Below are 57,671 nucleotides of genomic sequence, written 5' to 3'. Positions count from 1 at the left end.
ATCACATACCCTAATTTATCACTTACCTTGTCGGTCCATGGCTATAATCCATGGTAGTGGGTTTACGGGTTTTCCCTGCTGTCTTAATTCTACATATAATTTTTGCCTAGAATTAGACGGTCCTGCCTCCCTAGACATTTGACCTACAGGTTCTCCTTTTAATACCCATTGTCCCACATTACTATTAATATTTTCCAAACCCGCAAGAAGAGTATGATACCCGTCCCCGTGGGATATAATCAAGAGCTGACCGTATGTTCTGAATTTACCGGCATAAACTATTCTGCCTTCGTGCGGGGCGATTACAGTTGCACCGACGCGTGTATCGATTGTTATGCCCTTTGCGCGTTGCCCGGAAGGCAACAATTGATTAAAAGATTGACCGATTGATCCACTTGCCGGAAGGGGTAAATTTCCCTTTGATCCAGCGAAATTGGAACTGGGGTCAGGTGTTGATAACCTAGCCACAGATGTTGTGCTTCCTGCGGGTGCCGGTCTGTCTCTGCTTATTTTGGCGGCGCGGCGCGCGGCTTCTTCGCGAAGAGCGATTTCTGTTTCAATTTGATCGATAAGTTCTTGTAAATCCTTGGCATTTTCTGCAAATTGTTTCAGTTTCTCTTGCTCTTCACGGGTTGTTTTTTCAAGGACAGATTGCCTTACTTGTCTTTGTTTTAACAGTTCGTCAATTTCACCATTGGAAATAACGAGTGCAGCGAGTTGCTGTTTTAACAGTTCATTCTGTCTGCTGATATCATGACGCACCACGTTTAATTCCGACAGGTCATTTTCAAGTACATCGGCCCTCGATTTCAAATCGGGCAGCACGACCTTAAGCAGTGATGTGGTGCGTAAGGTATTGATGGCTTCATCGGGCTTAAAGGCGACCACATTGGTCGACTGCATGGAAAGCCGTTGCATAGCACCAAGGGTTGATGCCATTTCAAAATTTCGGTCGCTTAGTTTTTCTTCAAGCTCTTTTTCGCGAATCAGTAATTCAGCAAGATTTTGTTCACCGCGGGTAATATTGCTCTCGGTTTTTTGGATATCGGCCGCGGAATTAATTAATTGCTGCTGGATATCCGCAATTTCTTCACGGACTTGTGCAGCTTCCTGTTCTAATGATTTTGTACGTTCCGTACTGATTTCAATTTGTTTTTTTAATTCATCCAGTTTTTCAGATGTGGCGCGTTCATCCTCACGGATTTGCGCCATTGATACATTGGAAAAAATCAAACCAATTGTGACCACTGTGATCGACAGCAGCCCCTTATGTATTGGTTTTTCAATTTTCCTATGTGTCATTTATCCTCTTTTAATTATGAAATCAGGTTGCGTCCCGTCATGGCATCCGGCTGTTCAAGCCCCATTAGCAATAATACTGTTGGTGCAACGTCACATAACGCACCATTTTCCAGTGTCACGTCAGTTCCATTTACGGCTTCGCCATTCACCAAAATAAACGGCACAAGATTGGTTGTATGCGCCGTATGAGGAGCGCCCGTATCCGGATTTTTCATCAGTTCGATATTACCATGATCTGCGGTGATCAGCATGCTGCCACCTGCGCTTTCAACGGCCTCATGTAATCTGCCTAGTGAATTATCAATTGTTTTAACGGCTTTAAGGGCCGCTTCAAGAACGCCAGTATGGCCAACCATATCCGGGTTTGCGAAATTCACCACAATCAAATCATATTCATTTGATGTGATGGCTTCCACGAGCTTATCGGTAACTTCAGGCGCGGACATTTCCGGTTTTAAATTATAGGTGGCCACGTCCGGTGACGGGATCAGAATACGATTTTCACCGTCATATAAATCTTCGTTACCACCATTAAAAAAGAAAGTCACATGGGCAAATTTTTCAGTTTCCGCAATCCTTAATTGCTTAAGGTTATGATCGGAAACGATTTGTCCCAATGTGTCCTGAAGCGGTGCTGTTGGAAACAGACAGTCCATATATTGGATCAGGTGATCAGAATATTTTGACATTCCAAGTGACGCAGAAAGCTTAACTGATTTTTTCTTTTCAAATCCGTCAAAGTCAGGGTCAACAAAGGTCGCCATAATTTCACGGGCGCGGTCCGCACGGAAATTTGCCATCAGAACCGCATCACCGTCGTTTAGTCCTTGATAATCACCAATGATGGTCGGTTTTACAAATTCATCTGTTTGCTCGGCGGCATATGCAGCATCAATTGCTTCTGATGCGGTGCCCTCCTTTTCACCGATTGCGGACGTGATAGCATCATGCGCCTGAACAACACGGTCCCAACGGTTATCGCGGTCCATTGCATAATATCTGCCGGAAATGGTTGCGATTTTTACGTTTTCAAGCTTTGCTATTTCTGCTTCGAATGGCGCGATAAATTCAAGCGCGCTTTTTGGTGGCACGTCACGGCCATCGGTAAATCCGTGGATCATCACCGGAATACCCGCATTCGCATAAACGACAGCAGCACCGATCATATGGTTTTGATGACTATGAACTCCACCCGGTGAAAGCAGACCCATGATATGCATGGTACCGCCTGTTTCTTTAAGTGTGGCAATCGATGATTTTACGCAATCGATGTCTTTTACCTGATCAAGTTCGATGGCTTCGTCGATGCGGGGCAGTTCCTGTTTTACGACACGGCCACCACCGATGTTCATATGACCTACTTCTGAATTGCCCATTTGACCATCCGGAAGCCCAACTGACATACCCGATGTTTGCAGGAATGATGATGGATATTTATCGCAGATCATATCGTAATTTGGCGTATCCGCCATACGGATCGCGTTATTTTCATTCTCTTCGCGTGATCCCCATCCATCAAGAATGCAAAGAACAACGGGTTTGGTTGGTTTTAGTGTCGAATTAGTCATGTTGGTCACTATACAATTATTTAATTTTAAAGGAAAATATAAAGATGCATTCTTAAAGCATCATGAACGGTTAATCTTTATGATAGGGATGCCCTTGCAATATGGTTGATGCTCTATAAAGCTGTTCACCAAGCATGGCGCGCACCATCATATGGGGCCATGTCATTTGCCCGAATGAAATTTTGAGATCAGCCTTAGCTTTTACCTTTGGGTCATACCCATCCGCCCCGCCAATCAGAAACACAAGATGAGAAATACCCATATCTTGATAATTTCTTATTTTTTCGGCGAATGCTGTACTACGCATTTCTTTACCCCGTTCATCAAGAGCGATTATTGTCGCTCCTTTTGGGATTGCGTTTAAGATCAAATCACCTTCGCGGGACATGCGTTCCGAGCCCGTAATGGGGCGACGTTCTTCCACTTCGGTGATTTTCACTTTCCATGGGCAGCGTTTCAGATAATTTTGTAGAATATCATGTTCCGGGCTTTTTTTCATTCGGCCAACGGCAATGATTTCAATATTCATTTGATGACTTACACGTTTTCGTCGTCAGCTTCGTGTTCATTCATTTTACCCGGGGTAAAATCAGCAGCCCACATCTTTTCAAGATTATAAAAGCTGCGTACTTCCGGTCTAAACACATGAACAACAATATCACCGGCATCAAGCAGAACCCAATCCGCTTTTTCCATGCCCTCTAGCTTACAGCCATGTCCGGTTGCATGCTTTAATTTGCGGTATAAATGATCCGCAATCGCAGAGACCTGACGATTGGAACGACCGGACGCAATCACCATCGAATCAGCGATGCTTGTTTTTCCTGTCAGATCAATTTGGATGATGTCTTCTGCTTTATCGTCTTCCAGCGAACCGATTACCAGGTCCTGGAGTTCAGCTTTTGAGAGTAGCTTCTTCGGACTGTCTGCGTCCTTTAACTCGGATGTGTCTTGCACTTTTAAGTCTGTAACCTCTTGTTATTTCGACGGATTTCCGTCGATGACATGGGATTCTCTGTCATTTCATAATAAACCCATGCCGGTGGTGTTTTCATATATAGTTCTGCTGCATTGCTTGTTGGAATTTTATATTCCGATAGCGTCTTTGCAGCAATACTATTTAATGCATCAACAGAATAACTTGGTCTGTTGAAAATCGCAAATGGAACTGTATTTGCTATATCTTTCCAGTCCTTCCATTTGTCAAACTGGGCCAGATTATCTGCACCCATTAACCAGATGAAATCATGATCAAATTCATCTGTTAATTTAGTGAGCGTGTCGACCGTATAGCGCGTCTTAAATTTCTTCTCAATATCACTGATGATAATTGGATGATCACCAGCAATTCTTTCAGCAGATAAGAAGCGCTCATTATATTCAGCCATATCATCATCAGATTTTAGCGGGTTGCCCGGTGATACCAGCCACCAGATTTCATCAAGGCCGAGAATTTCAAGCGCTTTAAGGCTGATTTCCAGATGACCTTCATGGGCGGGATTAAAAGATCCGCCTAATAATCCGATTTTTTTATGGTCTGGTTTGTCCATTACCCCTTACCTGATATTTATAGCTGGTAAGCTGTTCAAGCCCAACAGGTCCACGCGCATGCATTTTTCCGGTCGAAATGCCAATTTCCGCACCCATGCCAAATTCACCGCCATCGGCATATTGTGTTGAAGCATTGTGAATAACAATGGCGCTATCGATTTCATTTAAAAACTTTACGGCCGCATTATCGTCTTCGGTGATGATAGAATCAGTATGATGTGACCCGTATTGATCAATATGGGCAATGGCTCCTTCAACGCCATTTACGACCTTCACTGAAATAATTGCGTCCAGATATTCTGTGGCCCAGTCTTCTTCTGTGGCTTCAATGGCATCAGCATAATTTTCACAGACGGTTTTATCGCCGCGAATTTCGCAACCCTTGTCTTTTAATGCATCAAGAATTGGGGACATGTGACTATCCATAATCGCTTCATCAATAAGAAGTGTTTCCGCGGAACCACAAATGCCAGTACGGCGCATTTTCGCGTTCAGCGTCACATTGACCGCTTTTTCAAGGTCGGCTTTACCATCAATATAAACATGGCAAATACCGTCCAAGTGCGCCATCACCGGCACGCGGCTATCGTTTTGAACGCGTTCAATCAGTCCTTTACCACCACGTGGCACGATAATATCCACATAATCAGATAGACGCAGAAGTTCACCAACCGCCGAACGGTCTTGTGTCGGGATAAGTTGAATTGCATTAACAGGAAGGCCTGCTTCTTCAAGTCCTTTTACAAGGCACGCGTGAATAGCGCGGCTTGAATGGGCGCTTTCACTGCCGCATCTGAGGATCGACGCGTTTCCTGATTTTAAGCACAGAATGCCTGCGTCTGCTGTTACATTTGGACGCGATTCAAAAATAACACCAATGACACCAAGCGGCACACGCACGCGAGAAATTTTTAGACCATTTGGACGTTCTTTTGTTTCCAGTACATCACCAATCGGATCATTCAGTTTAATGATATCTTCGATACTTGATGCGATGGCCTCTACGCGTTCTTCATCCAGTAGCAAACGGTCAAGCATAGCGCCCGTAAGACCACGACCCTTTGCAATTTCCATATCCTTATGATTGGCAGCGATAATGTCATCTTTTGCGTCACGCACAGATTTTGCCGCAGCGGCAAGTGCATTATTTTTTTGATCGGTACTGCAAAGCGCCAGTTCGCTTGCAGCAGCTTTTGCTTGCTTACCGATTTGTTGCATCAATTTAATTATATCGTTTTCGCTATTCATTATTCGCTTCTTTTAAATAATTTAACTCATAACCATGTCACTGCGGTGCACAAGTTCCTCGCGTCCACCGTATCCAAGAATATTTTCAATTTCGCTGCTGTTTGATCCGACTATTTTTTGGGCATCTTCGGATTTATAAGCAACTAAGCCGCGGGCAATCTCTATACCCGCATCCGTTAATATCGTCACAGTGTCTCCGCGCTCAAAATCACCATCAATTTTTGTGACACCAGCAGGTAGTAAACTTTTACCATTTTTAAGTGCCCGAACAGCACCGTCATCAATAATGATCGTTCCATGTGGTGATAACGCACCTGCAATCCATTTTTTCTTGGCGGCCATTGGTGTTGTTGATGCCATAAACCAAGTGCCGCGCCCTGTTTCAACATATCTATTGATCGGGTTTAAAAGCGTACCATTGGAAATAACCATGTGACAACCACCTGTCATGGCGATATTTGCAGCCGCAATTTTGGTGATCATACCGCCACTGCCAAATCCGGTGGATACTGGTTCGCCTGCCATATTTTCAATATCGCGGGTGATCTCGTTTACGGATGCGATGAATTCTGCATTTTCGTTGTTACGCGGATCTTCTGTGTATAAACCATCAATATCGGATAACAGGAACAATAAATCCGCTTCGCACATGCTTGCAACACGTGCGGCGAGGCGGTCATTATCACCAAAGCGTACTTCGTCGGTCGCAACCGTATCATTTTCATTGATAACGGGTACCACCCCCATTTTTAATAGCCGGTTTATAGTGCCGCGTGCGTTTAAATATTGTCCGCGTGCCTCTGTATTACTGTAGGTCAGCAAAACTTGTGCGACCGGAATATCATGAAACCCAAGTTTTTCACGGAATGTCGCAGCCAGTTCAATTTGGCCGACGGCCGCCGCCGCCTGGTTTTCCACTAATTTTTTTGACATGGATTGACCAAGAATTTTACGGCCCAGTGCAATAGATCCCGATGAAACAAGGATGACATCCTTGCCATCGGCTTTTAGTGCGGCTACATCTTCTGCGATGGATGTAAGCCAGTCTGATCTGATCTTGCCACTTTCATCATCCACAAGAAGGGCTGAGCCGATTTTTATGACAACCAGCTTTACGTCATTTATTATTTTAGTGTGATTAAATTCAGACATTCTTAAACCGGTGACCAGCTGCTTTCTTCTTCAAACTCTTCATCAGAAAGTTCGCTTTGCGCTTTTTGCTGTTCAATTTTTTCTTGGGCGCGAACTTCTTCAACATTTTGTAATAGTGCGCGCAATAATGGTTCAACACCCGCACCGGTAACACCGGAAATCGGCATAATCGGTGCATCTGTAACAGAGCGTAATTCTTCAGTGAGCATTTCAACGAGTTCATCATCAAGGGCATCAATTTTATTAAGTGCGATGATTTCTTTTTTGTCGGCTAACCCTTCGCCATATTCCTCAAGCTCTTTACGGATTGTGGTATAGGCGCTTGCGATGTCTTCGCCTGTTGCATCGATCACATGCAAAATGGTTGCGCATCTTTCAACATGTCCTAGGAAACGGTCACCAAGACCGTGCCCTTCGTGTGCACCTTTAATAAGGCCAGGAATATCGGCCACAACGAATTCTTTTTTATCAACATATACGACACCAAGCTGTGGCTTTAATGTGGTAAATGGATAATCAGCAATTTTTGGTTTTGCGCGACTGGCAGCAGAAAGAAATGTTGATTTCCCTGCGTTCGGAAGGCCAACAAGCCCGGTATCCGCCATCAATTTTAATTGCATCCAAATCCACATTTCCTCGGCAGGGCCGCCGTCTGTGGTTTGGCGTGGGGCCTGATTGACTGATGATTTGAAACTTGTGTTGCCGCGTCCGCCGTTTCCGCCTTCAAGCATCAGAACGGTTTGTCCGGCTTCAGTCAGGTCGGCAAGCATGACATCGTCATTTTCATCGAAAATCTGTGTACCGATCGGAACAGGTAGGATGATATCTTGGCCCTTTGCGCCTGTTCGGTTGCCGCCCATACCATGCATGCCACGGGATGCTTTGAAATGCTGTTTATAACGGTAATCGATTAATGTGTTTAAACCTTCAACGGCCTCAATAATAATATGACCACCACGACCACCGTTGCCGCCATCGGGGCCGCCAAATTCGATATACTTTTCACGACGGAAGCTCATGCAGCCGACGCCGCCTGCACCCGATTTAATATATATCTTACATTGGTCTAGAAACTTCATGATGGTCTCTGTTTGTTATTATTAATAATACACTATAGCCTAATTACCTGTAATTTAGGCGTAAAAAAAGGAGAGTGAAAGATCAATCTCCTTTTTCAAATCTCTTAAAGATTAAATTTTATGTTAGGCGTCTGATTCAACAGATACAAAATTACGCTTTTGCTTACCTTTATAAAATTTGATCTTACCTTCTGACAGAGCGAAAAGGGTGTGATCTTTACCCATACCAACATTGTCACCCGGGTAGAATTTTGTACCACGTTGACGAACAATGATATTGCCCGGTACTACAGCTTCACCGCCGAATTTCTTAACACCAAGGCGGCGACCGGCTGAATCGCGACCGTTACGGGAACTACCACCAGCTTTCTTATGTGCCATTGTTATTTCTCCTTAGTTTTAGTTGCGGTTTTCTTTGCAGCTGGCTTCTTTGCTGCTGCTTTCTTTGGCGCTGCTTTTTTAGCGGCTGGCTTCTTTGCAGCTGCTTTTTTTGCTGGCGCTTTCTTTTCTTCTTTTGCGTCGTCTTTTTTCGCTGCTGCTTTCTTTGGTGCAACTTTTTTCGCGGCCGCTTTACCGATTTCGGTAATTCTTAGAACTGTTTGTTCTTGTCTGTGGCCCGCTTTACGACGGTAGTTGTGACGACGTTTCTTTTTAAATACGATGATCTTGGCAGCACGTGCTTGCTCAAGAATTTCAGCAGTAACAACTGTACCTGATACAGTTGGTGTGCCTACTTTAACACCTTTGTCGTCGCCGACCATTAATACGTTTTCTAGAGCAACTTTTGCGCCGGCTTCGCCGTCTAGTTTCTCTACTTTAATCACATCGCCAACAGCAACTTTATATTGTTTGGCGCCTGTTTTGATGACTGCAAACATAATTTGTTTCCTATTTTCTCTTCTGGCCATAGCAGGTAATGAACCTTGTTCATATTTTCTGACCTGGTTATGACGAATGTCATCTTTAAAATTTGTGAGAATCCATCCCACTTTTCAAAGTGGGCGAAATATAGCGTTCGGGCCGCTTATGTCAAGGGTTTTCTATGAATATTTATTCACCTGAAGAAATTTGTCTTAGCCGCTCTTTTTCAAGTATTCTGACATGGATATTATCTTCAAGTGCAATCAGCTTATCTTTCACCAGAATTGTGAACTGGCGACTGACAGTTTCGATGGTCAATCCCAGATAATCAGCAATATCAGAACGGCTCATTGGTAAGTAAACCTGATCTTCCGGCATATTGTCAATTTGACCGGTTTTTTCAGACATGGTCAGAATGAATGAACATAGTTTTTCTTTAGCCATTTTTCGGCCAAGCAATAGCATATGGTTTTGCGCGCCATGAAGTTCGATTTTGGTCATATCCAGAACTTTGTTGCCGAGTGCGGGAAATTCTGCAAATTTTTTAAAAAGTTTTTCCCTTGGCATTCTGCACAATTGCACGTCAGTGATGGTTTCTGCGGAATAACCGTATCCGTTAGAACTGGAAAGACCGAAAAAATCACCGGGAACGAGAAACCCAATTATTTGTCTGCGGCCATCGGCAAGCATTTTTGAGATACGAACACAGCCATCGACAATATTATAAAGAAATTCGGCATTGTCGCCTTCTTCGCAGACAATGTTTTTTGCGTCTATAGATATATGATCGGTAATTTCGTTTAGTTTGTGCAGTTCATTTGGTTTTAATACGCTGCACATTGATGACAGTCTGGAAATGCACATATCGCATACGCAATGGTTTTTCCCCCTACCTTCGCCATCAACGGCATATGTTTGAACTGCCTTCATCATAACTGCAGAAACCGTACCTAACCCTGAATAATATATTTAAATTATATTTTGTTCCTTCTTTGGTGTCATAATTTGATTAAAGAAGTATTAAAAATATACTTTAAATATCAAAACATTGGCGGCAATAATGCCGCCAATGGAGATTAGGAATACTAATGCAGTTAGATATTAAAATCCATAATTTAATGTCAGTCTGAAATTTCTTCCAGGCATAGGAAGAAGGTCTTTCAGATATGAAGCATGCTGTCTTCTTTCTTGATTAGTGATATTGAGCGCTTGAAGTCTGATATTCAAGTCTTGCTCATCACCGAGTGGGCGCCATGTTGCTGACAGATCGATTGTTGTATAGCCATCAGTAGGCAGAACTTCTTCTGCTGTTTTTGTTTTGCTGCCAACAAAGCGAATGTCTGTTCCGGCTTCAAAATATTCACTGATGTAATCTAGACCAATTGAGCCGCTCGCTGCAGGCATTCTTGGAACAACAGAATCATCATTAAATCGTGCGTGTACAAAATCACCATTCGCAGACAGGTGAACAGAATAATTTTCCGCCGAAATTAGCGTATAGTCTAGTTCAACTTCTGCACCATAGAATTTTGCATCTTGTGCATTATATTCAAGAACATGAAGTTCATCGATTTCGTCGCCGTTCTCTTCTTTAAAAATAAAGTCCTGATACCATGTGTGATATAGGTTAACGCTTCCGCTGAAACGACCTTGTTCACGTTTCAGTGTTAATTCAGCGCTGATTGCTTTTTCTGTACCAAGGTTCAGATTACCTAGTTCATATGCACTTGTTGCAAGATGTGGTCCGTCAGAATATAGCTCTTCTGGTGTCGGTGCGCGTTCTGAACGGCTTAGACTGATACCGATCAGATCATTTTCTGTCGGGTGAATGGCGGCGCCACCGGAAAGGCTGACGCTGTTAAATGATCTATCGATATTTAGTGCTTTATTTTCAGTTTTTTGTCGATCAAAGCGACCACCAAACTCAAGCGTTACATTGTCGACTTCGATTTCTTCAACAGCGAATACGCCCCATTGGAATGTATCATTCGGGGCAACAAATGCTTCTTCACCGATTGCAGAATAGTCACGTTTACGGAACTGCATACCCATTGAGCCGTGAATATTATCAATATCTTTCTGAACAAACTCAAGACGACCTTCCCAACCTTTATTGGTGAATGTCGTGCCTATTTCGTCCCCTTCAAGTTCGATGTGCTTGTAATCAGCATATCCAAAACGCATACGTGTTTCTTCAAAGAACAAAAAGTCTTGTTGGATGTCACCTTTTAAATCAAAGCGTTTTTGATCAAGGTTAATGCGAACAACTTCTTCTTCATGCTCTTCATGTTCTTCTTCTTCGTGTTCTTCTTCCTCTTCATGCTCTTCACCATGATGCGCATGACCAGGTACACCGTAATCGCTTTCATTTAAGTTTACAGAGAAACCAAAATTGGCATTTTCACCGATCCAACCAAGACCAAATGTTCCGCCTTTATTACTAATATTGGAATTTTCAACTGTACCGAATTGCTCTTCATGATCTTCTTCCAGCTCTTCGTGCTCTTCTTCATGTTCTTCGTGTTCGGCTTCTTCCATTTCACGAAGTGCGAGACTTTCAGCGTATCCCGGGATATCAAAATCATCTGTTTCACGGAAATAACCGTCTACATGCATGACAAGATTGTCAGCAATTTCCAGATTTAATACACCACCACCGGAACGGTCATTGCTCACGGTGTCACCGGAAAGGCGAATTTTCCCTGAAATACCATCTTCTGGCACATAAAACGGGATGCGGTTATCAATGATATTTACAACACCACCAACGGCATTGTTACCATAAAGAAGTGTACTTGCGCCGCGAATTACTTCGATACGTTCAGCTGTAAGTGGATCGCCGGCAACGGCATGATCAGGGCTTGTGCTTGACGCATCAATGCTGCCGATGCCGTTGATCAAAACACGAATTCTGTCACCATCAAGTCCACGGATAACAGGGCGGCTTGAACCTGGGCCAAAATATGTGGATGAAATGCCGGGTAGGTTCGAAAGTGTTTCACCAATTGTAGCAGCGATGCTTTCATCAAGTTCTTTGTCTGATAAAATGCTGCTTCCTTGTAAAACGTCAAATCTACTTTTTACATGTGGTGAAGCTGTGACAAAAACCACATCCTGATCATGACCGTGGTCATGTACTTCTTGATCATTAGTTTCCTGTGCAGTAGCGGCAGTGGAAATCATGCCGAATGTCAGTGCAAGCATACTGCTTTTTAGGTAAAATTTATTCATTACTATAATGTCCCTTTGAATTATTTGCGCACAAAATAGTGTGTTACATTGTAACATTCAAGGGGGCATATAGGGAAAATCCGCAAAATAAATGCATATTTTTCATGTTTATTGACATAAAAGTCATAGTTGCATAAAATTTGCATGCAAAATATAGAATTTTACAGGGAACAGCTTTGCGACAGTATTATAAATATTTACTGATTCTTATTTCATCAGTATTTCTGTTTGCGCAGACAGCGGCAGCGGCACATGATCAAACCCATGATCATGCGGCTGGTGAATGTGTTACCTGTAAAATTGTAGAAACAGGCCATGACAAGGTTGTCACGGTCACCGAAATTGCAGAAATCTTAGTTTCAGATAATTTTCTGAATAAAGAACATAATGTAAAAATTTCTGGCAATCGTTTTTGGGAACGTTCGCATTCCCGTGCCCCTCCTGCTTCCTCATAAATCACCAAACAGTATTAAGTAAATTAGAGCGATCATTTCAAAATGATTCGTTCGTGATGAATAAATGGACGTTATTTGCAAAATTATTTTGCACATTCCGTCTATGATTACAGGAAGCAATCAAATGAATAGAATGGCAACGATTGATAAAAGTAATGTAACCATTTTAAACCGTGAAAAAGCGGTGGCTTTAAATCCGTATCGATTAACCGGCAATCAAAAAATGGTTTATGATGCCCTTAAAGGATTAGGCAGATCTGCGGGCGCATATGAACTCCTTGATATGTTACGTAAAAGAGGCGTAAATGCAGCGGCGACAATTTACCGTGCGTTAAATGAATTAACGAATAAAGGCTTGGTGCAGAAAATTGTCAGCACAAGAAGCTTTGTCGCTGTAGAAACGCCATCAGCTGAAACAGAAGAATCGCTCATGCTGATTTGTGAAAAATGTGGTGAGGTTTCTTCAGTAAGCGACGAAGTTTTATCACGCAAATTTCATGAACATATGAAAACCAGCGGCTACAAAATTAAAAGCTATCATCTTGAATTGATGGTCGATTGTTCTCGTGGCGACGATTGCTGCAAGAAATCTTAACTTAAGATTTTGACTTCGTAATGTAATAATTTATGAGCGCTTTTGCGTCTCCTGAATTCCATTCGGCCGGTCCGACCAACCGGCCGATTTCATTACCATTCGCATCAATTAAAAGACTGGTTGGAAGGGCACTTGATTTTAGTGTTCTTGCAACCTTTCTACCTGGATCAATATAGGTTTTAAGGTGATTGATATTATGATCCTCGAGAAACTTAAGAGAACTTTCGATACCGTCTTGATTTTCAGAAATAAGTACAACTTCAAAATTATCACCACCAAGTGATTCTTGAAGTCCGTTTAAATCAGGCATTTCTTTAATACATGGCGCACACCATGTGGCCCAAAGATTAACAAGAATGACTTTCCCTTTAAAATCAGCAAAGGTCATTTCCGCGCCATGTTCATCCTGAAATTTTGCAGTTGTGGCGGGCATAACTTGTTCATTAAAGACAAATCTTTTCATTGCACCGGCGTTAAGCCCTTGCGGTATGGATGCAGATGGCGTATTTCCTAGATCATAAAAAGAATAAGCACCAATCAGCAGGGCAACGGCGGAAAGAATATAGATAGCTTTATTTTTCATCTGGTCCTCGAAAAAGAAAAAGATTTGAATTATGACTGAACAAAATAACAAACCTGAAGCCAACACATTATGGGGTGGCCGTTTTGAAGGCGGTGTTTCCGATATTATGGAAAAAATTAACGCCTCCATTGATTTTGATAAAATCTTATACAGACAAGACATCAAAGGATCAATCGAACATTGTAAAATGTTGGTTGCGAACGGCATCATTTCTGAGGAAGACGGCAAAGCTATCCAGGACGGCCTTAAACAAGTTGAAGCCGAAATCGAAGCGGGTGATTTTAAATTTTCAGCGGCCCTTGAAGATATTCATATGAATGTGGAATCGCGCCTGACTGAAATTATCGGACCAGCTGCAGGGCGTCTACATACAGCACGTTCAAGAAATGATCAGGTGGCGACGGATTTCAAATTATATGTTAGGGACGCCTGTGATCAGGCTGACGAAGCCTTAAAAGCATTGCAAATTGCATTAATAGAAAAGGCCGAAGAAAACGCAGATGTGATTATGCCAGGCTTTACTCATTTGCAAAGTGCGCAGCCGGTAACATTCGGTCATCACTTAATGGCTTATTTTGAAATGTTCACACGTGATCGTGGACGTTTTCAGGATACAAGAAAACGATTGAATGAATGCCCGCTTGGTGCGGCGGCGCTTGCGGGAACATCATTCCCGATTGACCGTCATCAAACGGCCGAAGCACTTGGTTTTGACCGTCCAACTGCAAATTCAATGGATTCTGTATCCGACCGCGATCATGCCCTTGAATATATGTCTGCAGCAGCGATTAGCGCGGTTCATGTATCGCGTCTTGCGGAAGAAATGGTGACATGGTCATGTGCGCAATTTAATTTTATTCAAATGTCCGATAGTTTCACAACCGGTTCATCCATTATGCCGCAAAAGAGAAACCCGGATGCAGCGGAATTGTGTCGCGGTAAATCTGGACGTATCATTGGTTCACTTAATAGTCTACTTGTGACGATGAAGGGGCTAGCGCTTACATTCTCAAAAGATATGCAGGAAGACAAAGAGGCCACATTCGATGCCATCGAAACATATTCACTAATCATTGCGGCCATGACCGGAATGGTCGAAGATATGAAGGTCAACCCTGAAGAAATGCGTAAAGCAACGGATCTTGGGTTTATCACGGCAACGGATCTTGCCGATTGGGTTGTTCGTGTTCTTGGGCTACCGTTCAGACAGGCACATCATATCACAGGATCACTTGTTGCAATGGCGGAAAAGAAAGGCTGCGATCTTGATGGCTTAACTTTGCAAGAAATGCAAACGGTTGAACCGCTCATCAACGAAGACGTATTTAATGTTTTAAGTGTTGAAAAATCAGTGGCAAGCAGGGTAAGTTTTGGTGGTACAGCACCTTCTGAAGTCAGAAAGCAGGTTGAAAACGCCAAACAAAGAATTGGATAATATGAAAACGATCATTAACATTATTGTTATCGCAACCCTTGGATTGGGTATGGCATCATGTGGAAAGCGTGGTGACCTTTTGCCACCGGATGGGTATCAGGCACCAAAAGATAATAGTTAAACTGCAATTAATCAGAGAGTATCTTCATGAATTATTTTGAATATCGTGACGGCGAAATGGTCGTGGAAAATAAAAAAATCTCTGACATTGCGGATTCTGTCGGTACACCGTTTTATCTTTATTCAAGTGCCTCTCTTGCTTATCAATATAATCAGTTTAAAGAAGCCTTCGGTGATATTGATTTGCTGATTTGTTATGCGGTTAAGGCAAATACAAATCAGGCCGTCATTAAAACGTTTGCCGATCTTGGTGCTGGCGCTGATGTGGTTTCCGAAGGGGAAATGCGCCGGGCATTAAAAGCCGGCATTCCGGCATCGAAAATCGTTTATTCCGGGGTTGCGAAAACAGTTCAGGAAATGACCTATGCCCTTGAGCAAGGCATTTTTCAATTTAATGTTGAAAGCGAACCGGAACTTTATCAATTAAGTCAGGTTGCTGATAACCTTGGAAAAACGGCAAATATCACATTTCGTGTTAATCCGGATGTTGATGCAAAAACACATGCCAAAATATCAACAGGGAAATCAGAAAACAAATTTGGTGTTCCTTGGAAGAACGTAAGGGCTTTATGTGCGGATGCGGCAAAGTTACCTGGAATAAAGTTGGTTGGTCTTGATCTGCACATCGGTTCACAAATCACTGAACTTGATCCATTTGAAGAAGCATTTACCCGTGTATGTGATTTGGTTGAGGTGTTAAGGGAAGATGGCCATGATTTAACAAGGCTTGATCTTGGCGGTGGTCTTGGCATTCCTTACGAAGGGGATGATTTCCCACCATTGCCGCGTGAATATGCAGAAATGGTTAAACGTGTAACAAACCATTTGGGGTGCAAAATTATTATCGAACCGGGCCGTTTCTTGGTCGGCAATGCGGGCGTTTTGGTTTCAAAAGTCGTGTATGTGAAAAAAGGCGAAGAAAGAAAGTTTCTTATCATTGATGCAGCGATGAATGACCTTGTTCGTCCAAGCATGTATGACGCTTATCATGGGATTGATCCAATTAAGGAAAGCGATCAGGAAAGAACGCTTTATGATGTCGTTGGGCCAGTATGTGAAACCGGTGATACATTCGCCACCAACAGGTTAATAGAGCCAATGGAAAGCGGTGATTTATTAGCGATTCGTTCTGTGGGGGCATATGGTGCGGTGATGTCCGGTACATATAATACCAGAAAACTGATACCCGAAGTTCTTGTAAATAATGATGAATTTGCCGTTGTCAGACCACGCCCGAGTTATGATGATATAATCGGACTTGATCAACTTCCCCCTTGGCTGTCAAAATAGGGCATACAAAGTAAATAGGGATATGTTCCGATCGAAAAATTAATTAACGATAATAAAGGTGATAAAGAACCATCTTCAATTAAGAGAATGGCTCATATCGCTATGCCTGCATATACTTTGATCCTGATCTATTATGCGCTTTCACTCTTTGATATATGGGAAGGGGCATTATTATTTTTCCAGGCGGCAATATATATTATGACGCTTTTGGCCGCGGTTATTATGACAGTTGCAACAGCCATCGGAAAAATTAAATTTAATCATGCCTATATGAAACGAAGGATATCAGTTGTTTTACTAGCCGTATTAATTGGCGGTATTGCGAGTGGCGGTGATTTTTTGCGGCTTAGTGAAACGGCCTTTAAACCTAGAGCATTATTTCAATATGATATGCCGGATATTACGGCGACGTTAACACCGCCCACATACTTGGAACAGGATTCATTACATAAAGAACTAACCTTAAATGAGGATGGTTATGAAGACATCAACCCAATTCATGAGGGTAGTATCCTGGAGCTAGAGGTAAAAGGAACGAAATGGGCACCACAAGTTGTTCTGTCGGATGGTCAAGAATATTCTTTTGAAGAAAAAGAAGAAGGCATATTTAAAGCCAGTATTAATATTGATTTACAAACGTCATGGTCTTTAAAACAAGGGTCGTACGTTATTACAACATTACCGATCATTGCCATTGATGACGAAGCACCAGACATCGATCAATTTTATATTGAAGAATATGAAAATAATAAAGGATATCTGGCTTTCAAGGTTGATGTCGATGATGACCGCAAAATTATGAAAACCGAATTGGCAATATTGGATGGGTACGGTGAAAAATCAGATCGTCAGGCTCTCGCGATTAATTCCGTTAAATCCATGAACAGTATATATTATGCCAATTTTACCGGTTCTGAATTTTCCGGGGAAAAGGTAACCATCCAATTAATGGTTGAGGATGAAGCAGGACAACAGACCACATTAAATCTTGATGATGTCCATATTCCTGAAAAGGATTATAATCATCCGGTGGCACTAAATCTTATTTCATTACGCGAAGAATTAAGAGCCGGAGATTATGATAAAAACCTGCTCGCCAGACGAATTAAATCCATGGGATTGTTGGGCGAGACAGAAGGGCTGCCGGCTGTTTATTATATGGCATTAAGGTCCGCCTATTGGCGGTTAGTTAATCCGGCTAATGATAATGATCCGGATGTTGCCGTTGATATGTTATGGGATATTGCGGAAAAGCTTGAAAATGATGAACTCAATAACCTTGAACAAAATCTTTTGGAATCATTGGATGAATTAAGACTTTCTTTAAGACAGAAAAAGGACCTTGCTATTATCAGGGAAAAACTTAAAGGGTCTGATCGATTTTTTAGTCAATATGCGGAACTGCTAGGTGGGTTCTCTTCTGATAAATATGATCTTGATATTGATGTTAAAGCGCTTAGGAAACTTTATAGCTATATCCTCGCCTTTAGTGATCAGGACAAATACTATAACGCTTCGCAGATCGTTGATTTCATGAAAAAAGCCATTGTACAGAATGACAATTTGATCTTTAGCCGTGATGGCCTTGGCAATTATTTCGCCCTGACGGAAAGCAGACAAATAATTGATAATTTGATCAAAGTTCAAAAATCGCTCCTTGCCAGTTCATATAACAGACAAGCCGCACAAAGCATTCACCGATCCGTGAATAAAGATGGCGATGTTATTACCGAAAATCAGCAAGAAAGCCAACTTGTCATGCAGCAGAAAGTGGGCATGGCCGTGAAGAGGCTTGGTGAAAAAATATCATTTGCCGGTTCATCATCGGATCTAATGATTAATAACGCCAATGCTTTGATTGACGAAATTCTGAAAAGTATGGAAAAGAGTGATATGTCAGATGTGGCTCAATCACAATCTGAACTTATTGCTGTCATGAGCAACTTGAAAAGATTTCTAAATAAACCGGTTTCAAGGTCACCAGAACTTCAAAATTTAATTAAAGAAATTAATTCAGAACCAGTTCTGTGATTAATGCAGCGTTTTACTGGCCGTTAAAACTTCATCAACGGCATGACAAATTTCATCAAGTGAAAATGGTTTGCTGATTATATTGTGAGTTAGCCCGCCAATGTCTTTTGCTTTTTGTTTTTCGTGGACAAAACCTGTCATCATCAATATTGGAAGTTCGGGATATTCTGCTGTGACTTTAAGGGCAAGTGATATACCGTCCATTACGGGCATAATAATATCAGTAAGTAAAAGATCATATTCACCGTTTTCAAGTTCTACAACAGCCGCACCGCCATCGGCCACGCCGATCGTTTCGTGCCCTCTTAATTTAAGTGCTCTACAAATAAAGGTTCGTACAGCGACTTCGTCTTCGGCTATTAATATGCGCGCCATTTGATTAATTTCCAGTGGTTATGATTATTCTTATAACCTTTACTTACTAAAATTGTATTGAATATATATTAACGCTTAATTTGTTGCAAATGTGACGCTGATATCACGGGCATCTGCCGGCGAATTTGGAAGGGATGTTTCAAAAGTCACTTGCTCATCTGCATTTACTGTTAATGCATTTGCCTTAAAGGTCCAGTTTCTCAAAATCTGTTTGCGTTCATTAAGAAGCCTTACCCTTAATTCAGGAATTTCTTCTGGCTTTCCTGAAATATTTTCGACATACCCTGCGATAACAAGGTTCTGCACGCCGCCAATTCTTTCAAATCGAGGCTGAAGAGGACCAATTTTTAGACGGTCTTCTATTGGTTCTTGATCTTCTATTTCTTCTTCAGCAGGGGGCTTAACCGGTTTTACAGAACTATCAAGACCAATTGCCGCATATAGTCTTTTTGACGCAGGCCATTTTTCAGAAATACTATCCTGAAATACAAGGAATAAGCTGATGATGGCCGTTATAAATATAACAAGCGATATCCATCCTAATTTGCCTGACCCTTTGTTCTGATTCTGCAGTGCCGGAAGGTTCGATCCTTTTGGTATCGGTCTTTTTCTTTTCTTAGGTTGGCTAATCGGAAAATCGAAATCTTCTGTGACATCATCCGGCGTGCCTTGACCCTCGCTTTTTGCCGTTTCATTGTCGGCTGCATCATCTGCCGGCTCTTCTGCAGGGGGCGTTTCGATTTTTATTTCTTCGGTTGGTGCGATTTCAAGGTCATCTTTTGGTTTATCTTCAAACCAGCTATGTTTGCACTTGGCACAACGAACGGTTCGGCCACGCGGCATTAACGCCTGCGGGCTGACAACATATCTTGCTTTACATTCAGGACATGTCAGGATCATTTGTGCTATTCGCTCCCCGAAATAATATTTTATAGTTAATATTCAAACTTATAGTATGCACCGTACCGATTATCAACAGGATTACAGTAATATCTAAAGCATTATTGTCATTAAATAATAATATAATGGCAATCAATTATTTGTTTTATATTCCGATGATGGCAAAATAATGAAAATCATTTTATGAATTGTCACAAAATCAACCAATTGAATTTGCATTATTGAGGTCATTATGGTCTAAACTGTAATGAATATTAAAATAGGGGCCACGATTGGTTGAGTTTAGAAACGTAAGAATGGGATATAATAAGGGCCATGATGTCTTGAAAGATATTTCTTTCAAGCTTGAACCTGGTTCTATGCACTTTCTAACCGGCCCTAGTGGCGCGGGAAAAACATCCCTGCTTAAGTTACTTTATCTTGCGCACCGCCCATTAAGCGGTGAAATTTTTATGTTTGGCCGTGATGTAGCCAAGGCTGACAGACAAGATCTTCCGAAATTAAGGCGCCGAATTGGTGTTGTTTTTCAGGATTTCAGATTATTAGATCATATGTCGGCCATTGATAATGTGGCACTGCCATTAAGAATTGCCGGCGGTACAGGCGCGCAAATCGTTGAACATGTGGAAGAATTGCTTGCGTGGGTCGGGCTTGAAAAACGAATGCAAGCCTATCCTAATGCATTATCTGGTGGTGAAAAACAGCGCGTAGCCATCGCAAGAGCGGTGATCAGAAGGCCTGACATTCTGCTTGCTGACGAGCCAACAGGGAACGTTGATCCGGATATGGCAGAACGATTGATGTATTTATTTGTTGAGCTTAATAAACTTGGCACGACGATTGTTATCGCAACCCATGATAATGCGCTTGTTGAAAAAATTGGTGCGCCACGATTACATCTTGAAAAAGGTGAATTAAACTATCTTCCGGGAACGAAAAGTCCGGCTGAATTTCTGAATAATAAAGGGGGTATCAGGCCGTGAAACCTTCTTTTGATTTTTTACCCAATGTGAAATCGCGAGAGGCAACAAAATTATTACCTTGGGCCATGATGATCATGGTTTATTTAAGTGTTCTTGCTGGCGCTAGCAGTATTCTGTTGCATTCGGGTTTTGATGAGTGGGCAAGCTCTTTACAAGGGCGAATAACTGTACAAATCACAGGCGAGGATAATTCAGTAATCGTCGCGGAAGCGTTGGAAATTCAAAACGAATTAAGAAAGACGCCAGGCATCACATCGGTTAGAATTTTGTCGGAAAATGAAATTTCTGCGCTGTTAGAACCATGGCTTGGCGCGGGCAATATTACTGATGATTTGCCAATTCCGGCGATGCTGGATGTTGAAACATCAGAAGCGGCCTATGTAAATCTGGACGCTCTTGAAAGCAAATTAAAGGATATAAGCCCCAATGTGTATCTTGATGATCATGCAAAATGGCTTAGTCATTTTATGAGACTTGCCAACACCGTAGAATATACGGCGCTCGGAATTTTAGTGATGATCTTAGTTGCATCCATTTGTATCGTGATATTTGGTACAAAATCCAGCATGGCGGAACATAAAAAAACGATTGAAATTATGCATTTGATGGGTGCTCAGGACCAGATGATTGCACGTGCTTATCAGGACCGTTTTATGTCATATGGTTTAAAAGGGGGCATTGGTGGATTATTAATTGCGTTTATCACCGTTTATATTTTGTTTGTGATGGTGAAGAACATATCAGCGGGTCTTGTTGAAATGCCGACTTTCCCGTTCTTACTCATGTCTGTTCTTTGTGTATTTCCACTTATTTTTGCTGGTCTAACCATGTTAACGGCACGGATCACTGTAATGCGTGAACTGGGCAGGATGGTATAACAGATGCGATCCATTCTTGCCTTTATATTGATTGCGTTTCTGATGTGGCTTGGTGGGTATGTGTGGTTCATCAATAAGCTTTCAAATAATATGACCAATCTGGAAGAAAGATCGGACGCAATTGTGGTGCTTACGGGTGGAAAAAACCGTCTTGATGTCGCCGGAAAATTATTAGAAGAAAAAATGGGTGACAAGCTTTATGTATCCGGAGTTGATAGTAAAGTGACAAGAACTGAATTGATTGCCTTGCTGGGAACAAGTCAGGAAATGTCAGATTGCTGTGTGGAAATTGGTAAGCAAGCCGTTGATACAGTAGGCAATGCACTGGAAACACTGACCTGGGTTGGTGAACATGATATTGAAAGCATTCGTGTGGTCACAAGTTTAGAACATATGCCACGTGCTATGGTGGAATTCAGACGATTTATGCCTGATGTAAAACTGATCGAACATCCGGTTGGTTCATGGCGTCCTGAAAACATTAATTATTTCAACTTGTCACAGGAATATAGCAAATATATTATCAGCCTGCTTCGCTCACGCATATCAAGTGAAATTTACACTTAAAATAGCGCATAAGAATTTAGAGAGGAAAAGCCCTAATGCTCAGGTCCGGTTTGTTTAAGGTGGTATTTTACCTGTGGACGGCTTTGTTCTGTATACTTTATGTGCCATTTTTCTGGTTATCCAGGGATGCGCTTATTACCTGTCAACGGTGGTGGTCACATGGTGTATTGGTGATTTTAAAAACCATCATGAATATCAAGTTAGAAGTAAGAGGGCTTGAAAACGTGCCAGTGGGCGGTGGGTTCCTTGCTATGAAGCACCAGTCATCCTTTGATACATTTGTGATGCATACGATTGTTTCGCATCCTGCATTTATTATGAAAAAAGAACTGCTGAAAATTCCGCTATATGGTCAGTTTTGTAAAAATACGGGCATGATCCCGGTTGACCGTGAAGGCGGACTTAAAGCGTTAAAGGACATGATGCAGAAATCAGCAAGTGCCATCGAAGATGGAAGACAGCTTATTATTTTCCCAGAAGGGTCACGTACGCTTCCCGGTGCGGATGTAAAATATCAATCGGGAATTTATGGTACCTATAAATTTACCAAGGTTCCTGTAATTCCTGTTGCTCTTAATTCTGGTGTGTACTGGCCTAAGAAGGGGCATCTTGTATCTGGCGGTACGATTGTATTTGATTTCCTTGATCCTATTGAGCCGGGACTGGCGAAAAAGGAATTCATGGAACTACTCGAAGAAAAAATTGAAATCGCCAGTAAAAAATTGCTTGAAACTCAATAACTTTAAGTAATCTTCACCAATCATTCATAATTGCGGGGTATCCTTTATCTATAGGGTATTTTTGGAGCACTTCATGAAAAGAATTATTGCGATATTTTTGTTATCTGTCACAGGCATGATGCAGGCGTCATTGGCGGCGCCGGGTGATGTTGCACTTGGGCTTAAGGCAGGGACACTCGGTGCGGGGCTTGAGGCCACATTCGAAGTGGCTGACCGTGTAAACATGCGTGTCGGTGCAAATTATTTCAAATTCGGAACAGAAGTCGACGTCGAAGGCAATGATTATGATCTTGATTTAAAACTGAATAGTTATTCCGCGCTTGCTGATTGGTTTGTAACGGATAGCTCGTTTCGTATCACTGGTGGCGCTATGATTAATAATAATAAGCTTGCCGGTATTGCGCTTCCAAGTAACTCATATGAAATTGATGATACCATTTATACCGCGGCAGAGGTTGGAACCTTAACGGCTGATATTGAATTCACAAAAGTTGCACCTTACCTTGGCATTGGATGGGGTAACCCGCTTTCTGATGATACTGGTTGGTCATATGCCATTGACCTTGGGGTGATGCTTGCAGGCAAACCAAAACTTGATATTACATCTACGGGCGGCACGCTTTCAAATGATGCTGCGTTGCAAGATAACATCGCGCAAGCGGAACAGGATTTCCGCGACACAGATGAAATTAAATATTTGAAAATCTATCCTGTGATTTCATTTGGACTTAATTATCGTTTTTGATCGGATAAAAAATAGGCTATTAAAAGAGGCGGTTTGATACGCCTCTTTTTTTATGGGAAAATTTTTATGCGAATAAAGGTTATATTTGGTTCAGTTTTTGCGCTTATTGCGGCTTACAGTTTTTTCTGGTTTCATCTTGCGGGTGAAGCAAAGAACAGGACGCTTGAATGGATTGAACAAAGCGAACAGAGACTAGACGGTATCAAGCTTTATGTGGGTGATGTCACGGTGTCAGGCTTTCCTTATAAAATCGCGATTGAGGCCACAACATTTAACGTTGCCATTCCCGAAGGCAAAATGGGCAGTGAAAAAATTCTTTTTACCCTTCCTGAAATTGCCGCCGTTTATCAACCATGGAAACCAAACCATATTATGATCGTCACGGATTATATGGATGCGGTTGTTGGTGAATTAAGCGATCCGAATTTAAGCATGAATTTCGAAAAAATCATGTCATCAGTGATTTTAAATCCTGAAACACAGAAATTAGATAATTTTTCAATTATCGCTGATATGGTGAATTGGCAATACGGACTTGCGGGCGAAGGGCTTGAAATATCATATCTTGAAAAACCGGAGTTTCATTTAAGAAGGAACACGGGCGAGGTCACAGAACCGACCGGTTTTGATTTGCCGGTAAACCGCGCCGTTTATTTTAGATCCAAGGGCGGGTTACTGTCTGAATTATCAAATAGTATTCTTGGCGATAAAACTGACGCGATTACATTAGAAACGATGCTGCATGCAAACAGTCAACCGGACTACACAGTGGAAAGTCTAGCCGCGTGGCGTGATGAAGGGGGCACCGTTAGCATCAAATCATTTTCTTATGGTACCGCGGATCAGCATATTAAGATCAGTGGTGATATGACCTTGGACCGGAATATGAAACCACTTGGCGCGTTTGATGCCGAGGTCACAAACATTTCTGAAGTATTCAGAAGATTGTCAGAAAATGAAAATTTACCGGATGTTGCACGTATGATGTTAAGATCAGAAGCAGAAAACAACACTGCAACTGAAACTGTGCCACTATCCATCAGCATGCAAAATGGTCAGATGTATGTTGGACCGATTATGGTCATGGAATTACCGGCTGTTATTGAATAATCAATCGTCGTGATGACGGCCAAAATCCGGTGCGTCCTCGTCCTGACCGGCATCAATAATTTGACGTCTGATGCGGCGTGTTTTTTCAAACAGTTCAAATAATTGATCGCCGTCGCCCCAACGGATGGCCCGTTGCAGTGCCGTTAGGTCTTCGCTGAAACGGCCAAGCATTTCAAGTACGGCATCTTTATTATTTAAAAACACATCACGCCACATGGTCGGGTCGGACGCCGCAATACGGGTAAAATCACGAAAACCACCTGCCGAAAATTTAATCACTTCGGATTTTGTCACATCTTCCAGGTCACGTGCTGTGCTTACGATATTATAAGCAATCAAATGGGGAATGTGACTTGTGATCGCCAGAACCCTGTCATGGTGATCTGCATCCATTATTTCAATATTACTGCCCAGCTCTTTCCAAAGTGTCTCTAACATTTTCACTGCGTTCTCGTCAGCACCTTTTGGTGGTGTGATAATGGCCCAACGATCATGAAACAGGCTCGCGAAACCGGCATCAGGTCCTGATTGTTCTGTACCTGCCACGGGATGAGCAGGGATTAAATGCACATGTTCCGGCACGATATCTTCAAGCGATGCAAGAACGGATGATTTAACACTACCAACATCGGAAAGGGTTGCGCCTTCTTTTAGATGATCCGCAATTTCTTTACCAATTTCAGCGTATGTGCCCACGGGTGTTGCCAGAATGACAAGGTCAGCATCTTTCACAGCATCAGTGATTTTGTCACATAATACATCAACCAGATTTAAGTCTAAAATCTGTTTTTGATAATCCGGGTTGATATCAAAACCAACCAGTTTTTCGGTTAGTTCTTTATCCTTGATGCCGCGCGCGAGGGATGACCCGATAAGGCCTAGCCCGATGATGGTGATTTGATTATAAATTTCCATTTATTTTTTCCAGAAACGCTTTAAGCAAACGGATCACTTCTTTATTTTCTTCTTCTGTACCGACAGTTAACCTTAGGAATTTTTCCAACCCCTGTCCACTATAGTGACGCAGGATATATCCCTCGTTTAACAGATATTCATTGGCGGCTGTTGCTGATTTCTCATCATCATTAAATTTAAACAGAATGAAATTGGTTTGGCTTGGGATAACCTCAAGTTCTAATGCGGCGAGTTCATCACTTAACCAAGTGCGCCATGTTTCATTATGGGTATATGCTTTTTCTTCAAATTCCGTATCATTCAATGCTTCGACGCCAGCGATCTGCGCGCTTGATGGCACATTAAATGGGTCGCGAATTTTATCGAGTGTTTCTGCAATTTCTTTACAGGCATAACCCCAACCAAGACGCAATGCCGCAAGACCATATAATTTTGAAAAGGTACGTGTCATAAGCACATTGTTTGATCTTTCAACAAGATCAATACCGGCGTCATAATCGTCTTCGCGGATAAACTCGGCGTATGCCGCATCCAACACAAGCAAGATATGATCAGGAATGTTTTTCCATAATCTTTCAATCTCGCTCATTGGGATATATGTCCCTGTTGGGTTATTCGGGTTTGCGATGAATATAATTTTCGTTTTGTCCGTAACGGCCGCAAGAATTTTATCCACATCTGCGGTGTAATTTGTATCTTCCACTTCAATCGGAACGCCGCCAACACTGGTGACGGCAATAGGATACATTGAAAAACTGTGTGCGACGAAAAGGGCCTCATCACCCGGTGACATATAGGCACGACAGGCAAGTTTTAAAATTTCATCTGAGCCAACACCACAAACAATACGGGATTTGTCGATATTGTTTTTATGGGCAATGGCATCACGCAGATCATTATAAACAGGGTCAGGATAACGATGAAGGGCCTCGCTCGCATTTCTATATGCGTGCATGGCTTTTGGGCTTGGCCCAAGGGCGCTTTCGTTTGCAGAAAGCTTTACTGGTGGTTTTTCGCTTTTTGCTTTGGATTTCCCCGTCACGTAAACGTCAAGGTCTTCTATCCAGCTGTGTGTTTTTGGTCCGCTCATCGTTCTAGTTACTTATTGTTTAGGATTATTTTGATCTACACGGGATTTGCGCGATTCACCACAAAAAAATGATGGAATTTAAGAAATACCCTATATTTTGAGCGTTATTTGCGAATGAGAGGTTGACTTCGCCTTTGGCTTTAGTAGAAGGTCAATATATAAACGATTGAAGACAAAGTAGTTTTATGACGGAAGAAATTGAAAATATTGATCAGGATGACGGATATGCCGAGGTGGTGACACTGGGGCAGAATGAACCGCTTCTGCTTTCTTCTGGCGTAACGCTTTCACCGTTTAAGGTGGCCTATAAATGCTGGGGTAAATTAAATGCGGATAAATCAAATGCCATATTGGTTTGTCATGCCCTGACGGGTGATCAATATGCTCGTGGGAAAAACCCGCTTACAGGCAAAGAAGGATGGTGGCCAAAGGTTATTGGTCCCGGTCTTCCGATTGATACCAATAAATTTTTTGTTATTTGTTCCAATGTTCTTGGATCCTGTAGCGGCACAACAGGGCCCACTGAAACGAACCCTGAAACAGGAAAGCCATATGGCCTTGATTTTCCGGTGATCACCATTTCAGATATGGTGTCGGCGCAGGTGAGGCTTATTGATCATTTGGGTATTGATAAATTATTTTCTGTGATCGGTGGATCCATGGGGGGGATGCAGGTGATGCACTGGGCCGTTGGTCATCGTGACCGCGTCAGAACGGCAATGCCGATTGCATCCACATGGCGTCATTCAGCACAGAATATCGCCTTCCACGAGGTTGGCAGACAAGCGATTATGGCTGACCCGAATTGGCAGGGTGGTAAATATAAAGAAAATGATGAAAGACCACATGCGGGGCTTTCTGTGGCACGGATGGCGGCGCATATTACCTATATGTCGGAAAAAAGCCTGACCAGTAAGTTTGGTAGGAACCTACAGGACCGTGAAAAGCTGACTTTTGGATTTGATGCAGATTTCCAGGTGGAAAGTTACCTAAGGTATCAGGGGATTTCCTTTGTGGACCGGTTTGACGCGAATAGTTACCTTTATATCACGCGGGCGATGGATTATTACGACATCACCAGCAGATATGATGGCAGTTTAACTGCCGCCCTTGAAGGGACGGATGTAAAATTCTGCATCATGTCGTTTACGTCTGACTGGTTATATACCACCCGTGAAAGCCGTGAAATGGTACGTGCTTTAAATGCGGTTGGTGCACAGGTCAGTTTCATGGAAATTGACATGGATAAAGGCCATGATAGTTTCTTACTAGACTGTCCGGAAATGTTTAACATTATGTCTGGTTTTTTAAACGCAGAGGCAGAAATAGCAGGGGTGGTAAACAATGAATAAAAATCATCGTGCTTCTGATATTCGTGTTGATCTGTTGCTGATTGCCAATATGATTCCTGATGGATCAAAGGTTCTTGATGTGGGATCGGGTGATGGCATGTTGCTTGATTATTTGCGCCGGGAAAAGAACGTTATTGGCCGTGGTATTGAGATCAGTACCGAAGGGGTTAATCAATGTGTGGCAAAAGGGCTTTCGGTTATTCAAGGAAATGCAGAAGAAGAGATCAGCCATTTTCCGGACAATAGTTTTGATTATGTGATCTTGAGCCAGACATTACAAGCCATGGATAGGCCGGATAAAATTCTTGAAGAATTGCTGCGTGTCGGCAAACGCGCCATTGTCGCCTTTCCGAATTTTGGATATTGGCGCGTGCGGTTCCATTTGCTTCTGAAAGGAAGGATGCCCGTTACTAAATCATTGGATTACCCGTGGTATAGCACGCCGAATATTCATTTTTGTACCATTCGTGATTTCGTTGATTTATGTGACCAGTTGAATATCAAAATTGAAAAGGGTATGGCGGTGGATAGCTCGGGCAGTAAGCTTGGATCAAATTCATTATTCTTTTCAAACTTCTTTGGAACGCAGGGTCTATACGTCATCACTCGTGACTAATGATGATTTTGTCATTTGGGTGCCAACGGCAATTGGTTCTGCTATTTTCATTTTGCTGCCCTCAACCGGGTTGGCGGCATAAATCTGTTTTTCTGCTTCGATGATCAGGACCCCGGCGAATTGGTTCCACCAACGCCGCCCTGTTTTTTCAAGGGTAAGCAGCGCCGTTAACATGGTTCTGCTTTTAAAAGGCGGCAAATATAATGCCGATGTCCAGCGCGTCGGGCTTAACATGTTTTGTGACAAAAGCTGTTTTAACTGCGATGTGCTGAATGGCTTACCATGCCCGAACGGATTTGATTCCGATCTGCACCATGGGCCAAGCCTGCTTGGCACAATGATCATAACGCGTCCCCCTGGTGAAAGCGTACGCCATACTTCGCGCAGCATGGCTTTACTGTGATCGGTATGTTCAAGGCAGTGTACCAAGATTATTCTGTCCTGGCTGGCATCTTTCACCGGTAGGTCAGTTTCCCGGGCGAGTGCTGTCAGGTTTCCCTTATACCTGCCATATTGGTCTTTATCATGATCCTTATAGCGGGGCCATCTGATCACCCCTTGCTGTGATGGCATAATAGCGAATGTATGATCTGCTTCGTCCCTGAAGTTCTTAAGATAAGGCGTTGCATAACCAAGGCCCATGACATCCATGCCTTTAACGGATGGCCATAGAGTTTTAATCTGTCTTCTGATCAGGCGTGATGTGACCTTCCCTAAAGGGGAACTATAAAAACTGCTAAGCTCGACCACATCTTGAAACATATTTAGAATCCGTGTTTTCTAAAAATTATATCGAAAAAGCTGCATCTGCCAATATGTTAGAATAAAAAAATAATCGGCCCACCTTAATTGGGAAAGGGGGCCGATAAGAGAGGGGGAAGTTATTAAAGTCTCTTTTAACACAATCTAAATCAAGAGACGATATAACATAACAATAATGTTATATTATATCAAGCTCTTTTTTCATTTTTTTGCAAAATAATAATTCTTGTGTTCATTTTAAAAATAATTCAGACTTCATTCTTTCAAAATTAAGCAGAAATTTTAACCAGAGGGTAATTGATGAAATTTACAAAATTTGCGACGATGGCTGCAGTAGCGGCCCTATTAATTGGTTGTGATAACACAGAAAACACAAATCAAGAAAACCAAGTTGATCAGGAATTACAAATGATTGGATCTGATCAAATTTCGGGAATCGCGTTTGAAAATATGGATGATACGGTCCACCCTGGTGATAATTTTAATCAGTATGTCAGCGGCACCTGGTTTAAAAATACTGAAATTCCGGCCGATAAAAGCCGTTATGGTGCATTTCATGTACTGCGTGATAATGCTGAAGAAGACGTAAGAAAGATTATTGAGGAAGCAGCATCGTCTGGCGCAGCGGTCGGTAGTTCAGAACAAAAAGTCGGTGATTTATATAAATCATATATGGATATGGAAACCCGAAATGCACTGGGTACAAAACCGCTTGAAGCAAGACTTGCGGCGATTGATGCAATTACAGATTTAAAAGGGTTATCTGATTATATTGCGGATGCAGGAAAATACGGTTTTAACAACCCTATTCCGATGTTTATCAGTAATGATGCCAAAGAGCCGACCCAATATGCAATTCAGACTTGGCAGGGTGGATTAGGGTTACCGGACCGCGAATATTATTTTAATGATGATGAAAAATCCGTGGATATTCGCGCGAAATATGTCGACCATATTACCAAAATGATGGAATTGGCGGGTGTTAGCGCTGATGCAAATGAGATCATGGCACTGGAAACCCAAATAGCCGAACATCATTGGTTAAAAGAAGATAACCGTGATGCCAACAAACGCTACAATAAATATAATCGCGCTGATTTAAGCGCATTATTGTCAAATCTTGATGTCGATAACTTCCTTGCGATCACGGGTGCTGCTGATGTTGAAAGTGTTATCATCAACCAGCCAAGTTACATGGAAGGTTTAAATGGTCTGTTCGCGTCCGTTGATCTTGAAACATGGAAAACATATTTCCGTTGGTCGCTTGTTAATGATATGGCGAGCCGCTTAAACGAAGATATGGATAAACAAAATTTTGAATTTTATTCAAAAACACTAAGCGGTGTTGAAGAACAACGTCCAATGTGGCGACGGGCTGTGTCAGCGGTTAGCAGTAACCTTGGCGAAGTCGTTGGCGAAGTTTATGTGTCCAAGCATTTTAAGCCGGATGCTAAAGCCCGCATGGTGGAACTTGTGGGTAATCTGACCAAAGCATATGGCGAAAGTATTAAAGAGCTTGATTGGATGGGACCAGAAACGAAAGAGAAGGCCTTAGCGAAGCTTGCGAAATTTACACCGAAAATCGGTTACCCTGACAAATGGAAAGATTATTCCATGCTAGAGATTAAGGCCGATGATTATGCGGGTAATATTGAAAGGTCTGCCTTAACAACCCATAACCGTGAACTGGCAAAACTTGGTGGGCCGATTGACAAGACGGAATGGTTTATGACCCCGCAAACGGTTAATGCTTATTATAATCCAACCATGAATGAAATCGTGTTCCCAGCGGCAATCCTACAACCGCCATTCTTCAATATGCCAGCGGATGATGCGGTCAATTATGGTGGTATCGGCGGTGTCATCGGCCATGAAATTGGTCATGGTTTCGATGATAGCGGCAGCCGTTATAATGGCGATGGTGCGCTTGAAAACTGGTGGACTGATGAAGATAAAGAAAAATTCGCGGATCTCACATCAGCGCTCGTCGCGCAGTATGATGCCTATGAACCAGTTGAGGGTACCAATGTAAATGGTACATTCACACTCGGTGAAAATATTGGTGACTTGAGCGGTCTTAGCATTGCGTATAAAGCTTATAAAATGTCATTGGATGGTAAAGAGGCACCGGTTATCGATGGGCTTACAGGCGATCAACGTTTCTTCATTGGTTGGGCGCAAGCGTTCCAGTCCAAAATCCGTGACGAGGCATTAGTCACTCAAATTCAAACGGACCCACATGCACCGGATCAATACCGCGTCAACGGCATCGTATATAACATTGATGCCTTTTATGACGCTTTTGATGTGGATGAAAGTCATGCGCTTTATATCAAACCGGAAGACCGGGTGAAAATCTGGTAATTTCTTATTCAGCATTTTGCTGATTAAGCAATCTTTCACGGATAAAAGCCCAATTACTGTTGGCGAGGACCATGTTTGTACCGCGGTCCTCGTTCCAGTGGGTTCTGAAATCTTCGGAATAATGTAAATATAATCTGCCGGCAACAACGGTGAATACGGTTGGGTCGGTTGGGTTCGTGTACCCTTTTGATATGCCAAGTGGGTCGTATCCGCCATATTGCGGTGCGTAATTATTTGGTTTTTCAGCAAATAAATCACGGTTTTTTCGACTGGCAAAAAGCCATGTTGAACCCGCCCACTCTACCTGATAATCCATATTGCCGACTACGGCTTCACGATCGGAATGATAAGCCACTGTGTCATAGCCCAGAATTGCAATATTGCGACTAGTATCAAAAATAACACTATCAGCTTGGTAATCTTGTCTGACAAAATAAAGCGAAGCGGCGCCCAGAAAGGAAACGATTACAGCCGAAATGATTAGCAAGTTACGCGGAAGATTATCCATCATCTTAAATACCGTGTTGCCTTTTATCTTGTGGGTTGTGGTTCATCGCCACTGTAATCATAAAAACCTTTACCTGTTTTGCGGCCAAGCCATCCTGCCTCGACATATTTAACAAGCAGCGGACATGGGCGATATTTACTATCCGCAAGACCGTCATATAAAACCTGCATAATCGCAAGGCAAGTATCAAGTCCGATAAAATCGGCAAGCTGTAACGGCCCCATTGGATGATTGGCACCAAGTCGCATGGACATATCAATGGATGATACGTCGCCGACCCCTTCGTAGAGGGTATAAACGGCTTCGTTGATCATTGGCATCAAAATTCGGTTTACGATGAAACCCGGAAAATCTTCTGAACTTGCGGATTCTTTACCGATTTTTGCGATCAGTTCCTTAACCGTTTCATATGTGTCATCATCCGTGGCAATCCCCCGGATCAGCTCAACAAGCTGCATTATCGGAACCGGGTTCATGAAATGAACACCAATAAATTTTTCCGGCCTGTCTGTAACGGATGCAAGACGCGTTATTGAAATGGATGATGTATTACTTGCCATAATAGCATCTTTTTTCATGATGTCGCTTAGATCGGTGAAGATGGATTTTTTGACATCTTCATTTTCGGTTGCGGCCTCAATTGCCAAATCAACATCATTAAAATCAGCAAGCGATGTAGATGTAGAAATGCGTTTGAATGCGGTATCAGCATCCGATTTTGAAATGACTTCTTTCTGAACTTGGCGGTTCAGATTTTTCTCGATGGTTTTTAAGGCCTTTTCTGTATTAGAAAGATGATGATCCATAAGAATGACCTCATAGCCGCAAAGAGCAAAAACATGGGCAATACCATTGCCCATTTGCCCCGCACCGATTACACCGATAGATTTGATCATTTTGATAGCTCCTGATCGAGTTCCGGAAGTGCCTCAAATAGATCGGCAACCAAGCCGTAATCGGCAACTTGGAAAATCGGCGCTTCTTCGTCTTTATTGATGGCGACGATGACTTTGCTGTCCTTCATTCCCGCCAGATGCTGAATGGCGCCGGAAATACCGACGGCGATATAAAGTTCTGGTGCAACGATTTTACCGGTTTGACCAACCTGATAATCATTTGGCACATATCCAGCATCAACGGCTGCACGCGATGCACCAATGGCCGCACCCAGTTTATCAGCGACAGATTCAATCAGTGAGAAGTTTTCACCGCTGCCCATACCTCGGCCACCGGAAATGATGATTTTCGCGCTTGTCAGTTCCGGTCTTTCCGATTTGCTGAGTTCTGAGCCCACATAGCTGGAAAGATTAGGGTTTTCACCCGCTGCTATATTTTCAATTTCCGCTGAACCACTTGTTGCATCCGCAGCCGCAAAGGCGGTTGTACGCACAGTGATCAGTTTTTTCGGATCGCTACTTTGAATGGTGGCAATGGCGTTACCCGCATAAATCGGGCGCTTAAATGTATCGGCACTTTCAACAGAAATAATATCCGAGATTTGCGCCATATCCAGAAGGGCCGCCACACGTGGCATAAAGTTTTTACCCGTTGTTGTTGCGGCAACCATAATCTGGTCATAACCATCAGCAACTGAAACAATAAGTGGGGCAAGAACTTCTGCAAGTGGGTGTTCATAATCCGGGCTATCCGCACAAAGCACCTTTGAAACACCATCAATTTTGGCTGCTGCTTCTGCGACAGATCCGCATCCGCTTCCCGCGCACAGAACGTGAATTTCACCGTCAAAAGCTTTCGCGGCAGTGACGGTGTTTAATGTGCTTTCTTTTAAAGCGGCATTATCATGATCGGCAATTACAAGTGTCGTGGTCATTATAGTACTCCCGCTTCGTCGCGCAGTTTGGAAACAAGTTCCGATACGCTTTCAACAATTACACCGGCGCTTCTTCCTGCTGGCTCTTCTACTTTTAATGTTGTGATACGTGGCGCAATATCAACGCCGTAATCATCCGGCGTTTTCTGATCCAGCGGTTTACGTTTCGCTTTCATGATATTTGGAAGCGACGCATAACGTGGTTCATTAAGCCTTAGGTCCGTTGTGATAACAGCCGGAAGCTTAAGATTAACGGTTTCAAGTCCACCATCAATTTCACGGGTTACATCAACGGCGCCGTCCGCGATTTTAACTTCGGATGCAAAGGTACCTTGCCCCCACCCAAGAAGTGCTGCAAGCATTTGACCGGTTTGATTGCAATCATCATCAATTGCTTGTTTACCCATTAAAACGATATCTGGATTTTCATCTGCAACAACGGCTTTTAATAATTTTGCGACTGCAAGTGGCTCAACATCATCATCCGTTTTGATCAATATGGCGCGGTCCGCACCCATGGCAAGGGCGGTTCTTAATGTTTCCTGTGCTTTATCAGGGCCAATGGATACGGCAACGATTTCTTCTGCATTTCCGGCTTCTTTGATACGGATGGCTTCTTCGACCGCAATCTCATCAAACGGGTTCATTGACATTTTCACATTGGCGAGTTCTACACCGCTGTTGTCTGATTTAACACGTACCTTGACGTTATAATCAATCACGCGTTTTACAGGGACAAGTATTTTCATAATATGACCTTCTTCGGACTAAAAATTTTTGTTTATACTATAGTATCAAATCACCTTAATTCAACGAGAAACACCCTTAAAAATCAATATGAATGAACTTTGACATTCTATTGATTAATGATTACCATCCTCGCAAATAATCAATCAAAGGCGGGGCAGAAAATGAAATTTAATTTTAAGCGGGTTTCGCTCAGTTTGGTGACAACCCTTATTATCGCATCCAATTCATTCGCAGAAAGTTATGTTCGTTATGAAAAAGACGGCATGGCGTTTTGGGGGGAATTAAAAGGAAACATCATTCATCAATTATCAAATGCACCTTATCTTGATGGTGCGCTGACGGGTGAAACTGTTGATAAGTCGGGTGTAAAAATGCTGGCGCCGGTTGATCCCAAAGATGTTTATATGACCGGCTTTAATTATGAAGATCATATTCCGGAAGGGCAAAAAACGACCCCGTACCCTGGTTTATTCATGGTGCCTGCCGGAACGATTATTGGCCCGGAAGATGACATTATTCATCCGGCGGATAGTAATTTCATCGGGTATGAGGCCGAAACAGTGATCGTAATAGGTAAACGCGCTGATAATGTCTCCGTTGAGGATGCAGCCGATTATATTTTCGGTGTCACCGCCGGTAATGATGTATCCGCCCGTGATTGGATTCCAGCGGATATTCAATGGTTTCGCGGCAAGGGCGCAAAGGGGTTTAACTCTGTTGGCCCAGTTCTTCAAACCGGACTTGATTATAAAAACCTTAATCTGACGGCTCGTCTAAATGGTGAGGTCAGACAACAAGGTAACACATCTAAAATGATCCATAATTTTGAAAAAATGGTCAGTTATATTTCAAAATATTTCGTACTTAATCCCGGCGATCTGATTTGGTCAGGCACAATCGGCACATCAGAACAATTAAAAGTCGGTGACGAATATGAAATTGAGATTGAGGGCGTAGGTATTCTTAAAAACAATATAGTACAAGGAAAATAAAATCATGAAATTAAAGACGACAGTGGCGGGCGTACTCGCCGCATTATTATTGTCAAACGCAGCGCTTGCGGAACGTTATGTGCGTTACGTTGAGCATGGTACGGTTTCATGGGGGGAACTGGTTGATGGTAAGATCCATCAATTGTCATCGGCACCATACCATGGTGGCACAAGAACAGGTCACACACTTAACGAAGCAGATGCAACATTAAAAGCGCCAGTGGACCCGAGTAAATCTTTTATGACCGCCTTTAATTACAGCGATCATAAGAAAGAAACATTTGGTATTACCAAAGACACAACCAAACAGCCGGGCTTATTTACAGTGCCGGTGGGTTCAATTATTGGCCCTGGTGAAAATATGGTACGCCCAAAAGGATCAACCAACTTTCATTACGAAGCAGAAATGGTTGTCGTGATTGGAAAACGCGCGGAAAATGTTCCGCTTGAAGAAGCAAGCGATTATATTTTTGGCATCACTATCGGTAATGACGGTTCAGAACGTGACTGGCAGGCGGGTGACATTCAATGGTTACGTGCCAAGGGGACTAAGAACTTTAATCCTGTTGGGCCGCATCTTGTAACAGGGCTTGATTATACCAACCTTGATATCGAAGGGCGCCATAACGGTGTTAAATCACAAGGGGCTAATTCATCTGGTATGATTTTCGATTTCAATTATATGGTCCATTATATTTCGCAGTATTTCACGCTTGAGCCGGGCGACGTGATCTGGTCCGGCACAATGGGGGATACGGGGCCAATGCAGCCGGGTGATACATATGAAATCACCGTTGAAGGCATTGGAACCCTGAAAAACACGCTCGTGCAAGGCGAATAAAATTTTTTAAATAGAAATAAAAAAGGCTCCTTAATTGGAGCCTTTTCTTTTTTATGAAGTTTTGCGTTATGCCATTAATGCTTTTGCGGCAATGTTCACAATCAGTGACATCAGATAAGCAAGACCGAATAGATAACCTGTCATAAAGGCTGTCCAGCCCCAGCTGTTGGTTTCACGGCGTGCGGTTGCCAGTGTCGCAAGACATTGCGGCGCGTAGATAAACCATACAAGGAAAGCAAGCGCGGTGGAAAGCGGCCATGCGGATTGCAGCACGGTTGCAAGACTTTCTGCGACCTGTTCTTCATCACCTTGTAGTGCGTAAACGGTTCCAAGAGCACTAACGGCAACTTCGCGTGCAGCCATTCCCGGCACAAGGGCAATGGAAATTTCCCAGTTAAAGCCAAGCGGCGCAAAAATGGTTTGTAAGCCACGACCAATAAGTCCTGCAAAGCTATAATAAATATCAGCTTCTGTGGCGTTTTCTGGTGCCTTTGGATATAGCGTTAAGGCCCAAAGCGCGATTGCGGCATAAAGAATGATGGTACCCGCGCGGCGTAGGAATGCGCGAACACGCTGCCATAATTCTAAAAATACATGACTAAAGCGCGGCAATTGATATTTCGGAAGTTCCATTAGAAACGGTTGAAGTGTTCCTTTGGTAATTGTCTTTTTCATAACGGCAGCAACGATAATCGCACTGACGATACCAGCAAGGTAAAGGCAGAAAAATACAACACCCTGAAGTCCGAAATATCCCATCACAGTATCATTAGGAATAAAAGCCGCGATCAGCAACGTATAAACCGGTAGACGCGCGGAACACGTCATAAGAGGCGCAATCATAATGGTTGTAATACGGTCACGGTGATTAGCAATGGTACGTGTTGCCATGATACCTGGAATGGCGCATGCAAAACTGGAAAGCAGTGGAATAAATGCGCGACCATTTAGGCCCACCTTTGCCATTAATTTATCCATGATAAAAGCCGCGCGGGCCATATAACCACTGGCTTCGAGTATCAGTATAAATGTGAACAGAATGATAATCTGCGGCAGGAATACAAGAACACTACCCACCCCTGCGATAAGTCCATCTTGAATGAAGCTTTGGAATATTCCCGGCGGGATATTTTCACCAACAGCTTCACCGATCACGCCAAAAACTTCTTCGATCATGTCCATCGGCGCGCCAGCCCAGCTGAAAACGGCCTGGAACATAAAGAACAGCATCGCGAAAAAGACAAGTGGGCCTAGAACCGGATTAAGTAAGACCTTATCAAGGGCGCGGGTCATTTTGTGATGACCACCTTCTTTCACGGTCGCAACTTTTGAAATGCGGCCTGCTTCTTTTTGAAGGGCGCGTGTTGATGTGTCGGTTACGGAACCTGTTGGTTTTTCATATGCATCGGCATCACGGTTTAGATATTCAACTAATCTTGCAATACCGCTTTTGCGTACTGCAACCGTTGTAAATACGGGCATGCCAAGCTCTTCAGAAAGGCGTGCTGTATCAATTTCGATGCCGTCACGGGTCGCCAGGTCATGCATGTTAAGCGCCACAATCATTGGAAGGCCTAATGATTTAAGTTCAAGCACCAAACGTAAATGAACACGAATATTGGACGCATTAATCACACACACTAAAACATCAGGCTGTTTTTCAAATGCATGTTCACCGGTTAAAACTTCGCGGCTTACTTTTTCATCAAGGCTTCTGTCATTAAGACTATATATACCCGGAAGGTCGATTAATTTGATTTTATGGCCGCCTTCAGTGTCAACTTCACCAGAACGGCGCTCTACGGTAACACCGGGATAGTTCGCAACTTTTTGGTGGCTGCCTGTCATTGTGTTGAATAGAGAACTTTTACCGGAATTAGGTGCACCGATCAGCGCAACATTTAAATTTGTCATGCTTTATCCCCCAGTTTGATGGCGTCTGCTTCCATTTTGCGAAGGGCAACAGTCATGGTGCCTACTTTAACGGCAAGCGGGTCACGGCCAATCGGGCCAACATGTAGAAGCTCTGCTTCTAAACCTTCTTCAAATCCAATTTCAAGAAGACGGTCTTCCAGATCAGCGGCGAATTCCTGATCATCAATGCGGGTGGTGTCGAAACCGGCGATTACTCCCGTTTCACCAATTTCTAATTCACTTAAGTATTTTGTCATATGAACTAACTTTATTAATTATCATTCTTAATATCAATTAAGTCATAGACGATTCTGATTAGATTTGAAAACAAAAAATAAGCCCGCCAGAGTTATTACTGACGGGCTTAACTTTTTAGATATGATAATCTGTCTTATTCAGCGTCGAACTTGATGCCTTGTGCAAGCGGAAGTTCTGTTGAATAGTTTGTTGTGCTTGTCATGCGGCGCATGTAACCACGCCATGCATCAGAACCACTCTCACGGCCGCCACCAGTTTCTTTTTCACCACCGAAAGCACCGCCGATTTCAGCACCACTTGTACCGATGTTAACGTTTGCGATACCACAGTCAGAACCAAACTCAGAAGTGAACATTTCAGCTTCAAGCATGTTTTTAGTGAAGATCGCAGAAGATAGACCTTGTGGTACGTCGTTTTGACGGTGAATTGCTTCTTCAAGATCAGTGTATTTGAATGCATATAGAATTGGTGCAAATGTTTCTGTTTTAACGTTTGCATCTTTGCCGTCCATTTCAACAAGCGCAGGGTTTACGTAGTAACCACCTGGGTATTCGTCAGCAAGTGCACGACCACCACCAGTGATAACGCCGCCATTTTCTTTGGCAACTTTAAGCGCGTTTTCCATGTTGTTGAAGCTGTCTTCGTCAATTAGTGGACCCATAAGTGTTGCTTCATCAAGTGGGTTACCGATTGATACGCCAGCAAATGCTTTCTTAATACGTGGAATAATTTCATCATATACATCTTCATGGATGAATAGACGACGTGTTGTTGTACAGCGCTGACCACATGTACCAACTGAACCGAACACGATACCTTGGTAAGCAAGATCAAGATCTGCTTCTTTAGAAACGATGATCGCGTTGTTACCGCCAAGCTCAAGAATTGATTTACCGAAACGTGAAGCAACTTTTTCACCAACGATTTTACCCATTGCAGAACTACCAGTTGCAGAGATAAGCGGAACGCGCTCGTCAGCAACAAGTACTTCACCGATGTCACGCTCACCAGTAAGGATCAGTGAAAGATCAGCCGGTGCATCATCACCAAATTCCGCACATGCTTGTTCAAATAGTTTTTGACATGCAAGAGCCGTTACAGGTGTTTTTTCTGATGGCTTCCAAATAACTGAGTTACCACATACAAGCGCAAGAGCAGCATTCCATGACCATACAGCCACTGGGAAGTTAAATGCGCTGATGATACCAACTGGGCCTAGTGGCTGCCAGATTTCACGCATTTTGTGAAGTGGGCGTTCTGAAACGATAGTAAGACCGTGTAGCATACGGCTTTGGCCAACTGCGAAATCACAGATGTCGATCATTTCTTGTACTTCACCAAGACCTTCTTGGTAAATTTTACCACACTCAAGTGTTACAAGTGAACCAAGTGCTTCTTTCTTCTCACGAAGGATATTACCAAGGATACGAACAAGTTCACCACGACGAGGGGCTGGAACTTTACGCCATGCTTTGAAAGCTTCAACAGAACGTGCGATTTTATCATCTGCTTCTGCTGCTGTGTCCATCGTTACGTTCGCAATTTCAGCACCATCGATTGGTGTTTGTACTGCAAGGTTACCACCTTCAACTTCAGCAGCGCTGAGGCCAAGTGCGTCATAAATTTCTTGTTTATTCATCATGGTAATGTCCATTCCTAATATTGATTGTGTATTTACTAATCTTTTATCAAAGTTATGAATTCAGCGATATTTAAATTTTTGTGAAATTATGACTAATGTTCAATATTGAGTGAATATTATCAAAATTTACTGTCAAAAATCTGCGAATCCCCTTCAAAAACCCATTTCTTTGTATAACAGTGAACGATAAAATACTAATATTGAACAAATGTCAATATAAATTGAACAAATTGTAAGAAAAAACGTCAATTAGTATCTAATTTAAGGCATTCTGTTGAACTTTGAGGATAAAATGATGTGGCTTTCGGTGTTTATCACCCCATCTAGCATGGCAATTTTGGTTAAAACCACGTCTAATTGCTGATTGTTGTCTGTTCTTACGTGAATCATCAGATCAATTGACCCGGCCACTGTCGATAGGCAGTCAACCTCAGGCATATTATAGAGTGCATCTTCAATTTGCGCAGATTTCTTAGGGTCACGGGTGATTGTTACATAGCAACGCGCATCATTGGTAAGGGCTTCTGTTTTTAATTTTACAGTATAGCCATCAATGATTTTGTCTTCCAGGCGCGTGAGCATCATATGGATAGTGGATCTGGCCATGCCAAGCTTACGTCCAAGCTCCGCGGCGCTCATTCTGCTGTTGATTTTCAGCAAATCCAGTAATTTTCTTTCGCTATCCTGTAATTCCATAATTTATCACCTTTTCAATATATATGAACAATGTACATAAAAATAATACATTTGTATATAAATAAATGGACATTTTTTATGTCATTTATACATTTTGAGCGAAAAATAGATCCTTTAATTACATCTTCACAATTTTTATCAATACCGTATAGTCTTGCTGAATGATAAGGAGCCCGTTTATGAAATTAAAAATTATCCCTCTACTGATTCTTGGTCTTACTTTACCTTTAAATGCCAATGCGGAACAAGTGCGCGCCCGTGACATTGGTATTAAGCCGGGAATATTGGCGACTGGCAAAAATAATGCGATTACCGATGTCGATGGCGTATTAGTCGGTCATGTGACCTTGAATAAGGGCGATAGTATCAGAACGGGTGCCACAGCGATCCTTCCACACGGGGGTAATATTTATCAAAAGAAGGTGCCCGCCGCTGCGGTTATCGGTAACGGTTTTGGTAAGATGATGGGATATACGCAAATTCATGAGCTTGGTGAAATTGAAACGCCAATTGTTCTGACCAATACATTAAATGTGCCACGCGCAGCTGATGCCATTTTAGATTGGACTCTAAATCAGGACGGAAACGAAAGGGTCAGATCGGTAAATACAATCGTTGGGGAAACCAATGATGCCGGACTTAATGATATTCGTGGTCGTCACCTGACACCGGAAATTATTATTAAAGCGATCGAGGATGCAAAATCAGGTCCTGTTGAAGAGGGGGATGTCGGCGCCGGAAAAGGGACAGTTGCATTTGGTTGGAAAGGTGGCATTGGAACGTCATCAAGAAAATTACCTGAAGCACTTGGCGGGTATACGGTTGGTGTGCTTGTGCAAAGTAATTATGGCGGTGTGCTGACCATGGACGGAGTTCCGGTCGGGGAAGAATTAAATCAATATTACCTGCAGGATTATGTGGATAGCGATACGGCCGATGGTTCTATCATGATGATCGTGGCTACAGATGCGCCACTTGGCGACCGTAATCTGGAACGCCTTGGTGACCGTGCGATGACGGGGCTTGCAAGAACAGGGTCAGCAATGACAAATGGCAGTGGTGATTATGTGATTGCCTTTTCAACGGCAGAAAGCGTGCGCCGCACGCCGGAACGCCGTAATGAAAATGCAGAACTTGTTGAAATTCCGAATAATAATATGTCGCCGCTTTTCCAAGCAGTGGCCGAGGCCACAGAAGAAGCCATTTATAATTCAATGCTTATGGCCCGTACTGTCACGACAAAAGATGTCAGAACAGGCAATACGCGTACTATTCATGAACTACCCGTTGATAAAGTTCGTGAGATTTTAAAGAAATACGGCAGATAATAATCTTGGGTTTTTCGGGCGGATGTGTTAATCCGCGCACATGAAAAATATTTCAAACAGTGCAGCAGAAACCAAAAGTCATGTGAAAGCGGTATTGGGTCCCACCAATACCGGCAAAACCCACTTGGCTGTTGAACGGATGCTCGGTCATAACACGGGTATGATCGGTTTGCCGTTACGCCTGCTCGCGCGGGAAATATATGACCGTGTGGTGAAAAGTCAGGGTCATACCCATGTGGCCCTGATCACGGGTGAAGAAAAGATCGTTCCCAAGAATGCCAGATATTTTATCTGTACAGTAGAAAGTATGCCCGTTGAAAGAAGCGTGGATTTCCTCGCTATTGACGAAGTGCAGCTTGCGGCTGATTTTGACCGGGGCCATGTTTTTACAGACAGACTTTTAAGATCACGCGGCAAACATGAAACCATGTTCCTTGGATCAGAAATCATTAGGCCCCTTATTCAAAGGTTAATTCCGGATGTGGAATTTATAAGCCGCCCACGCTTTTCAGAATTGATTTATGTTGAACCCAAGAAATTAAGCCGCCTGCCTAGGCGCAGTGCTCTGATTACGTTCAGCACCAATAATGTCTATGCTTATGCGGAAATGCTGCGTCGTTCCAAAGGTGGCGTTGCTGTTGTGATGGGGGCACTTAGTCCCAGAACCAGAAATGCGCAAGTCGATCTTTATCAAAATGGTGATGTGGACCATGTGGTAGCAACCGATGCCATTGGTATGGGGTTAAATCTGGATATTGATCATGTCAGTTTTGCGGATACATCAAAATTTGATGGTCGTACCATGCGAGACCTTACCCCACCCGAAGTGGCGCAAATTGCGGGGCGTGCGGGCCGTTATATGAATAACGGAACATTCGGGTGCATGACAGAGGGGGCGGATTATCAACGCGGGTTTGATCCTGAAATGGTTTATGCGGTTGAAAATCATCAGTTCGCACCGCTGACGGTTCTTCAATGGCGCAATGCATACATCGATTTTACCCGTCCTGATACGGTGATTCGTTCGCTTGCTGAGGTTCCGGGAAGATCTGGCCTCACAAGAACTATGGAAAAATTGGACCTGGATACTTTTAAAAAATTATCCGCAAGATCAGATATCAAAGATATGCTTGGTGGTCCAGCGGCGGTAAAAATGCTCTGGGAAGTGTGTCAAATCCCTGATTTTAGGCAGGTTTCTGACGATGAGCATGCGAAAATATGCGCAAGCATTTTTAAGCAGATTTCTGCGGATCATGGCAGGATTAGAGAAGACTGGTTCGCGGAACAAATAAAACCATTTAGAAAAATACTTGGTGATATCGATGCCCTGTCCGCACGCATTGCATATGTGCGCACTTTGACATATATATCTAACCGAAGCGGGTGGTGCGAAAATCAAAAATATTGGCAGTCTGAGACAAGAACAGTTGAAGATAAGCTATCAGATGCGCTACATGAACGTTTAACAAAGCGTTTCGTCAGCAGACGGACGTCAGTATTAATGCGGGAATTACGCCAAAAAGGAAAGTTAATGGCAAATATTGAAACGGATGGCAGTGTTTACGTTGAAGATCATTTCATCGGCACGATTGAGGGCTTCCAATTCAAAGAAGACGAAGGGGCATTCGGCGAGGACAGCAATATCCTTAGAAACGCCGCTGATAAAGTTCTTAAAGAAGAAATTAAAAATCGTGCTGACGAATTTAATCAGGCCGAAGACGGCGAGATCAGTTTGATTTTTGGTGACCCGCTAACGCGCAGTACAATTAACTGGCGCGGTATTCCTGTTGGTCGTGTGGTAAAAGGTGCATCCATTTTAACACCAAAAGCCATCGTTCAACCAACACCCGTATTGCAGGGTGATGCCCTGAATATCGTGCAGGCAAAACTGGACCGCTGGCTTGAAGCGCATATAGGTGAAACACTGGCGCCACTCTTTTCATTACAAGAAGCCGCAAATGGTGCAAAAGATGAAGAGGGTAACGACCGCATTTCCGGAATGGCCCGCGGCATCGCGTTCCAGATGGTAGAAAAGCTGGGTACAATTCCACGTAGATTGATTGCCAAAGATTTTAAAGAAGTCGATAGCACAGGCCGTTTCCAAATTAAGAAGCTTGGTGTTTGGCTTGGTGCAACCAGTCTTTATATCCCGGCATTACTAAAGCCCGCACCAGCACAATTAAGATTGCTTCTTTGGGCGCTCTTTAGCGATCAGGAAAGATTGCCGGATATTCCACCAGCGGGTCTTTGTACCATTAAGGTTGACCAAAAAGCATCGCGCGTCTTTTACGAAGTATCCGGTTACCGCGTTGTTGGTGAAAATGCAGTGCGTCTTGATATGCTTGAACGTCTTGCCAATGCAGCACGTGAAGTATCCATGAAGGGACCGTTTCCAATGGACCCTGATTTGATGAGCCTAGTGGGTACAAGTGGCGAAGATTTCATAGAGATTATGAAATATCTAGGTTATGTGACCAAAGAATATGATGCAGCTGAAGCCGCTGAAATTCTTTCAAAACGTGAAGATGCTGAAAAGCCAGAAGAGAAAACTAACGAAAAACCAACCGAAGAAGTGAAGCCGGAAGAAAAGACCGAAGAGCCAAAAGCGGAAGAATCTGCGGAGCCGGAAAAAGTCATAATCTTTACTCATAAGCCGGAAGGTGCCAGAAGAAAGCCAAAACACTCGGCTAAGAAAAAACCATTTAAGGGTAAAAAGCCAGGCGGCAAAAAAGGCCCACAAAAATTCACGGCTAAAGCACTGGCAAGTAAAAAGCCGGCCGCTATTGACCCTGATAGCCCGTTTGCTGCACTTGCGGGTCTTAAGGATCAGATGAAGGGCAAAAAATAATGTCAGGTGAAAAAGCCACGCAGCGTATTGATGTGTGGCTTTGGCATGCCAGATTTTATAAAACCAGATCACTTGCCACCAAAATGGTGCGTGGCGGCAAAGTCCGACTTAATGGAAATGTTACCAAAAAATCCAGTGCGGTCGTTACCATTGGCGATGTGTTGACATTTACCCGTGCTGACCAGATTTTGATTGCAAAGGTGCTTGGCATTGGGACAAGGCGTGGCCCCGCACCAGAGGCGCAATTGTTATATGAAGACCTTACCCCAGCCCGCGAAGAGAAAAAAGCCGAGGTCAAAGACGTTCTTCATATACGTGAAAAAGGATTGGGCCGTCCGACAAAAGCAGACCGCAGAGCCATTGACCGATTAATGAACAGAGATTAAAGTTCATTTAATCACAAACATAGGGCGATAAATGAAGACGTTTATTCAATCATTTATATTTCTTTTGGGAATTTATTTTCTTTACCAGTATTATGGTGAAGAATTACTGACGCAAATTTCAAACAGGCCTAATACAGCGTCAAATACCCAACAACAGCCAAACCTTGGCGTTGCCCATTCATTGAGGTTCCCAAGAAGCAATGATGGTCATTATTGGATCAATATGAATGTTGATAATACTGAAATAAATTTCATTGTTGATACCGGTGCAACACAATTAACCTTAAGCCATCAGGATGCGGAAAGGCTTAATCTGTATCTTAATGAAAATGATTATACAATCCCGGTTAGAACAGCCGCCGGTATGACAACGGTCGCCGAAATTACCATTGACCGTATTTCTGTTGGCGTCATCGAACTTTATGATGTAAAAGCCTTTGTGGCCAGAGAAGGGATGTTGGCCGTATCACTTTTAGGGATGAATTTCTTAAATCGGCTTAACCGGTTTGAATTTGCAAATGACACATTGATACTAGAACAATAATATATTGACAGTGTAAACATTATTCCTAAAATGTTTTATATAGGGATTAGTATAGGTAAAAATGAATACAAAAAAATCAACATATCATCATGGCAATCTTAGAGAGGTATTGATTTCCTCTGCGCTTGAAATTCTGAAAGAGGGGACATTACAGGATTTAAGTTTAAGGGCGCTAGCCAGAAAAGCGGGTGTTTCACAAACAGCACCCTATCGTCATTTCGAAGATAAAGAAGCGCTCATCGTTGTGCTGATAAGTGAGGGTTCAGCCCTTTTACAGGAACATATGGTTAAAGCATGTCAGGGTACTGATGACCCGGTAGAGCAACTTATCAATATGGGTGTCGCTTATTATGATTTCTCACAGGATTATTCCGCGCATTTCAGACTGATGTTCGGTGGCAGTCTGGAAGACAAAGAAAAACATGCTCATCTTTTCGAACAAGAAAAGAAAGGCTACGATGTTTTGGAACAGGTAATTTCAAACTGTATGAAATTACCGCATTCACCGGAATTATCCCCAAGATTAATCAGGTTAACCAGTTGGTCATTGGTTCATGGGCTTGCCAGTCTTATTCTTAATGATGTGATGAATGACGACGTTCCGAAAGGCGACAACAAAAGAGAAGTTGTCAGCGAAGTGATATCCTTTTATACAAGATCAATGTTTGAAAAATAAAAGGATAAAACAGGGTGTCTATTTTTAATAAGCTCGGCAGCTTTTTTGCTGCGGATGGTTCTGGCCAAGATCAAGTTAAAACCCAAACAATTGATGCAGAAAAGCTGGCCGCCGCAGCACTTATGGTTGAGGTCGCCACGCAAGACGGTGAGTTCGATGATAAAGAGCGAAACGTTATCGAGAGTATTTTAACGGGTAAACTAAAACTATCATCTGAAGATGCGAAAGAATTGTTGCATCTGGCGGAAGACAAGCAAAGCCAATCAATCCAAATTTTATCCTTTACTAAAGAAATAAAGAATCATTTTGATGATGAGGGCCGAGCCCATATCATGGAAATGTTGTGGGGTGTGGTTTTTGCTGACGGTGAAGAAGATGTATACGAAAGTAACCTGATGCGCCGTATCGCAGGCCTATTATATATATCGGACAAGCAAAGTGGTGAAATCCGTAAAAAAGTCAAGCAAGAAAATAATATTTTATAAAATATATAATTACATTTGACGTCTTTAAGAAAAGTGCTATATGCAGTTTGTATAAAGAAACTAACGACTGATGATTATTAGGAGAGCTCGATGACATACGTCGTAACAGAAGCGTGTATTAACTGTAAATATACAGACTGTGTGGAAGTCTGTCCGGTGGATTGTTTTTACGAAGGTGAAAACATGTTGATCATTAACCCAAGCGAATGTATCGATTGTGGTGTATGTGAACCTGAATGTCCTGCGGAAGCCATTCTTCCGGATACTGAAGACGGTATGGAAAGATGGGTTGAGCTCGCTGAAAAATATGCAGATGACTGGCCAAATATCACTGAACAGAAAGATGCGATGGATGGTGCGGACGATGTTGTATCTGAAGCAGATAAATTCAGCAAATATTTCAGTGAAAATCCTGGCGAAGGTTCCTAAGCTTTAGGATCTAGAAGATTAGTTATACCCCTTATCTTATGTGTAATTGAAATATTACATGTGAGATAAGGGGTATATTTTTTGTTAATTTTATGTTACAATATATCCATAGAACGCGATTGTTTAACAGGGAACAAACATAACATACTGATTCTGCACCGATTCTGAAATATAGAAGTGATTCTTGCGAATGGCAAAACATTAGGCCAGAGCAGGTTTTTTGCGTAATTTTTTAAAATTATGCATTTCTCGGTATGTGTCCTTTAAATACTTAAGCGGTTTATTTTTAAATTTGAAATTTAGCGTCCGGCGGAAGCTTTTTTATGCTTTGAATGCGCTTGAGACAGTAACGGAGAGTTTTTTAATGGCTAAATCAGAAAAGTTAGAATTTTCTATTGATCAGAACATCGTTTACCCAAAGCACGGTGTGGGCAATATCATTGATATTCAGGTACAAGAAATTTCAGGTATGTCAATTGAGCTATATGTTATTCGTTTTGAAAGAGAAAGAATGACACTGAGAGTGCCGACTAATAAAGCAGTGGCTGCTGGTATGCGTGCCATTTCTGATAAAGATACAATGGAAAAAGCCTTTGAAACATTAAAAGGCAAAGCCAAAATCAAACGCACAATGTGGAGCCGCCGTGCACAGGAATATGAATCAAAAATCAATTCCGGCAGCGTGATTTTCCTTGCGGAAGTAGTTCGTGACCTTTATCGCAGTGGCGATCAATCAGAACAATCATATTCAGAACGTCAAATCTTTGAAGCAGCGATTAGTCGCCTTGCCCGCGAAGTTGCGGCTGTTGAAGACATCTGTGAAAAAGATGCCATGACAAAACTTGAAACAGTTCTTTCGCCTGAAATTGCTGCTTAAGTTAAGCTCAAAAATAAATTAAGAAAAAAGCCTGCATTATGCAGGCTTTTTTTGTTTCACTTATTGTATAAAATTGTTACTTTCCAAGCTTATCGTTTTTCTTTCAGGGTATATTTAATTTATGAGCACGTCAGACGTCACATGCTTGGATAATAATAGGTATGGTATCCTTCATGGTGCCAAACGAATCTGGGCCATCGGTGCTATTCACGGGCAACTTGAACCACTTGAAAAGGTTCATAAAACACTTATTTCCAAGTTTCGTCGTGGCGATAAGCTCGTATACCTTGGAAATTATTTTGGTCTATCGGATCAGAATAAAGAAACCTATGACGAAATTTTATTTGCCCGCCGCAAAATCATGTCGCTTCCTGAAGTCTTTATGCCAGAAGATTTCATTTATCTTCGCGGTGCTCGTGAAGAAATGTTTTTTAAGCTACTTCAGCTTCATTATGCGCCAAATCCAGTTGAAGTGATGGATTGGCTTCTTAGTCACGGTATTGAATATTCGCTAAAAGCATATGGTGAAGATGAAACAGCCGCGAGATCCATCGTTAGACAGGGAACCGTTGCGCTGACCAAATGGACAAATGGCATCAGACGTAAAATTCAAGGCTGTCCCGGTCATGTGGAATTAACCAATTCACTTAAGCGTGCCTGTATGACGGATGATGGCAGGTTGTTATTTGTCCATGCAAGCATTGATCCAAGTCGCCCGCTTGCAATGCAAAAGGATCAATTCTGGTGGGATAATGGGCAATTTGACGGATTAACGGCAAGATTTTCAGATTTTGCCAAAGTCATTCGTGGTTACGATCATGCCAATGGTGGCGTTAAGCTTGATGGGGAATTCACCGCCACTATTGATGCGGGCTGTGGCCGTGGTGGTGAACTGGTTGCTATTTGTTTTTCGGTGGATGGCGAAAAACTCGATGAAATCCGAAGTGAATAGTGTTTTTTTGAGTTAAAATCACAAAAATTTGAGATAAGTGACATTATTTGCACTGGTGCTTTATATTGGTTCGCGCTATTTTGTGTTCAGGAAGATATTTCAATAAAAATCAAGTATTCGGAAGCAATAAAAAACAAAACAGCTTACCGGGTCGAGAAATAAAAGAGTATTTATTTATGAATACGTCTAACTTGTGGACTATGTCGGCGATGTCGCTGATGTTAGCGTCCTGTGCATCTCTTCCTGATCTGGACAGTGAAATGTCCGGCCAGATTGATATTTCAAAAGAATGGCAAACAGCAAACAGCGGTTCATTTTCCGTTGAAGATGGCTGGTTGGATCAGATGAACAACCCTGACTTAAGCCAGTTTGTGGCTGAGGTGTTAGAAAAAAACCCAAATTATAACGAAGTTGCTTTAAGAATGCAGGCAGCTGGTTATAACGCAGACGCTGCCTTTGGCCGTATGTTGCCGCGCATTGGTGCATCCGGTAATGTGACAAAATCAAAAAACCAGTTTTCCAATTTTAATCAACAAATTAATCAGGGACAGCAGCCGGGTACTGTTCAGCAACCCATTTCCAATACAAATACCAACTATAACATTGGTCTTGATGCCAGTTGGGAAGTTGACGTATGGGGAAGGCTTTCTGCAAATACCGCCGTCGCAAGGTCCAATTATGAAGTCGCGGAATATGATTATTATGGCGCAAGGCTTTCACTAGCGTCACAAGTGGCCCAAGGATGGTTTGATGTTATTGAGGCAAAACAGCAGTGGGATCTGGCAATCAGCACAGTGGAAAACTACGAACGAGCCACAAAAATCATCAGAAACCGTTTTGAACGCGGTCTATCAAGCGGACTGGATTTAAGACTTTCTGTGACCAATCTTGAAGCATCCAAAGCAACCGAACAGCAACGAATGACATTATATTACACTGCCCTTCGTCAGCTCGAGTTATTCGCAGGGAAATATCCTGCGGCGGCGATGGATGTAGCTGGCCAAATTCCAGATATCATGGATGATGTTCCGGTTGGTGTGCCCCTTGAAATCATTGAGCGCAGACCAGATTTGAGGTCGGCACGGGCAAGATTATATGCGGCAGCATATCGTGCGGAGGCATCTGAAAAAGCAATGCTACCGACCATTTCAATTACGGCACGTGGTAATAACACGACAGAAGAGTTCGGCGAGCTATTAAAATTTGATAATGTTTTCTGGAATTTAATTGGCGGCATTACCCAACCTATTTTCCAAGGCGGTCAATTAAGATATGCGGCAAAAGCAGAACAATTAAACTTTGAAGCACAAAAGCAAAATTATGCAACAACATTGCTGCGCGCTTTTAAAGAAGTTGAAGATGCACTTGATAATGATCGTTCGCTTGCAGCGCGTGTGGCATTTACTGAAAGCGCTGCACTGAATGCGATTGCTGCTGAACGTGTCGCGCTTGAGCAATATTCACAAGGGCTTATTCCCATTGCAACACTATTGCAATCACAGCGTCAAAGCCTGACGCAACAAAGCCAGCTTTTAAGCATCAAAAAACAACGCATTAATAATCGCATTTCACTATATCTTGCGCTTGGTGGTGATTTTACGACCTCGACAGCACCATTAATAGAAGAAAATGCTAATATAATTCAAAATAACGAGCAAAGTGTACAAATTTCCGCAGAAGTCCAGGAGTATCAGTCATGAGTATAATAAAAAGAATTCTTCCGGGACTATTGGTTCTTGGTATTGGTGTTGGTGTGGCATTTACGATTGTTAGTTTTGGGCCAGAACCGGAAAGTCAGGAATCAGAAGTATTGGCGCGTACAATCCGTTCAGTAGAGGCAAAAACATCTGATGTTAAGCTTTTTGTTGAAAGTCAGGGGACTGTTGCAGCTAGACAGGTGATTAATCTTATTCCGCAAGTGGCGGGTGAGATTACATATGTATCACCAAAGTTCGTAGCGGGGGGCCGTTTTAAAAAAGGCGAACTGATTTTAAAAATTGACCCACGCGATTACGAGCTCGCTGTTATCACTGCGGAATCGAGCATTGCGGAACGCAAACAACGCGTAATGCAAGAAGAGGCAGAAGGCGCCCTTGCCAAAGCAGAATGGGAAGAATTGGGTCAAGGTGAAGCCAGTGACCTGACATTAAGAATTCCACAGCGTGAAGGGGCAATAGCAGCCTTAAGATCCGCCGAAGCAAGTTTAAGCAGAGCGAAACTTGATCTTGAAAGAACAGAAATTCGTGCGCCATATGATGGGCTGTTAACGGCGAAAAGTGTGGACCTTGGGCAATTTTTAAATCGTGGAAATACGATCGGTACTTATCATTCAACAGAACTGCTTGAAGTAAGACTTCCGCTTACCAACCGTGATATCGCGCAATTTGATCTTGCAGGGTTACAATCCGGTGAAAAACAATATGATGTGCGTCTTAAAGGGCAATTTGCCAATAAGGAAAATATCTGGAATGGTCGTGTGGTCAGAACAGAAGGCACCATTGATGTAAACAGCCGTATTCTTTATGTGGTTGCAGAATTAAAAGGCGATGAACTTTTCTCACCTGATGATGGTGCGCCAATTACAATAGGCCAGTTTGTTAGCGCGGAAATTGAGGGGCGCTCGGTTGAAAATATTGTGCGTCTTCCGCGTGAAAGCTTACGTCAGGGCAATCAGGTTCTAATCGTTGATAGTGAAAATAAGTTACGCACCCGCATGGTAGAGGTTCTGGAAACCAATTCTGACTATGTCATTATCGCTTCAGGCATCGAAGATGGTGATATTGTGAACCTATCGCAATTAGGGATTAGCGTAGACGGCACACTTGTGGAAACAGTTCCTCAAGACCCCCTTCCAGAAATGGCGCAAGCCGTAAAGGAGAGCCAGAATGACTAACATAATTGGTTGGTTCGTAAAGAACCCTGTGGCCGCCAATTTGATCATGCTGGTTATTTTTGGTCTTGGTACGATTGGTTATATTAACGTCGGTAAAACGGCTTTCCCATCTGCTGCGATGGATGTGATTAGCGTCAGTGTGCCTTATCTTGGTGCCGGCCCCAAAGAGGTGGAAGACCGTATTGTTATCCGCCTAGAGGAGGCAGTATTTGATATTCGTGGCATCAAAAGATTAACGGGCCGCGCCAGTGAAGGCGTGGGATCGATTACGATTGAAATTCAAGAAGGCGAAGATGTAGAAAGCATCCTTAATCAGGTTAAAGCCCGTGTGGACGCGATTAATACATTCCCAAGTCTTTCCGAGCGGCCAATCGTTTCACGTAATTTCGTGCAGATGGATATTATGAACCTTGCCATTTATGGCGATGCTTCGGAATATGAACTTAAGGAGCTAGGCAGATCAGTACGTGACCGCCTTGCTGCGGTGCCCGGTGCTGCGAAAACGGTTTTAAATGGTCAACGACAGTATGAGGTATCTATTGAGGTTTCTGAACTTCAGCTTCAGAAATTTAATCTGACTTTTGATCAGGTTTCAAATGCTATTTCCAGTTCATCAACCAATCTGCCAGCGGGTAAAGTAGATAGTATCGCAGGGCAAATTCAGATTGTGACCCGCGGTCAGGCTTATGTGAAACAGGATTTCGAAGAAATTGTTGTGCTTCAAAATGCCGACGGCACGCGTGTGTTGCTTAAGGATGTGGCCAATGTGGTTGATGGTTTTACCGATGATCATATTTTACTGCGCATGAATGGTAAGCCGGGTCTGTTTATCTTTATCAGATCAGAAGGTACTCCAGACGTGGTGAAATTAAGCGCGGAAATCAATCGCGTCCTTGATGAAGAGATTAGACCATCACTTCCAGACGGCATTGAAATCACCAATTGGTTTGATACATCGGAAATTTTTGAAAGTCGCCTTGATATGTTGATGTGGAATGCGGTGACAGGCCTTATTCTCGTATTCTTTGGCCTGATGATTTTCTTATCCCCTGCACTTGCTGGATGGGTAACGGCGGGTATTGCTATTTCATTCCTTGGATGTTTTGCGCTTCTTCCTTACACGGGCGTGTCTTTAAGCATGATCAGCTTGTTTGCTTTCTTGTTGATACTTGGGATTGTGGTTGATGACGCGATTATCATCGGTGAAAGTGTGCATCTTGAAAATCAGAAAGGCAACCCTGGCGATCAAGGCGCCATTGATGGCGCGGCCAAGGTCGCAAGACCGGTAATCTTTTCGGCGATAACCACCATGATCTTTTTCTCGCCAATGTTATTCATTGAAGGGGTAATCGGTCAGTTCGTTTTGGGTATTCCGGTGGTTGTAATTTTGTGTCTGACATTTTCAATTTTGGAATCTCTCTTTATTCTACCGGCGCATTTACGTCACTTGAGTGATAAAAAGACAAATGATTTTGCGCGACTGTTTTTACTGTTTATACCAAACTTTGTTATAAACGGAGTTTCAAATGCGACAAAAGCGGCGCAAGGAAAAGCAAAAGCATTTCTGACCCATGTGATTAAACGTCATTACCGTCCGTTTCTTGATAAAGCCCTTCATCATAAAGGACTGTCGTTACTTGTAATCTTATCAATGAGCATGATCATTACGTCAATTCATGGCGCAGGTTGGATCAAGATGGTCTTTAATCCCGAAGTATCAATGAATTTCATTCAGGCTCAGGTCCGTTTCCCGGCCGGTGCACCATATGATATTGTTGATGAAGCGGCCTTTATTCTCGAAGAAAAGGCACGTGAAATTCAGGCAGAAGTAGAAGCAGATTACCCGGAAACAGAACTGTTTAAAGATTTGCTTGTGATGTCCGATGGTAGCGGATCGATGGCATTTGCATTCCTTGTTTTTCAAAACATCGAAGAAGTTAATTTTGATGTTGAAAAATATGCAGGCCGTTGGCGTGATAATATGCCGGTGATACCGGACGCCCGCGAAATATCATTTGATTTTTCTACAGCCGGTGGTTCGGGTGAATCGATCAATATCATGCTGAAATCACCAAACAGTGTTGCGCTTGATCAAATGGCACAGGAATTAAAGCAAGTTTATTCCGAATATGCTGGTCTTTACAGCATAACGGATTCCGCCGATACCGCGCGAACAGAAGCGGTTCTATCGATTATGCCGTCCGCTGAAAATATGGGCTTAACGTTAACCGATCTTGCGATGCAAGTGCGTCAGGCATTTTACGGGCAAGAAGTTCAACGTGTTGCACGCGGTAAAGATACCGTAAAAGTGATGGTGCGATTACCACAAGAGGATCGCCGCTCGTTTGATACGCTTGATGATATGCGAATTCGCACAAGAGCGGGTGGTGAGGTTCCATTTGAATCGGTTGCGGATGTTGATTATCAGCGTGCATATACATCCATTCAACGCACGGACCGTCAACGTACGGTTACAGTTAAGGCGAATGTGAATAAGGAAGTGGCCAATACGTCTGAAATTGTGTCTGATATCCGTGAAAAATACATTGATCAGTGGAAAGCAAAATATCCTGATGTTGAGGTCAGCTTCGAAGGTGAACAGAAAAACCAGCAGGAATTTGCCACTTCGCTGGCCAGTGGTTTTGGGCTTGCGCTAATCGCAATTTATATCTTGCTAGCGGTTGCGTTTAATTCATACAGCCAGCCGTTCATTATCCTTACGGCGCTTCCATTTGCTTATATGGGTGCGGTGCTTGGGCATTTATTCATGGGAATGAATTTTAGCCTTTATTCCATCATGGGCATTGTTGCGGCAGCTGGCGTGGTTGTGAATGATAATTTGGTGCTACTGGATTATATCAACCGCTTACGCCATAACGGCGAAAAAGCATTGCGTGCTGTTGAAATTGCAGCGGAAGAAAGGTTCCGTCCGATCTTCCTGACCAGTTTTACAACGTTTATTGGTCTTGCGCCAATGATGGCGGAAACAAGCGTTCAAGCACAGTTCCTGATCCCGACGGTGGTATCGCTGGCGTTCGGTGTTTTATTCTCGACCATTGCGACATTGTTCCTTGTGCCGATTGTTTATCTGTATTTCAATGATTTCAGAAAAAATATCCTTGGCGCGTTCAAAGGAAAATCGCCGGATCAAATCAGACCGGCAGAATGATTATGAGACGGGCCCTCGGGGGCCCGTTTTTTTATGAAGCATCATATTTATATTTAGGAAGCAATAAGAATAACCCAACCGTGATAATCAAAATAATTGCACTTAGTATTAAGACATTTACGTATGATCCAAATTCATCGAATGATGCACCGAACGATACCGGACCGATTGATGTTCCCACCAAAAATGCTGAAAACATGAGACCGTATACCATTCCAAATGACGAAAGCCCAAAATATCTGGTGGTTAGGTAAGCAAGCAAATCAAATTCTGTTCCGATGCTTAACCCGATTAAAAGCGCCGCGATATAGGCGGGCATATTTGTTACCCCCATCGCCAGCATGGCAACACCAATGGTGGACAGCAAAATGGATACAATGGCAACTTTCGGCGCGAAATATTTATCAAGAAAATAACCAATACCGGCCCTTGAAACCAATATAGCGATGCCAAGCATTGCGGCAACGGCGGCGGCATCACTGCCTTCCATGCCGCGGTCAATTAACATCGGAACCAGATTGGATAAAATGCCGTATAGGCAGAATGATAAAAGCGCAAAGATCAGGTATAAAATCCAGAATGATTTTTCACGGATAACTTCGTTAAAGGAAATAGCATCATTTACGGCGGCTGTTGTATTGCTTGCCTCAGCTTCATTGTCGGGAAGGTGCCCCACTTCCTGAGGGGTGTTTTTTAAAAATAATGCAGATATTGGTAAGGCAATGAAAAGTACAATCGCCGCCAATGTATAATACCCGTGCCGCCAGCTATAATTATCTATGATATATTGCAGCATTGGCGGTACATATGTGTATCCGGCACCACCACCCGCCATGGCAATCCCAAGGGCAAGACCGCGACGCTTATTAAACCATTCCCCGATAATACGCATATAGGGTAATGCATTGGCCCCCGCAGCCAAAATGCCAATGAGCGCAAAAATGATATAAAGCTGCCAAAGTGCATTCACGAAAAAAGCTATTGAGGCTAGTAACAACCCAAAAGCAAGCAAGGATGGCAGTAACACTTCTTTTGATCCAAACCGGTCCGCGATTTTCCCGATAAATGGTGATGTTAATGCAAGGGCCACTGTGAAATAAGTCGACGCAAGCGCCACATCGGCCCGGTCCGCAGAAAATTCAAGAGTAAGAGGGATCATAAAAAGACCAAGTGCACCAAAGGCGAATTGACCAGGACTAGTTGACAATCCGACACTGGATGCGATGGTAATCCACCATCCATAAAATATTTTTGGCATGCTTGAATTTCCCTATATCTTGTATTTTAATTTATTGTTTTTAAATAAGTATCATGGTCCACTTTTAGCGACAAGTGAATATATACTTGCCAAAATCTGGGTCTTTAGACATGATTGATGCATAAATATAGCGGGGTACCATGCAGGAAAATCTAATCCATCTTTTTAAAACGAAACGTTTTTTACCACTTTTTATCACACAATTCCTTGGCGCATTTAACGATAATGTTTTTAAAAACGCGCTTGTTGTTTTGATCACCTACGATGTGGGAATCCGTGCCGGTTGGGATCCAGCTTTGTTGGTATTGGTCGCGGCGGGAATTTTTATTTTACCGTTTTTCCTTTTTTCCGCGATGGCAGGACAATATGCAGACAAGCTTGAAAGATCGGCACTGGTTAGGAAAATCAAACTCGTAGAAATTATACTGATGGCACTTGGTGGCTTTGGGTTTTTCATCAGTAATCTTTATCTGCTTATGTTCGTGCTGTTCATGAT

General features: G+C 42.8%; 57 protein-coding genes (1 of these 57 only partly in view). 30 read left to right on the top strand and 27 right to left on the bottom strand.

All coding sequences use genetic code 11. From position 1 onward, the window contains the following. Positions 1–18 precede the first annotated feature (18 nt). The 12 genes from KW060_RS14535 to KW060_RS14480 form a co-directional block, all read right to left on the bottom strand. Entirely contained in the window at positions 19–1,302 is a 1,284-nt protein-coding gene (locus tag KW060_RS14535) for a murein hydrolase activator EnvC family protein (RefSeq protein WP_249036154.1), read from the bottom strand. 14 nt (positions 1,303–1,316) lie between these two features. Then, positions 1,317–2,870, bottom strand: a complete 1,554-nt coding sequence (gpmI, locus tag KW060_RS14530) for a 2,3-bisphosphoglycerate-independent phosphoglycerate mutase (RefSeq protein ID WP_249036153.1) — start codon at positions 2,868–2,870, stop codon at positions 1,317–1,319. A gap of 70 nt (positions 2,871–2,940) precedes the next feature. Beyond that, a complete protein-coding gene (gene rlmH / locus KW060_RS14525) occupies positions 2,941–3,399 on the bottom strand; it encodes a 23S rRNA (pseudouridine(1915)-N(3))-methyltransferase RlmH (protein ID WP_249036152.1) in 459 nt (152 codons plus the stop codon). 8 nt (positions 3,400–3,407) lie between these two features. Next, positions 3,408–3,827 carry a ribosome silencing factor gene (gene rsfS / locus KW060_RS14520; protein ID WP_249036151.1) on the bottom strand — a complete coding sequence of 140 codons (420 nt, stop codon included), beginning with the start codon at positions 3,825–3,827 and terminating at the stop codon, positions 3,408–3,410. A 2-nt stretch (positions 3,828–3,829) separates the two neighbouring features. After that, a complete protein-coding gene (locus KW060_RS14515; RefSeq protein ID WP_249036150.1) occupies positions 3,830–4,420 on the bottom strand; it encodes a nicotinate-nucleotide adenylyltransferase in 591 nt (196 codons plus the stop codon). Next, complete coding sequence (locus tag KW060_RS14510; RefSeq protein WP_249036149.1) at positions 4,401–5,669, bottom strand: glutamate-5-semialdehyde dehydrogenase; 1,269 nt, start codon at positions 5,667–5,669, stop codon at positions 4,401–4,403. The genes KW060_RS14515 and KW060_RS14510 overlap by 20 nt, the downstream gene beginning before the upstream one ends. 21 nt (positions 5,670–5,690) lie before the next feature. Continuing rightward, a complete protein-coding gene (proB, locus tag KW060_RS14505) occupies positions 5,691–6,821 on the bottom strand; it encodes a glutamate 5-kinase (protein ID WP_249036148.1) in 1,131 nt (376 codons plus the stop codon). A gap of 2 nt (positions 6,822–6,823) precedes the next feature. Continuing rightward, the gene (gene obgE / locus KW060_RS14500; RefSeq protein ID WP_249036147.1) at positions 6,824–7,900 is read right to left on the bottom strand and encodes a GTPase ObgE; all 1,077 of its coding nucleotides are present in this window, start codon (positions 7,898–7,900) and stop codon (positions 6,824–6,826) included. Between the two features lie 123 nt (positions 7,901–8,023). Continuing rightward, positions 8,024–8,281, bottom strand: a complete 258-nt coding sequence (gene rpmA / locus KW060_RS14495) for a 50S ribosomal protein L27 (RefSeq protein WP_249036146.1) — start codon at positions 8,279–8,281, stop codon at positions 8,024–8,026. 2 nt (positions 8,282–8,283) lie between these two features. Then, positions 8,284–8,778 (bottom strand): 50S ribosomal protein L21, encoded by a 495-nt coding sequence (gene rplU, locus KW060_RS15865; RefSeq protein ID WP_338050537.1) that lies wholly within the window; start codon positions 8,776–8,778, stop codon positions 8,284–8,286. Positions 8,779–8,950: 172 nt separating this feature from the next. Then, positions 8,951–9,694: a cyclic nucleotide-binding domain-containing protein gene (locus tag KW060_RS14485; RefSeq protein ID WP_249036144.1), complete on the bottom strand. Its 744-nt coding sequence runs from the start codon at positions 9,692–9,694 to the stop codon at positions 8,951–8,953. Between the two features lie 168 nt (positions 9,695–9,862). Continuing rightward, positions 9,863–11,992 carry a TonB-dependent receptor gene (locus KW060_RS14480; RefSeq protein WP_274757297.1) on the bottom strand — a complete coding sequence of 710 codons (2,130 nt, stop codon included), beginning with the start codon at positions 11,990–11,992 and terminating at the stop codon, positions 9,863–9,865. 176 nt (positions 11,993–12,168) lie between these two features. Here KW060_RS14480 and KW060_RS14475 point away from each other — a divergent pair, with 176 nt between their 5' ends. Together KW060_RS14475 and KW060_RS14470 are read left to right on the top strand one after the other, a co-directional pair. Next, on the top strand, positions 12,169–12,447 hold the full coding sequence (locus tag KW060_RS14475) for a hypothetical protein (protein ID WP_249036143.1): 279 nt from the start codon (positions 12,169–12,171) through the stop codon (positions 12,445–12,447). Positions 12,448–12,571: 124 nt separating this feature from the next. Then, positions 12,572–13,042, top strand: coding sequence for a Fur family transcriptional regulator (locus tag KW060_RS14470; RefSeq protein ID WP_249036142.1), 471 nt, complete (start codon positions 12,572–12,574; stop codon positions 13,040–13,042). A 1-nt stretch (position 13,043) separates the two neighbouring features. Here KW060_RS14470 and KW060_RS14465 read toward each other — a convergent pair whose 3' ends face one another. Further along, positions 13,044–13,625, bottom strand: coding sequence for a TlpA family protein disulfide reductase (locus tag KW060_RS14465; RefSeq protein WP_249036141.1), 582 nt, complete (start codon positions 13,623–13,625; stop codon positions 13,044–13,046). A gap of 31 nt (positions 13,626–13,656) precedes the next feature. Between KW060_RS14465 and argH the strand changes: the two genes are divergently transcribed. From argH to KW060_RS14450, 4 genes are all read left to right on the top strand, one after another. Beyond that, positions 13,657–15,060, top strand: a complete 1,404-nt coding sequence (gene argH / locus KW060_RS14460) for an argininosuccinate lyase (RefSeq protein WP_249036140.1) — start codon at positions 13,657–13,659, stop codon at positions 15,058–15,060. A 1-nt stretch (position 15,061) separates the two neighbouring features. Next, a complete protein-coding gene (locus KW060_RS16000) occupies positions 15,062–15,181 on the top strand; it encodes a lipoprotein (protein ID WP_476704317.1) in 120 nt (39 codons plus the stop codon). 26 nt (positions 15,182–15,207) lie between these two features. Then, a complete protein-coding gene (lysA, locus tag KW060_RS14455) occupies positions 15,208–16,470 on the top strand; it encodes a diaminopimelate decarboxylase (RefSeq protein ID WP_249036139.1) in 1,263 nt (420 codons plus the stop codon). An 87-nt stretch (positions 16,471–16,557) separates the two neighbouring features. Continuing rightward, entirely contained in the window at positions 16,558–18,501 is a 1,944-nt protein-coding gene (locus tag KW060_RS14450) for a DUF4175 family protein (protein WP_249036138.1), read from the top strand. Here KW060_RS14450 and KW060_RS14445 read toward each other — a convergent pair whose 3' ends face one another. Both KW060_RS14445 and KW060_RS14440 read right to left on the bottom strand, forming a co-directional pair. Beyond that, positions 18,502–18,876, bottom strand: coding sequence for a response regulator (locus KW060_RS14445; RefSeq protein WP_249036137.1), 375 nt, complete (start codon positions 18,874–18,876; stop codon positions 18,502–18,504). It abuts the gene before it with no gap. A gap of 75 nt (positions 18,877–18,951) precedes the next feature. Further along, positions 18,952–19,776, bottom strand: coding sequence for an MJ0042-type zinc finger domain-containing protein (locus KW060_RS14440; protein WP_249036136.1), 825 nt, complete (start codon positions 19,774–19,776; stop codon positions 18,952–18,954). A gap of 272 nt (positions 19,777–20,048) precedes the next feature. Between KW060_RS14440 and ftsE the strand changes: the two genes are divergently transcribed. From ftsE to KW060_RS14410, 6 genes are all read left to right on the top strand, one after another. Next, the gene (gene ftsE, locus KW060_RS14435) at positions 20,049–20,759 is read left to right on the top strand and encodes a cell division ATP-binding protein FtsE (protein WP_249036135.1); all 711 of its coding nucleotides are present in this window, start codon (positions 20,049–20,051) and stop codon (positions 20,757–20,759) included. Further along, positions 20,756–21,637 (top strand): cell division protein FtsX, encoded by an 882-nt coding sequence (locus KW060_RS14430; protein WP_249036134.1) that lies wholly within the window; start codon positions 20,756–20,758, stop codon positions 21,635–21,637. The genes ftsE and KW060_RS14430 overlap by 4 nt, the downstream gene beginning before the upstream one ends. 3 nt (positions 21,638–21,640) lie before the next feature. Then, positions 21,641–22,204 (top strand): YdcF family protein, encoded by a 564-nt coding sequence (locus tag KW060_RS14425; protein WP_249036133.1) that lies wholly within the window; start codon positions 21,641–21,643, stop codon positions 22,202–22,204. Positions 22,205–22,239: 35 nt separating this feature from the next. Continuing rightward, on the top strand, positions 22,240–22,944 hold the full coding sequence (locus tag KW060_RS14420; protein ID WP_249036132.1) for a lysophospholipid acyltransferase family protein: 705 nt from the start codon (positions 22,240–22,242) through the stop codon (positions 22,942–22,944). A 73-nt stretch (positions 22,945–23,017) separates the two neighbouring features. Further along, entirely contained in the window at positions 23,018–23,689 is a 672-nt protein-coding gene (locus KW060_RS14415; protein ID WP_249036131.1) for a hypothetical protein, read from the top strand. A 66-nt stretch (positions 23,690–23,755) separates the two neighbouring features. Continuing rightward, on the top strand, positions 23,756–24,799 hold the full coding sequence (locus KW060_RS14410) for a DUF2125 domain-containing protein (RefSeq protein WP_249036130.1): 1,044 nt from the start codon (positions 23,756–23,758) through the stop codon (positions 24,797–24,799). On the opposite strand, the gene KW060_RS14405 is transcribed toward KW060_RS14410, so the two are convergent. Beyond that, positions 24,800–25,714, bottom strand: coding sequence for a prephenate/arogenate dehydrogenase family protein (locus KW060_RS14405; protein WP_249036129.1), 915 nt, complete (start codon positions 25,712–25,714; stop codon positions 24,800–24,802). Next, on the bottom strand, positions 25,701–26,804 hold the full coding sequence (gene hisC / locus KW060_RS14400) for a histidinol-phosphate transaminase (protein WP_249036128.1): 1,104 nt from the start codon (positions 26,802–26,804) through the stop codon (positions 25,701–25,703). Before hisC ends, KW060_RS14405 begins: the two co-directional genes overlap by 14 nt. A gap of 185 nt (positions 26,805–26,989) precedes the next feature. Between hisC and metX the strand changes: the two genes are divergently transcribed. After that, positions 26,990–28,156, top strand: a complete 1,167-nt coding sequence (metX, locus tag KW060_RS14395; RefSeq protein ID WP_249036127.1) for a homoserine O-acetyltransferase MetX — start codon at positions 26,990–26,992, stop codon at positions 28,154–28,156. Further along, a complete protein-coding gene (gene metW, locus KW060_RS14390) occupies positions 28,149–28,772 on the top strand; it encodes a methionine biosynthesis protein MetW (protein WP_249036126.1) in 624 nt (207 codons plus the stop codon). The genes metX and metW overlap by 8 nt, the downstream gene beginning before the upstream one ends. Here the strand turns inward: metW and KW060_RS14385 are convergent. Continuing rightward, entirely contained in the window at positions 28,749–29,534 is a 786-nt protein-coding gene (locus KW060_RS14385; protein ID WP_249036125.1) for a class I SAM-dependent methyltransferase, read from the bottom strand. The two genes, metW and KW060_RS14385, sit on opposite strands and share 24 nt — an antisense overlap. A gap of 300 nt (positions 29,535–29,834) precedes the next feature. Here KW060_RS14385 and KW060_RS14380 point away from each other — a divergent pair, with 300 nt between their 5' ends. Continuing rightward, entirely contained in the window at positions 29,835–31,898 is a 2,064-nt protein-coding gene (locus tag KW060_RS14380) for a M13 family metallopeptidase (protein ID WP_249036124.1), read from the top strand. Between the two features lie 4 nt (positions 31,899–31,902). Here the strand turns inward: KW060_RS14380 and KW060_RS14375 are convergent, their stop codons facing one another. The 4 genes from KW060_RS14375 to KW060_RS14360 are packed head-to-tail and all read right to left on the bottom strand — an operon-like array spanning position 31,903 to position 34,986. Then, positions 31,903–32,409 (bottom strand): YHS domain-containing (seleno)protein, encoded by a 507-nt coding sequence (locus tag KW060_RS14375; protein WP_249036123.1) that lies wholly within the window; start codon positions 32,407–32,409, stop codon positions 31,903–31,905. A gap of 20 nt (positions 32,410–32,429) precedes the next feature. Further along, positions 32,430–33,302, bottom strand: a complete 873-nt coding sequence (locus KW060_RS14370) for a 3-hydroxybutyryl-CoA dehydrogenase (protein ID WP_249036122.1) — start codon at positions 33,300–33,302, stop codon at positions 32,430–32,432. Next, entirely contained in the window at positions 33,299–34,237 is a 939-nt protein-coding gene (locus KW060_RS14365) for an electron transfer flavoprotein subunit alpha/FixB family protein (protein ID WP_249036121.1), read from the bottom strand. Before KW060_RS14365 ends, KW060_RS14370 begins: the two co-directional genes overlap by 4 nt. Next, a complete protein-coding gene (locus KW060_RS14360; protein ID WP_249036120.1) occupies positions 34,237–34,986 on the bottom strand; it encodes an electron transfer flavoprotein subunit beta/FixA family protein in 750 nt (249 codons plus the stop codon). Before KW060_RS14360 ends, KW060_RS14365 begins: the two co-directional genes overlap by 1 nt. Before the next feature lie 162 nt (positions 34,987–35,148). Here KW060_RS14360 and KW060_RS14355 point away from each other — a divergent pair, with 162 nt between their 5' ends. Both KW060_RS14355 and KW060_RS14350 read left to right on the top strand, forming a co-directional pair. Beyond that, entirely contained in the window at positions 35,149–35,979 is an 831-nt protein-coding gene (locus tag KW060_RS14355) for a fumarylacetoacetate hydrolase family protein (RefSeq protein WP_249036119.1), read from the top strand. A gap of 4 nt (positions 35,980–35,983) precedes the next feature. Then, a complete protein-coding gene (locus tag KW060_RS14350; protein WP_249036118.1) occupies positions 35,984–36,820 on the top strand; it encodes a fumarylacetoacetate hydrolase family protein in 837 nt (278 codons plus the stop codon). A gap of 66 nt (positions 36,821–36,886) precedes the next feature. Here KW060_RS14350 and feoB read toward each other — a convergent pair whose 3' ends face one another. The 4 genes from feoB to KW060_RS14330 all read right to left on the bottom strand — a co-directional run bounded on the left by feoB (position 36,887) and on the right by KW060_RS14330 (position 41,330). After that, positions 36,887–38,734, bottom strand: coding sequence for a ferrous iron transport protein B (gene feoB, locus KW060_RS14345; protein WP_249036117.1), 1,848 nt, complete (start codon positions 38,732–38,734; stop codon positions 36,887–36,889). Then, complete coding sequence (locus KW060_RS14340; RefSeq protein WP_249036116.1) at positions 38,731–38,991, bottom strand: FeoA family protein; 261 nt, start codon at positions 38,989–38,991, stop codon at positions 38,731–38,733. The genes feoB and KW060_RS14340 overlap by 4 nt, the downstream gene beginning before the upstream one ends. Positions 38,992–39,125: 134 nt before the next feature. Then, a complete protein-coding gene (gene amaB, locus KW060_RS14335; protein WP_420833199.1) occupies positions 39,126–40,631 on the bottom strand; it encodes an L-piperidine-6-carboxylate dehydrogenase in 1,506 nt (501 codons plus the stop codon). A gap of 264 nt (positions 40,632–40,895) precedes the next feature. Further along, complete coding sequence (locus tag KW060_RS14330; protein ID WP_249036114.1) at positions 40,896–41,330, bottom strand: Lrp/AsnC family transcriptional regulator; 435 nt, start codon at positions 41,328–41,330, stop codon at positions 40,896–40,898. 179 nt (positions 41,331–41,509) lie between these two features. On the opposite strand from KW060_RS14330, the gene KW060_RS14325 reads away from it, so the two are divergent. From KW060_RS14325 to KW060_RS14270, 12 genes are all read left to right on the top strand, one after another. Beyond that, a complete protein-coding gene (locus KW060_RS14325; protein WP_249036113.1) occupies positions 41,510–42,658 on the top strand; it encodes a P1 family peptidase in 1,149 nt (382 codons plus the stop codon). Positions 42,659–42,698: 40 nt separating this feature from the next. Continuing rightward, positions 42,699–45,506, top strand: coding sequence for a helicase-related protein (locus KW060_RS14320; RefSeq protein WP_249036112.1), 2,808 nt, complete (start codon positions 42,699–42,701; stop codon positions 45,504–45,506). After that, a complete protein-coding gene (locus KW060_RS14315) occupies positions 45,506–45,892 on the top strand; it encodes an RNA-binding S4 domain-containing protein (protein ID WP_249036111.1) in 387 nt (128 codons plus the stop codon). The genes KW060_RS14320 and KW060_RS14315 overlap by 1 nt, the downstream gene beginning before the upstream one ends. A 31-nt stretch (positions 45,893–45,923) precedes the next feature. Further along, the gene (locus tag KW060_RS14310) at positions 45,924–46,436 is read left to right on the top strand and encodes a retropepsin-like aspartic protease family protein (protein ID WP_249036110.1); all 513 of its coding nucleotides are present in this window, start codon (positions 45,924–45,926) and stop codon (positions 46,434–46,436) included. Positions 46,437–46,497: 61 nt separating this feature from the next. Next, complete coding sequence (locus KW060_RS14305; RefSeq protein WP_249036109.1) at positions 46,498–47,112, top strand: TetR/AcrR family transcriptional regulator; 615 nt, start codon at positions 46,498–46,500, stop codon at positions 47,110–47,112. 14 nt (positions 47,113–47,126) lie between these two features. Further along, a complete protein-coding gene (locus KW060_RS14300; RefSeq protein ID WP_249036108.1) occupies positions 47,127–47,597 on the top strand; it encodes a tellurite resistance TerB family protein in 471 nt (156 codons plus the stop codon). Between the two features lie 90 nt (positions 47,598–47,687). Beyond that, on the top strand, positions 47,688–48,026 hold the full coding sequence (gene fdxA, locus KW060_RS14295; protein WP_249036107.1) for a ferredoxin FdxA: 339 nt from the start codon (positions 47,688–47,690) through the stop codon (positions 48,024–48,026). Between the two features lie 364 nt (positions 48,027–48,390). Then, on the top strand, positions 48,391–48,903 hold the full coding sequence (locus KW060_RS14290; RefSeq protein ID WP_249036106.1) for a CarD family transcriptional regulator: 513 nt from the start codon (positions 48,391–48,393) through the stop codon (positions 48,901–48,903). Between the two features lie 121 nt (positions 48,904–49,024). Then, a complete protein-coding gene (locus KW060_RS14285; protein WP_249036105.1) occupies positions 49,025–49,855 on the top strand; it encodes a hypothetical protein in 831 nt (276 codons plus the stop codon). Positions 49,856–50,031: 176 nt separating this feature from the next. After that, entirely contained in the window at positions 50,032–51,555 is a 1,524-nt protein-coding gene (locus tag KW060_RS14280; RefSeq protein WP_249036104.1) for an efflux transporter outer membrane subunit, read from the top strand. Then, positions 51,552–52,748 carry an efflux RND transporter periplasmic adaptor subunit gene (locus tag KW060_RS14275; protein WP_249036103.1) on the top strand — a complete coding sequence of 399 codons (1,197 nt, stop codon included), beginning with the start codon at positions 51,552–51,554 and terminating at the stop codon, positions 52,746–52,748. Before KW060_RS14280 ends, KW060_RS14275 begins: the two co-directional genes overlap by 4 nt. Continuing rightward, entirely contained in the window at positions 52,741–55,917 is a 3,177-nt protein-coding gene (locus KW060_RS14270; protein ID WP_249036102.1) for an efflux RND transporter permease subunit, read from the top strand. Before KW060_RS14275 ends, KW060_RS14270 begins: the two co-directional genes overlap by 8 nt. Before the next feature lie 31 nt (positions 55,918–55,948). Here KW060_RS14270 and KW060_RS14265 read toward each other — a convergent pair whose 3' ends face one another. Then, entirely contained in the window at positions 55,949–57,175 is a 1,227-nt protein-coding gene (locus KW060_RS14265) for an MFS transporter (protein WP_249036101.1), read from the bottom strand. 140 nt (positions 57,176–57,315) lie between these two features. Between KW060_RS14265 and KW060_RS14260 the strand changes: the two genes are divergently transcribed. Continuing rightward, positions 57,316–57,671, top strand: the beginning of a protein-coding gene (locus tag KW060_RS14260) for an acyl-[ACP]--phospholipid O-acyltransferase (RefSeq protein ID WP_249036094.1). The gene runs 3,079 nt beyond the window's last position; only the first 356 of its 3,435 coding nucleotides appear in the window; it begins with the start codon at positions 57,316–57,318; the stop codon falls past the right edge of the window.

Origin of the sequence: Pseudemcibacter aquimaris, from assembly GCF_028869115.1 — a bacterium.
GTDB lineage: Bacteria > Pseudomonadota > Alphaproteobacteria > Sphingomonadales > Emcibacteraceae > Pseudemcibacter > Pseudemcibacter aquimaris.
The sequence above is the reverse complement of the archived record's forward strand: the minus strand, read 5'-3'. Positions and strand labels throughout refer to the sequence as shown.

Coding starts and splice junctions, on each gene's coding strand:
- KW060_RS14535 (WP_249036154.1), bottom strand. CDS start 1,302: ATGACACATAGGAAAATTGAAAAACCAATACATAAGGGGCTGCTGTCG.
- gpmI (WP_249036153.1), bottom strand. CDS start 2,870: ATGACTAATTCGACACTAAAACCAACCAAACCCGTTGTTCTTTGCATT.
- rlmH (WP_249036152.1), bottom strand. CDS start 3,399: ATGAATATTGAAATCATTGCCGTTGGCCGAATGAAAAAAAGCCCGGAA.
- KW060_RS14515 (WP_249036150.1), bottom strand. CDS start 4,420: ATGGACAAACCAGACCATAAAAAAATCGGATTATTAGGCGGATCTTTT.
- KW060_RS14510 (WP_249036149.1), bottom strand. CDS start 5,669: ATGAATAGCGAAAACGATATAATTAAATTGATGCAACAAATCGGTAAG.
- proB (WP_249036148.1), bottom strand. CDS start 6,821: ATGTCTGAATTTAATCACACTAAAATAATAAATGACGTAAAGCTGGTT.
- obgE (WP_249036147.1), bottom strand. CDS start 7,900: ATGAAGTTTCTAGACCAATGTAAGATATATATTAAATCGGGTGCAGGC.
- rpmA (WP_249036146.1), bottom strand. CDS start 8,281: ATGGCACATAAGAAAGCTGGTGGTAGTTCCCGTAACGGTCGCGATTCA.
- rplU (WP_338050537.1), bottom strand. CDS start 8,778: ATGTTTGCAGTCATCAAAACAGGCGCCAAACAATATAAAGTTGCTGTT.
- KW060_RS14485 (WP_249036144.1), bottom strand. CDS start 9,694: ATGATGAAGGCAGTTCAAACATATGCCGTTGATGGCGAAGGTAGGGGG.
- KW060_RS14480 (WP_274757297.1), bottom strand. CDS start 11,992: ATGAATAAATTTTACCTAAAAAGCAGTATGCTTGCACTGACATTCGGC.
- KW060_RS14470 (WP_249036142.1), top strand. CDS start 12,572: ATGAATAGAATGGCAACGATTGATAAAAGTAATGTAACCATTTTAAAC.
- KW060_RS14465 (WP_249036141.1), bottom strand. CDS start 13,625: ATGAAAAATAAAGCTATCTATATTCTTTCCGCCGTTGCCCTGCTGATT.
- argH (WP_249036140.1), top strand. CDS start 13,657: ATGACTGAACAAAATAACAAACCTGAAGCCAACACATTATGGGGTGGC.
- KW060_RS16000 (WP_476704317.1), top strand. CDS start 15,062: ATGAAAACGATCATTAACATTATTGTTATCGCAACCCTTGGATTGGGT.
- lysA (WP_249036139.1), top strand. CDS start 15,208: ATGAATTATTTTGAATATCGTGACGGCGAAATGGTCGTGGAAAATAAA.
- KW060_RS14450 (WP_249036138.1), top strand. CDS start 16,558: ATGGCTCATATCGCTATGCCTGCATATACTTTGATCCTGATCTATTAT.
- KW060_RS14445 (WP_249036137.1), bottom strand. CDS start 18,876: ATGGCGCGCATATTAATAGCCGAAGACGAAGTCGCTGTACGAACCTTT.
- KW060_RS14440 (WP_249036136.1), bottom strand. CDS start 19,776: ATGATCCTGACATGTCCTGAATGTAAAGCAAGATATGTTGTCAGCCCG.
- KW060_RS14425 (WP_249036133.1), top strand. CDS start 21,641: ATGCGATCCATTCTTGCCTTTATATTGATTGCGTTTCTGATGTGGCTT.
- KW060_RS14420 (WP_249036132.1), top strand. CDS start 22,240: ATGCTCAGGTCCGGTTTGTTTAAGGTGGTATTTTACCTGTGGACGGCT.
- KW060_RS14415 (WP_249036131.1), top strand. CDS start 23,018: ATGAAAAGAATTATTGCGATATTTTTGTTATCTGTCACAGGCATGATG.
- KW060_RS14410 (WP_249036130.1), top strand. CDS start 23,756: ATGCGAATAAAGGTTATATTTGGTTCAGTTTTTGCGCTTATTGCGGCT.
- KW060_RS14405 (WP_249036129.1), bottom strand. CDS start 25,714: ATGGAAATTTATAATCAAATCACCATCATCGGGCTAGGCCTTATCGGG.
- hisC (WP_249036128.1), bottom strand. CDS start 26,804: ATGAGCGGACCAAAAACACACAGCTGGATAGAAGACCTTGACGTTTAC.
- metX (WP_249036127.1), top strand. CDS start 26,990: ATGACGGAAGAAATTGAAAATATTGATCAGGATGACGGATATGCCGAG.
- metW (WP_249036126.1), top strand. CDS start 28,149: ATGAATAAAAATCATCGTGCTTCTGATATTCGTGTTGATCTGTTGCTG.
- KW060_RS14385 (WP_249036125.1), bottom strand. CDS start 29,534: ATGTTTCAAGATGTGGTCGAGCTTAGCAGTTTTTATAGTTCCCCTTTA.
- KW060_RS14380 (WP_249036124.1), top strand. CDS start 29,835: ATGAAATTTACAAAATTTGCGACGATGGCTGCAGTAGCGGCCCTATTA.
- KW060_RS14375 (WP_249036123.1), bottom strand. CDS start 32,409: ATGATGGATAATCTTCCGCGTAACTTGCTAATCATTTCGGCTGTAATC.
- KW060_RS14370 (WP_249036122.1), bottom strand. CDS start 33,302: ATGATCAAATCTATCGGTGTAATCGGTGCGGGGCAAATGGGCAATGGT.
- KW060_RS14365 (WP_249036121.1), bottom strand. CDS start 34,237: ATGACCACGACACTTGTAATTGCCGATCATGATAATGCCGCTTTAAAA.
- KW060_RS14360 (WP_249036120.1), bottom strand. CDS start 34,986: ATGAAAATACTTGTCCCTGTAAAACGCGTGATTGATTATAACGTCAAG.
- KW060_RS14355 (WP_249036119.1), top strand. CDS start 35,149: ATGAAATTTAATTTTAAGCGGGTTTCGCTCAGTTTGGTGACAACCCTT.
- KW060_RS14350 (WP_249036118.1), top strand. CDS start 35,984: ATGAAATTAAAGACGACAGTGGCGGGCGTACTCGCCGCATTATTATTG.
- feoB (WP_249036117.1), bottom strand. CDS start 38,734: ATGACAAATTTAAATGTTGCGCTGATCGGTGCACCTAATTCCGGTAAA.
- KW060_RS14340 (WP_249036116.1), bottom strand. CDS start 38,991: ATGACAAAATACTTAAGTGAATTAGAAATTGGTGAAACGGGAGTAATC.
- amaB (WP_420833199.1), bottom strand. CDS start 40,631: ATGAATAAACAAGAAATTTATGACGCACTTGGCCTCAGCGCTGCTGAA.
- KW060_RS14330 (WP_249036114.1), bottom strand. CDS start 41,330: ATGGAATTACAGGATAGCGAAAGAAAATTACTGGATTTGCTGAAAATC.
- KW060_RS14325 (WP_249036113.1), top strand. CDS start 41,510: ATGAAATTAAAAATTATCCCTCTACTGATTCTTGGTCTTACTTTACCT.
- KW060_RS14320 (WP_249036112.1), top strand. CDS start 42,699: ATGAAAAATATTTCAAACAGTGCAGCAGAAACCAAAAGTCATGTGAAA.
- KW060_RS14315 (WP_249036111.1), top strand. CDS start 45,506: ATGTCAGGTGAAAAAGCCACGCAGCGTATTGATGTGTGGCTTTGGCAT.
- KW060_RS14310 (WP_249036110.1), top strand. CDS start 45,924: ATGAAGACGTTTATTCAATCATTTATATTTCTTTTGGGAATTTATTTT.
- KW060_RS14305 (WP_249036109.1), top strand. CDS start 46,498: ATGAATACAAAAAAATCAACATATCATCATGGCAATCTTAGAGAGGTA.
- fdxA (WP_249036107.1), top strand. CDS start 47,688: ATGACATACGTCGTAACAGAAGCGTGTATTAACTGTAAATATACAGAC.
- KW060_RS14290 (WP_249036106.1), top strand. CDS start 48,391: ATGGCTAAATCAGAAAAGTTAGAATTTTCTATTGATCAGAACATCGTT.
- KW060_RS14285 (WP_249036105.1), top strand. CDS start 49,025: ATGAGCACGTCAGACGTCACATGCTTGGATAATAATAGGTATGGTATC.
- KW060_RS14280 (WP_249036104.1), top strand. CDS start 50,032: ATGAATACGTCTAACTTGTGGACTATGTCGGCGATGTCGCTGATGTTA.
- KW060_RS14275 (WP_249036103.1), top strand. CDS start 51,552: ATGAGTATAATAAAAAGAATTCTTCCGGGACTATTGGTTCTTGGTATT.
- KW060_RS14270 (WP_249036102.1), top strand. CDS start 52,741: ATGACTAACATAATTGGTTGGTTCGTAAAGAACCCTGTGGCCGCCAAT.
- KW060_RS14265 (WP_249036101.1), bottom strand. CDS start 57,175: ATGCCAAAAATATTTTATGGATGGTGGATTACCATCGCATCCAGTGTC.